The following is a 56,445-nucleotide window of genomic DNA, read 5'->3' on the forward strand; positions in this document are numbered from 1 at the left end:
CGCACCATCATCGAACAGGCCAAAGGATTCCTCACCGCCCACCACCCCACCGACCCCGACACCGCCTTCCATCGAATGCGCGCCCACGCCCGCCACCACCACCTGCGCCTCGCCGACCTCGCCCGCGGCATCATCGACGGCACCTCCACCCTGCCCCCACCCACAGACCCCGGCCCCACACGCCCCTGACACCACCGGCTACCGACGAAGCGTGCACCAGCGAACAGCGGCAGCTCATCGAGCAGGTAGCGTGCGGCGCTCCGCAGTTGCTCCTCACTCGGAGCGGCGCCTTGCAGCAGTTTGTGGCTCAGCACCCGGTGCGGGGCGTCCAGACCAGACACGCGGTGCGGAACCTCTCGTCCTCGTGGAAATGCCGATAAGCCTCGTTTCAGCGCGGTGGTTATTTTGTTGTGGAGGTATTGGCCCTGTCGCCTTGTGTCCGGCGCGGTCCGGTGCGTTGCCCAGGGATTCCAGGGTGTATGTGGCCGCCGTGTCCGGTACGAAGAAGTGGACGCTGCCGAAGCGCGTCAGAGCCGAGTCGGCCGGTCTCCGCCGGCAAGGTGTGCTGAGTTAGCGGTTAAACCGGCTCACTCCGATACACACATGCGTAGCCGCAGGCAAACCGCGACATCGGTCGGTGAGCGGTTCGATGCCCAGCATGTTTCTTCCTCGGGAAGTAAAACCGGGTATCTAACTCGGCAGGTTGCCTACAGAACGGGGGGCTTTTGAAAGCATGTTGGAGTCAGATGAAGCTGCCGTCCGGCGGGAGACGTGCTCGTATCTCGGCTCCCGCAGTATCTGCTCCAGCCATTACGCTTCGACGGCGGTGGCCATGACGAGGCGCCCTGTCCCGCAGCCCGCATGCCGCGCCGCGCTGTGCGCAGCTTGGTGCCTCAGAAGCGGCTGTACGGCGCGATGGCGAGAACGGCATGGCGCAGATGGCCGGTTGCCGCCTGCGCCGCTGAGCGGGCGCCCGCCGCACCCCCCACCCGTGGACTGTGCTGGAGATGCCGAACACGGCTCTACCGACGGTCCCGGCCACCGACCCCCGGCCGAGCCGCATCATTCGGACGTTCACAGTGTGCTGGATGTCAGGTCACCGGTATTGAACGCGCAGGCCGTGGTGGGACCCGTACACAGCGAACGTCCTTCGCGGCCGGGAACAGGAGTCGGGACGCCGCGCCTACTGGCGGGATTCCCTCCTCGCGGCCGGGCGCCTGTGTTTTTCTGGGCGGGGGCCGAGCACGGCCAGAGAAACACGTAGATGTGCGCAGCGCTCCGGCTGCTCGCATGGTCGCATTCGGGACAACGGGAGGAACCTGTCAATGTCTCCCTCCACGTCTTCGCTGCTCGCCGGTCGGCTCACCGACCGGATCCTGTCGGTGGCGGCCTTGCTGGCCACCCCGCTGGCACCGGACGACTACCTCGGCCTGATCGACCCACTGCTGTCGGCGCGCCACCCGGCGGGCCGGATCGTCGCGGTGCGGCCGGAAGGTCCCGGCGCCGCCACCCTGGTGATCAGGCCGGGGCGCGGGTGGGCCGGGCACCGGGCCGGGCAGTACCTGCCCGTCGGTGTCGAACTGGACGGCGTGCGGCACTGGCGCACCTATTCACTGACCTCCCCGCCCGGCGGACCCGGTACGGCGCTGACCATCACGGTCAAGGCGGACCCGCGGGGCCGGGTCTCCCCGCGCCTGGTCCACCACATCCAGCCCGGCACCGTATTGCGACTCGGCCCGGCCCAGGGCGACTTCGTACTCCCCGACCCGCCGCCACGCCGGATGCTGATGGTGTCGGCGGGCAGCGGCATCACGCCGCTCATGGGGATGCTGCGTACGCTGGTGAGGCACCTTCCCCGACAGCCCGGCTGCCTGGACGTTGTGCTCCTGCACAGCGCTCCCACACCGCAGGAGGGCCTGTTCCGCGTCGAACTGCGGGACATGGCAGCACGGTTGCCGTGGTTCCGTTTCCGCGAACGGCACACCCGAACCCGCGCATCCCACGCCGGCCCTGCGGAAGCGGCCCCACCGGCACGCCGGCTGACCGTCGCCGACATCACCGGGCTCTGCCCGGACTGGCACGCCCGCGAGACCTGGGCCTGTGGTCCGCCCGGTCTGCTGGCCGCGATCGAGGAGCACTGGGGCTCAGCCGGTCTCACCGCACGGCTGCACACCGAGCGCTTCCGCCTCACCCCACCCCGCCCGCCGGGACCTGGCACCCCCGGAGGCCACGTCCGGTTCGCCCGGAGCGGCATCGAGGCGGAGTCCGACCCGGCTGTCCCCTTGCTGGTGACCGGCGAACAGGCGGGCGTGCCCATGCCATACGGCTGTCGGCGCGGCGTCTGTTTCGGCTGCCTCCTGCCGCTTCTGCACGGCCGGGTGCGCGACTTGCGGACCGGCGAGGTGCACGGCGAGCCGGGGTCGCTGGTCCAGAGCTGTGTGTACACCGCGGCAAGTCCACTCGTCCTCGACATCTAGACATGTGAAGGAGCCACCATGGCGACCACCGTCCCCGACCTGACTCCCGAGCGGATCGAAGAATTCGGAGCGGAGCTGGACCGGATCCGCGCCGATGTCGTCGCCGGTCGCGGCGCCGCCGACGCCCGGTACATCCACACCGTGATCACCGTGCAGCGCGGGCTGGAGGCAGGGGGCCGGGCCGCTCTCGCCGTCTCCCTGCTGCCGCCCGCCTGGCTCGTGGGCACCGGGATGCTGACCACCGCCAAGATCCTGGAGAACATGGAGCTGGGCCACAACATCCTGCACGGGCAGTGGGACTGGATGGGCGACCCGGCCGTCCACTCCACGACCTGGGAGTGGGACTTCCCCTCCCCCGCCGAAGCCTGGAAGCACACCCACAACCACCTGCACCATACCTACACCAACGTGGTCGGGCGCGACCGCGACCTCGGTTACACGATCCTGCGCATGAGCGCCGACCAGCGCTGGCATCCGGCCCACCTCCTCCAGCCGCTCTACGCCGCCCTCCTCGCGCCGGTCTTCGAGTGGGGCATCGCGCTGTACGACCTGGAGGCGGACGCCGCCATCGCAGGCCGAAAGAGCCCCCGGCGCCTCGTCGCCGATGCCGCGGGGCTGGCCCGCAAGGCCCTGCGCCAGTTCGCCAAGGACTACGTGTTCTTCCCACTGCTCGCAGGCCCGTCCGCGGTGCCGTGCCTGCTCGCCAACCTCACCGCCAACACGCTGCGCAACGTCTGGGCGCACACCGTCATCTTCTGCGGGCACTTCCCCGGTGACGTGCGCACCTTCACCGAGGAGGAGATCGAGGGCGAGAGCCGGGGTGAGTGGTACCTCCGGCAGATCCAGGGCTCGGCGAACCTCCAGGGCAGTTCCCTCTTCCACATCCTCAGCGGCAACCTCAGCCACCAGATCGAGCACCACCTCTTCCCCGACCTGCCCAGCAACCGCTACGCCGAGATCGCCCACCAGGTGCGCAGGGCCTGCGCGACGTACGGAATCCCGTACGTCACCGGCCCGTTGTACCGGCAGTACGCCTCCACCTGGGGCCGCATCCTGCGTTATGCGCTCCCCGCGCGCGCCGAACAGGGCCTCAGCCAAGCAGGGCCGATGTGAGCAAGCCGGTACGTCCATCCAGACCGGTCACTCGCCGGACGCGGTAGACTGGGTGTCACCGAGAGCATTTCGCACACTGGCTCAGAGCTGGCGTCGTTCTCGGAGAACGACGACCCCCAGGCAGACGACGTCGTCCGTCGTGGTGCCTCTCAGGTGGGACCGAGCCATGACCGTGCTCGACGAAACAACGACTGCTTCCACCGGCCCCCGAACAGCCAGGCTACGTCTGACACCGACGGATCGCCGCAGTGGCCCGCTGGACGGCGCCTGGTGGCCCTGCTCCCGCGATCTGGTACGCGAACTGCCGGCTCTCACCGCCATCTTGGACCTCGTGTGGGGCCGCATCACCAGCGTCACGGTAAACCCGACCTGCTGGCCGGTGATCCCGCGCAAGGTGGCCGTCAACGGCCACGTGGTGCGGGTGGGAGCGTTCGGGGCCGAACAGGACCCGCACGAGCTGTTCCTCGCCTCGTACACCGTGGGGCGCTGGGACCTGCTGATCGTGCCGCCCGAAACCGCCCCGGACCGTGCGGCGGCCCTCATGCTCGCTGCCGCCGATCCGCACAACGCCCTCACCGCAAGCGGCCTGTTGAAGACCGTCGGTCCGCCGACCGTTGCGTCTGGCCGCCGAACGGCGGGTACCCGCAATGTGCCGCCCGGCGCAGTCGAGTGGGAGAACGAGGGCGGAGCCGTCCGCACGGCCCCGGCCCCTAGCAGGTAGGCCCGGTCTGCCGCATGCACGGCAAGACACCTTGGCGGTTGCGACGTCCGAGCAACGTCCTGCTCGGCATCGGCTTCACGACCGCACCGCACCGGAGGTTTCCTCTCCGGCCGCGCCTACAAATCACCGCGCCCCCGACGTCGCCTCCGTACGGCCCGGAAGGAGATATTCATGACCCACCGCCCACTGACCGACCGCCCGGAGCGCACCACTGACCGTCCGCGATCCGCCGAGGCCGCCCAGGGGCCCACGGCGGCACCCGGTCACGCCGATGTCCGCATCGAGGCGGCGACCCCCGAAGCGGCCCGCCTGGTCGCCCAGACACTGCGCGACCACTACGCAGGTGCCGAGCAACGCAGCTACCCCGACACGCCCGACGGCGGCACCAGACTCCACCTCACGGTCGACACCACCCGTACCCCCGGTGCCATGGAGTCGCCACGGCCGTGGCCGGTCGCCGGCCGGCCCCACCACGACGAATGCGCGGTCACCGCCCCCCGGCGGCCCACGCCCACCCCGCACGAACCGTCCGGAGAGAGGCTGACGCTATGACCCCCACCAGCGTGCCCCCGACCACCCCTCAACGGTCCCTTCCCGCCCGGCTCGCCGTTCTCCCCCAGGGCACCGGCTTGCACCGCATCGACGGCGCGTGGTGGCCGCGCAGCCGGCATCTCGCCGCCGAGCTGCCGCCCCTGCTGGGTGCGCTGGCCCCCCGCTGGGGCCGTATCACCCGGGTCACCGTCGACAACTCGATGTGGAACCCCGGCCCCCACCGCTTGGTGCTCGGCCGACGGGTGATCCACATCAGCCGGTCCATCGGGATGGGACACCGCAACAGCGTATGTCTGCTCGCCCTCGGCACCGGCCGGTGCGACCTGCTCGTCGTGGCGCCCGATACCCCAGCGGACCAGGCCGGTCGCACCATGGCCAACGCCTCCCGCACGGGCGGCGGTATCGGAGCGCAGACCAGTCCAGCGGGCTGCGGCCCGCACCGTCTCCCCACCTGACGGCCACTCGCGGCCGCACACAGCGTGCCGCCTCGCATCCTCCCAGCCCCCTCCCTGCTGGCCCAGAACCCAGGCCGCACCGGACACATCCGACCAGGCCGAGGAGCCAGTTATGACCACCACCGCGCCGTTGTCACCACCCGAACGGCCGGGAACCACTTCCGCCGACTATGACGGAGCCTCCCCCTTCCCCTCCCCGGAGGGACCCGCCGACACCCCTAGGGCGTTTCTGATGGCTCTTGGATGGTGTCGCGGAGCCAGATGACGATCGCGGTGACGATGAGGTGCCGTTGAAGATGTAGTCGCGCTTGTCGTAGCGGCTGGCCACCGCTCGGAACTGTTTCCACTTGCTGACGCAGCACTCGACCGCGCTGCGCCGCCGGTACTGGGCGGTCGGCCGCCGGCCCGGCCACGGTTGCGGCGGTCGGCCCGCTGGTCGTCCGGCTCTGCGATCGTTGCCTTGATGCCCCGGCGGAGCAGGGTGGCGCGGTTGTCGCGGCTGGAGTACGCCTTGTCGCCGCGCACCCGGCCCGGGCGACGGCGTGGCCGGCCGGGCCCGCGGCGGCGAATGCGCAGCGTCTCCAGCACCGGCAGGAGCATGAGACTGTCGCCCCGCTGGCCCGGTGAGGTGAGCCAGGTCAGCGGGCGGGCCCGGTCGTCGACCAGCAGGTGGTCCTTGGTGGTCATCCCGGCCCGTAAGCGTCCCAGCGTCCGCCGTCCATCGGCCTCCACACGCGCCCCGCCCCCTTCCCGCGGCAGCCGGTGCCGGGCCCCGGTCGCGTGCTGATGGGCCCGGCAGGAAGTGGAGTCGATGTTCACCGCCCACTCTTGCTCCAGCTCGCGGGCCAGAGCGCCGTCGGGATCGCCAGCATCGGCCTCGATCTGCAGCTCGGCCAGGCTGCGCTGCCAGGTGCCGTCCGCCGACCAGCGCCGATGCCGTTCGTAAACGGTCTGCCAGGGCCCGTACCGCTCCGGCAGGTCCGGCCAGGGGCACCCCGGTACGGGCCCGGAACAGCACCCCGTTCACCACCATTCGGTGATCGGACCACTGCCCCCTGAGCCTGCCGTTGGCTGGCAGCAACGGCTCAATCGCCCGCCACTGCGCATCGGTCAGCTCATGTCGCCGCACCATACCCGGCACCTGCCCAGAGCAGCGCTTGGTCCACCCAGGCCAGCAAGAGCCATCAGAAACGGCCTAGGACCGGTCCGGTCGGCAGAACGAACGCGTCGCCAGGGAAGCAGGCGAGGGCCAAGCCGGTTGCCCCGACGCTCACGCTGATGATCGGTGGGCGTCAGTTCGCGTACGGGGTGTGCCGCCGAGGGGTGCCCGGGGCAGCCGCGACTGGCGTCATGTCCAGATTCCCCCGTTGCTGCTTGTGCGATGGCTTCGAGGTGTCGCGGGTTGCCGGTTCCCGGGATGGGGGCGATGTGCGGGCCGCGGGCGAGCAGCCAGGACAGGGTGGTGGTGACGTGCCCGCCCGGGGCCGCAGCGCCTGCGTCGAGTGGGCGGTAGGGGACGTAGGGGATCTTCTTGTCCCGGCGCTCTTCTTCGACCGGGTCGTACCGGTCGTGGATGTTGAGGACGTTTTGTACTGCGGCGACAGTGACCTCCTTCTGTGCCAGCTTGAAGGTGTCGGGGGTGACCCCACCTGGCGGTCTCCACCGTGTCGTCCTGCATCGTGGGCAGCGGAATACGGGTTGCGCGCCGCAGGTGGCGGCCGGTGCGCGCGGCCGGTATACCCCGGTCGCGCAGCTTCGTCTCTATGCGACGCATCGGCACCGCCTTGCCGGTGGAGTGGGCTCCCATGACGCCGATGCGGGTGGTGGCCGGCGGGTTCACCACAGGGTGGGCTCCTGTTCTGGCTCGGGGGCTCCGGGCAGGCCGGGCGGTACGGCTGCGGCGACGAGCTGGTCCCAGGTGCGGTAGTGGGTGGCCATGGCGATGAGGAGCTGCGCCGTAGCGTAGGCGTCGTACGTGGCGCGGTGGCGTTGTGCGGGCGCGGCGCTCAGCTCCGGCTGCACGTGGGTGATCATGGCGTCGAGGCTGTACTTCGCCAGGCCGGGGTAGGTGGTCTTGGCCAGCCGGAGTGTGTCGAGCACTCCGGCCGGCTGCCACTGGGGAAGGTGCGCGGAGAGCACCTTGTAGTCCACGTGTGCGTGGTGCGCGCAGATCCACGACGTACCGAGCAGTGTGTGGACCTGGTCGGCGATCTCCTCCCAGCTCGGCTGGTCCGCCAGGTGTTCGTTGGTCAGGCCGTGGATGCCTGCGGCGAACGGCGTGACGGGGCGGCGCGGCTTGGTCAGCCACGCGCCGGCGGTGCTCGTATCCGGCTGCCCTGCCCGTACGGGGAGCGCGGCGACCTCGACCAGGTCGGGAGGGTTGCCACCGTTGCCCTCGACGTCGACAACGAACAGCGGGGGCCAGGAGGAGAAGTTCATGCGGCTGGTTTTCCGTCCTCCGCCGTCCAGCCGATGGGGGCGCGGCCGTGCTGGCGGTGATGGTGGGGCTTGGCTCGGTCGTGGCACTGGTAGCCGAAGCCGTGCTGAAGGTAGTAGCGCGGCGGTTCGTCCAGTCCTTCAACGACGATGGCACGGTCGTTGACTTGGACAGGCCCGCTCGCGCCGAGTCCGCGCGCCTCTTGGGTGACGGTCGTCAGCGCTGGCTTGACCCATGCGGCCTGGCACTTCGCGATCTGCTGCGGCGGGCAGATGTCGCACAGTTCGCGGATGCCGTAGTGCCCGTTGTAGTCGGCCTCCCCGTGGGCGTAGGCGACGCCGCAGGAGGTTTTGCGGAACAGCGCCCCCCATGAAGGGTCCTTCCCGATGGCGTCGAGGATGCGCTGCTCGGCGGCCTCGGGCAGGATCTTGCGCCGGGCGGTGTCCTGGTAGGGCATGGCCAGGCCGTGCGCCTGGTAGTACGCGGCGATCTCGTCGCGGAAGAACAGGCCGGTGAAGACGGTGGCGTGGGCGTGCTGGGACAGTTCGTGCGCCCGCTCGATGTCGGCGGCGGAGTCGTTGAGGCCGGGGACGATGGGCCGCCAGTACAGGACGGTGCGGTACCGGTCGGCGTGCTCGTAGAGGGTGCGCAGGCTGGTTGCGGCGATGTTGCTGTCCACCGGCTCGATCCGCTCGTCCTGGATGCGGGAGTGTGTCACCAGGACGGTCAGGCGCAGGTTGGTGAAGGAGTTGAGGACGGCGCAGTCCTCGGGACCGACACGCCACCGGGTGATGATCAGGACGTGGTTGGTGAGGCCCTGGCCGTCGAGCTGCCGCAGGACGTTGAACAGGTGCGGCTTGACGGCGGGGAGCATCGGGTCGGTGGCCCGGTTCAGGAGCTGGATGGGCGTCTTGTGCGGGCGGAAGTAGCGGTGGCCGATGAGCCGGGTCACGGCGTCCTCGTCGCTCAGCAGGCGCCGGGGCACCTTCATGGCGAAGTTCTGGAAGAGGTGGCGCACGCAGTATCCGCAGTCGAGCGGGCAGCCGACGATCCAGTTCAGCGAGAGCCCTGACTTGCGGTACTCGATCACGTCGGCGAGTTCCTGCTTCATCCCGCTGATCTGGTCCGGGGAGAGGATCGGCAGGGCGCGGCGGGCGCCCAGGGTGGGGGTGCTCATCACAGACTCCAGGGGTAGATGAGGTCGGCAGGCGCACTCTGCGCCGGGAGATCCGGCGCAAGGAGGCCTCGGCGTGCGGCCCCGTACCAGGTGCCGAAGTCGCGGCGGGCCGCATCGGCGTCGTCGCTGGTGTGCACCAAGTTGCGTACGAGTCGCTTGTCGGTGAGCGCGGCCGCCAGGCTGTCGGCGCCGAGGTCGCCGCGGATCGTGCCAGCCGCGGCCCTGGTGGGGTCGTAGTGCCCGAGCAAATCCCGCAGCTGGGCGTGGATGCCGGGCTCGCCGTACGCGAGCGCGACGGTGACCTGGCGGCCGGCGTACTCCTGGTCCAGGCAGGCCGGGATGTCCCGGTCGGGGAGATAGTCGGCGTCCACGAGCAGGTCCCAGTAGTGCACGTGGGCCTGCCACGGCTGCACGGTGACTTCCTGACGGCTGGTGATCATGAAGCCGGCCGCGGCGATCCGGTGCAGGACGGCATCGACCAGGCCGCACTCGACTGCGTCCGGCTTGCACAGGATGACCGAGCAGCGGGTGAAGTCCGAGATCGTCAGGGCTCGTCCGGGGCCGTACCAGGTGCCGAAGTCGCGGCGGGCCGCATCGGCATCGTCGCTGGTGTGCACCAAGTTGCGTACGAGCCTGCCTTCCCCGGCGGCGGCCAGCACGCTGTCGGCGCCGAGGTCGCCGCGGATCGTGCCGACCGCTGCCTTGGTGGGGTCGGTGTGCCCGATCAGGCGCCGCAGCCGTGCGTGGAGGCGGGGCCCGCCGTGCGCGAGCGCGACGGTGACGGGTTTGTCCGCGTACGCGGCGTCGATGCGTGCGGGCAGGTCCGCCGGGAAGCGCCCCGGGTCGGCCAGCAGGTCCCGGTAGCTGACGTGGGCCTGCCACGGGGCGGCGATCATGTCGGTGCGGGCGCGGACGCGGATGCCGACGCTTTCGACCCGTTCGAGGACGGCATCGACCAGGCCGCGTTCGACTGCGTCCGGCTTGCACAGGATGACGGCCCAGCGGTCGAAGTCGATGCCCTCGACCACTGCGCCGGGCGGTGGCTTGCGGCTCATCGGCGGCCCTCCGTGGTCGCGCAGGCCGCCCACCTGTGCCCGAGGAGCCAGCGCAGGCCGGGGTGCAGTGCGTCGAGCACGTCGCGGCCGACCGCATCGGCCAGGTCGTGCCGGAGCTGCCGGTACACCTCGAACAGGAGCACCGCCTGCTGCCAGTAGGCGTCCAAGTCAAGGCGCGCGACCTCGTCGGCGCCGTACTTCACCGTGTTGGTGCGCAGCAGCTCCTCGTGCGCCAGGAGCCGTTCGATGATGTCGGGGCCCGTCCCGGCCGACATCGTGGGGAAGGTGAAGTGGGTGTGGCGCACGTCAGCCTCATTGAGGACCCGCTGGACCCGGGTGGCGTTGCGGTCGTTGACGTGCGCCGAGCCGATCGTGTGGATGTATTGGCCCAGTTCGACGCCGAGTTGGAGGGCGGCGTACTCCTGGATCATCGTGAAGGAGAAAACATCGGACAGCAGACCGCAGTCCAGGTCGTTGGCCCGCATGTTGCACACCATGTGCAGGTGTCCGTCACGGATGAGGAAATGGAGGCCGGACAGGCAAGCCACGTCGGGGTTGTTGGGGGTGGCCAGTTCGGCGGCCGAGAACACCGGAAGGTAGCCGCGCTTGCTGTCGGTCTCGGTGCGCAGCAGCTCCAGTACCCGGTCGAAGGGGGCCTCGGTGTCCCCGTCGGCGTGGTTGAACAGCGTGTGGCCGTAGGCGGACCCGCCGAGCGTGATGCCGTCGGCGGAGTTGTAGCGCATGGACGGCGCGTAGTAACCGATCATCTTCAGGTCCCGGCGGCCGGCCAGGTACCACAGCGCTTCGGCGAACTGGAAGATCACGTTGACCTTGCGGGCGGCGATGTAGGGCAGCCGCTGGCGTGGGTCCGTCAGGCGGAAGCTGACGCCGATGATCTCCCGGGCGTTGTTCCCTCGGGCCGTGATGCGGTACTCCGGGCCCTGGCAGGCCAGTCGCAACAAGTCGAGGTAGGCGCCCTCGACGGTGCGATAGGTGGGTGCGTTCAGAAACATCATCTCTCCAGGTCAGCGGGCCACCGCAGGGCGGGCCCGGGGCGGCTCAGCGTGGGGAGCGTGCCGCAGGGCCTCCCGCGGGGGAAGGGCCTGCGGCGAATTTCAGCTCTCCCGGGCAAGCTCGAAAGCGGAGGTCGGCTGGGGCACGGGGCGGCGGAGGATATCGAGGAGCGCGTCGAGGTCCCAGCGGGTCACGACGAAGTCGTGATCGGAGGTCTCTTCGGAGTCGATGACTTCGCAGCCGGAGACGGCCGGGAGCAGGGGGCGGCTGGCGCACACCCAGTCCACGCGGGTGGCGGGCCCGTGGGTGTCGCTGGCGGGCATGGTCGGCGCCAGGCCCGTCCCGCAGCCCTTCGCCATGGCCAGGTGATGGGCTACATCGACCACACCGGCCTTTCCCAGGACGGCGTGTGGGTCGGTGTCCATGCGGTCGGTGCCGTCCGGGCCGCGGCGGCTGCGGTGGGCCCGGTGCGGCTCGTCGCCGATGTCGCCGAGGTGCGGCAGCGGCACGTCGCCGGGCGTGTCCTGAGCCTGGTGCGGGTAGCTGTTGCCGTCGATACCGGCGATCATGTACGCCTTGCGGAGAGTGCCGTCGGGCATCCGGACCGTCCGGTCGGCGAAGGTCGACAGGCAGCCGGCTTCCATCTCCCGCTGCACCGGGACGGCGTAGGAGAAGTGCCCGGCGGTGAAGATGACGGGCCTGGACTGGCGGCCGGCGCCCCTGAGCTGGAGGCCCACGGCGGTCGGCGGATTCTGCATGATCAGCGATGGGTTGGGGAACTCCGCGACGGGCGCGAACACGGCCATGTCGGCGAAGACAGCAGTGGCCGAGCGCTCACCGAGCCAGCCGCGCAGCCCCACCCCGACCTCGGGGTCCTCCGCCTCGTACATCACGGCCCGAGCGTGGTCGGCCGCCCCGGGCATCTCCTGGCGCCACACCACGGTCGGCCGGTACGGGCGCAGGCGGCGCCATACCTTCAGCCGCGTCTCTCGGTTGCCGAAGCCGTTCTGCTCCACGTTGGCGCTGATCATGATGAGGTCGTTGGTCATGGCCTGCTCCTTGAAAGCTGATGCGATGTCGGTGGGGGCCCTGGCCGCGGGCCGCTCACCCGCGGCCAGGGCTGTTGGGTACCGCGCGGTGCCAGGGCGCCCCTCAGGGCCCCGGCACGGCCTGCCGATCCGGCTCCCCAGACGGACGGCCAGCACCTCCCGGCGTGCGACTGCCGGGAGGCCGCGGCGCGGCCCGCTCTCGCCGACGCACGAGGCAAGGCCGCTCGCGGAGGAGCAGCGCCGGTGACGGCGGCGGCTCCTCGGGACGGCGGGCCGAACGGCCAGGCTCTGGCCGTTCGGCGTCGGGCAGGCCCTAGCCCGCCGAGCCGGGGCTGGCGCGCGAGGTCACGCCTCGATGGGACATGGGACTCCTAGGGCGTGCACTCGGGCAGGGAGGCGGGGACGCGCCGCCGCCGGATGCGGGTGTCGGCCAGCGCGGCGGCGAGCCGGGCGGAGATGGTCAGGTCGGGAAGGTGGCGTTCGACAAAGCCCCACTGCCCGGCCGGGTTCACATCGACCAGCCACCACTGGTGCTGCGTGTCGACCAGCAGGTCCAGGGCCGCGTACCACAGGTGCAGGCGGTGCATCAGCCGATGCACGCCGGAGCGGACTTCGCCGGGCACGTCGGTGTAGTCGTAGACCAGCTCGTCGTAGTGGGCGCGGAAGTCCGTCGAGCGGGCGAGCGCCGTCAGCCGGGCGGCGAACAGGTGCCCGTTCACGACGATGAGCCGGATCTCGTACATCGCGTGGATGCGCTGCTGGAACTGGTGCGCCGCGGTGCCCACGCCCTCATCGAGATCACCGGGGGCCACCGGGCTGGTGTAGAACGCCAGCGGGCCGTCGGCGGTTTCGACTCCCGGCGCCACCAGTGATTTGCACACCGTCTGGCCGAAATCGCCCACGGCCCGGCGCGCGTCGGCCGCGTCGTTACCGATCCAGGTCGGGGGCACCCGCAGCCCGGCGGCCGCGGCCTGGACCAGGGCGTAGGGCTTGTTCTGGGCCGCGTCGGTGTGGACGGGGTGGTTGACGTGCAGGCAGTCCAGGGCGGCCAGGGTGCCGGCCAGCCCGGCAGCCGCCTCCCGGCTCAGCCACTCGGCCTGTCCCTCGTCCAGGCCCTCGGGGCTGATCCGGGGGCGGGAGGGGTGCCACCACAAGACGGCGCCGATGTCCTCCAGTTGTACGCGGCGTCCGTCGGCTTCCAGGGTGCCCACGATGTGCCCGCCGGCCAATTGGGCGGCGAGGGTGACGCGGTCCGGGAAGCTGGCGAGGTCGAAGCGGATCACCGGGGCGCCGAGGGCGTACAGATCCTGGACGACGTGGTTGAGGGAGGCGTCGTCGTCGCGGGCGACCACGCAGACCGGACGCGGACGCCCGGCCTGCGCGACGAGGTGGTCTACCACCACGAGTCGGCACCGCCCCCGGGACGGTCGTCCGTTTCCGGGACCGGCGTGCCCCGTCGTCGGGCCATGGTGGAGTAGGCCCCCAGGCTCATCCCGCCGACGACGATCTGGCGCTCGGCGTCGTAGCGGGACTCCGGCGCGGGAGGCTGGGCGTCGGGGTCGGTGTACATGTCTTGCAGCCACAGGGACTCGCTGTCGGGGTCCTGGTGCCACTGGAAGTTCACCGTGGGGTCGATCGTGGTGACCGCGGCGCCCCGCAGCAGCGTCCCCTCGTGCAGGACCCAGACCTGCGCCCCGACGGTGACACCGGCTTGCAGCAAGGTCACGACCGGAGGCTCTACCGGGTCGGTCGCAAGCCCGTGGTGGCGCATCCAGTTCGTGCGCGCCTTCACCATGGCTTTGACCGCCTGACGGTGAGAGGGCTGGCCCAGGCTGATGCGGTAGCGCGGCGGGCGGGCCGGCTCCGGTCTTTCCGCAGCGAAGTCCTCGTGAATCGTGAGGGGCATCGCCTACACCTCCGTGAACGCGGCGACGGACGAGGTCTCGCGCGGGTCGATCCGTTCCCCGCTGGCCTGAACCGCGAGGGCGCACCGGATGCGCCGCGCGGCGGCCCCGCAGTGGTCGGGCACCTTGACGGGGGCCAGCCACCGGTAGTGATTCATGCCGTCGCCCAAGACGATCCGCGGGTTGTGCGGCACGCGGCCGCAGAACCGTACGCGGTGGCGCAGGACGGGCGTGCCGGTGGCCGGATCGGCGGGGGTCCAATCGGTGGCGAGCAGCCGGCCCACGATGATGTCCAGCCCGGTGGCGCTCTTGACCGCGGTTGCCAGCCCCATCCACCCGGTGCCGTTTTCGCCGGAGGCAAGGCCCGGCAGATCGTAGACGCCTTCGGGCGCGTCTTCGTGGTGCACCACCAGCACGAAGTCCTGGGGGTCGAGCAGCACCGCGGAGTAGACGGTGCGCGGGCGTGGCGCGGGGGGCGGGGGCATCGGGTCTCCGTTGCAAGTCGGGCGCCGGCCACAGCGGACGGCGATGGGCGGGCGGCGTCAGGCCGCGGAAATAGGGGGGCGGCGTGCAATGCCGGCGTACCGGCCGCGGTCGCGGAAGGCGGCCTTGAAGACGGCCTCCTGGACCGCTTCCTGGCACGGGAGGCAGCCGTAGAGCGCGACATCGGCAACCCACTGGATGACCACGCTTCGCCCGTCGGGCCAGCGGCGTACGGAGGTCAGCACCGAGGTGTTCTCGCCGACTCGGTCCACGGGGACGTCGATGGCCTCGCACAACGAGCAGCCCGCGATGGCGGACCCGGACCGTTCCTGCAACCGCTGTCGGTGCCGGCCGCACAGGAACAGCGGCACGTACAGCCCGCAGAAGTCCCCCGGTCCGACGAAGACGGCGGGATTCGCGGCGGTCGGCTCACACCCGCGCCAGCACCGGCCGTTCAGCAGTGGCTCGGCCTTCATACGGCCTCCCTCACCAAAGTGACCACCAGCGCACCGGGAGCAGATGCTGTGGCCGCCTCTACGGTGCAGCCGATCGCCAAGGTGGTGCGCACGCCGTTTGCGGTGACCGCGATGCTGTAGCCGGTGCAGTCCCCGGCCAGGCGGTCGGCGAACTCGCGCCGTACGTCGGCGCTCCCCAGGGCGCCGATAAACATCTCCGCGGGGTGCCCGGGGCGCAGCTTCAGCCTCTTGGCCTGGGCGTGCAGCCAGTCCACCGCGTGCATGGCGTGCGCTACCCGCCCTCCGGACAGGGTCTCCTCGGCTTCACCGGGCACGGACACGCTGTGCGACGCCCACCACGTGACGACGGGGTCCGACTCCGTGTTCCGGCGGTCCCCCCAGTCGACCGTGACATAGTCGCCTGCCGGTGCTGTGCCCGGTGCGGCATCGTCGAGACCGCGGGCGCGTAAAGCGTGACGGCGCCAGCGGGGGACGGGCCGGCCGCCCCAGGAGAAACCAATCATCACGCCTCCGCTCCCGTCCCGACCATCCGGCGGTGCGGCGCGATGACCTGCCCGTTCGGGAGGATTTCACCCGTATCCTCGAACGCCAGTACGCCATTGCACAGCAAGCTCCAGCCCTGCTCGGGGTGGGCTGCCACGATGTGCGCCGCTTCCCGGTCCGCCCCGTCAGCGGTCGGGCACAGCGGCCGGTGCTGGCACGAAGGCGGTGTGCTGTGCTGGTCGGTCGGGGGCATGTCCTGGTCCTCTGGTCAGGGGTGGGGTCGCCGTGGCGGCGGGCGGACAGGGCGCTGCTCCGGCGGCTACCGAAACGGTTCGGCTCATCACGCCCGCCGCGGAGCGTCCTCGGCGAGGTCGAGCAGCCGGGAAACAGCGGCGAGCAGGTGATGCGTCTTGACGGCGTCATCGGCGCGCAGCCGACGGACCCAGTCGAGGAAGGCGCGAATCTCGTAGCGCGCGGGGTCCGCCTTCGGCAGGTCCCGGAAGCGGCACTCCGCGAAAGGGGCGAGCGTGGCCAGCGACGCCCGCACCACCTTGTGCGCTCGGTGCCACGTGCCCGGGTCGGCGTAGTAGAGGCCGGGCTGCCCCAGGTACACCAGCGCTTCAGAGATCCGCGCAGCGTCATAGAACTGCGCCACCCGGTCGCGATGGTCACCGACAGGATCGCAGGGCAGGGTGCAGGTGACGACCTTTCCCGTGTTCCACCTGGTGAAGCGCCATGTGCCCCCCAAGTGCGCTGTCACGTTGCGTACGAGGAGCAGCCCCCGCCCGCTCTCGTACGTGTCCTGGCCGGCCGCGGAAGCGTGTGGCAGACGCGGCAGGACCGGGCTCCCGTCCGTCGCCGCGACGTCGATCGCCGATTCGTACCGCGAGAGGGTGAGGGCGACATCGCGGCCCGGTACGGCGCCATGCAGGACCGCGTTGGCGACCAGTTCGCCGATCACGTAGTCCGCAGTCGCGACCACCTCGTCACGGATGGCCCACTGACGAAGACGAGCAGTTCCGTCGTGGCGCATGTCCCGAACCTCATGAGCATCCACCCGGGGCAACGGAGGGGTGCCGACCGCGTGGCTGGTGGGCTGGTACGACATCGCCATGAAGTCGAGGAGGCGGCTCTCCGCAGAGGCCGAGGAGCGCTCACTGATCGCTAGTTCGTCTTGCGAAGCAACTTTCATGGTTCAGTCCTCCACAGCTCTTGTGGGGGCGCAGGCAATCCCGCGGTAGCACCCCCGCCGCTCTCCGCTCCGTGCCCGAACCTCCGCTTCACTTAGGACCGAACAGGCCGGCGCGCGAAAGGAAGGACCACGAGGCGAGAGGGGAAGTCACCTATGCGTACGGACTCCTCGCCTCGGGCTGACGTTGCCTTCTGGCGAAGCTCAACCAGCGTGCTGCAACGGCAAGTTACGATGCAACTCAAAGTCGAGTTGCAAAAAAGTTGGCATATTTGGTTGCTGACACAAGGGGGTTTGCAACATGCACAGCCACTGCCAGACTCGGCACAGCATCGCTCTCAGCGGTAACAGCGGTGGCAAGAACTGACACAGCGATGCCCAGCCCCGGCACACGAGCGCTGGCGGCTGACACAGGAATCGGGGAGGCTAAGTACGTGGCAGCGAAGGTGGGACCCACCCTCCGACGTATCCAGCTCGGGCAGGAACTGCTGCGCCTACGCGAGAAGGCTGGCCTCACGCTGGCCGAGGCGAGCACGAACATGCCGTTCGACAAGACCCGCCTGTCGAAGCTAGAGAACGGTACAACCAAACTGCGGACCGGAGTGCAGCTCCGCGCGCTGCTGGAGAGCTACGGCGTGAAGGATGAGAAGGACATCGAGTTCCTTCTGAACCTGCACCACGACTCCCTCAGCAAGGAGTGGTGGTCACCGTTTCGCAGTGTGATGCCATCTGGCATGGCGCTGTACGTAGGGCTGGAAGAGGGCGCCCGCACGATGCGGGCGTGGCAGCCGAACCTGATCTACGGGCTACTCCAGACGGAACGCTACGCGCGCGCCCTGTTCGAGACGGCCAAGCCCGTCGAAGAAACCACTACAGAGTTCGTCGAGCGCAACATCCAGCTCAGGATGGAGCGCAAGGAACTCATCACCCGCGGCGAAAGCCCCGTGGAGCTGTCCGTCATCATGGGCGAGGCTGCGGTGAGCAACGTCTATGGCGACCGCGGGACCATGCGCGAGCAGTACGAAGAGATCGCGGAGTTGGCGAAACTCGACAACGTGACCGTACAGATACTTCCTTCGTCCAAGGCGGCCTACCGGGCAACGGGTGACTTCACGCTACTGGAGTTCGATCCACCGTTCCCGACCACTGTCCATGCGGACGGCGTCGGTGCGGTGAACGTCGTGGACAAGGAGACCGAGGTCTGGGCGCACGTGCGTAAGTTCGACGCCATGCGCGCTGAAGCCCTGGGACCAGGGGAAACGCCCCAGTTTCTGGAAGAACTAGCAAGAAGGTGGATGTAGCCATCAACACCAACCTCATGGCCCCCGATGTGGCCGCAGCCGACGAATGGCAGAAGTCCTCCTACAGCACTCAGGAGGGGGGCTCCTGCGTAGAACTCGCCCGCCGAACCAATGTGGACGACAAGGTCGCCGTGCGCGACTCCAAGGCCGCCGAAGGCCCCGCTCTCCTCTTTCCGAAAGACGTTTGGACCCAGTTCTTGAGCGGGCTCGAAGCACCCTGGATCTGACCCCAGCGACGCAGCCGTTGCCCTCCTCCGCTTCGGGAAGGAGGGCAACGGCTGTGCTATGTCCTACCCAGGATCGCAGACAAGCTGCTTCACGTCGCTGCCGTCCGTCGAACACCAAGCGCGTGAAGCTGGCGCCCTGTGCGGCGCGGCGCGTCTTCGCTACCGTCATTACAGGAGTGGGCCAACGGGTGGCGAGCTCGGTCCATCGTGAGACTGATGCACATGCGCGTCGGCTTGCCCGGTGTAGGGGGAGACAACAACCCCACCCCGACCATGCTGGTTCAGGGGCGCACCACTCGACGCAGGCGCCTTTCCTGCGGCCCGCACTGACAGCTCATCCCGAAGGCCAGCTACGCGATAGGCCGCGCCGTTGGACGTGTTGCGCGCCTTGGAGGCCTCAGCCCGGACTTGCTTGGCTGCCTGGTTGTCCTTCTCCTGGGCCCGCCGGAGGAGTGCAGCCTTCTTCTCCTGTGGCAGGTCCGCTTCGGTGAGCACGGCTTCGTGTTCGCTGACCGGCCCGGCCTGCTGGGTGGCCTCGTGGATCCGCGTGTTCATCTGTTCCACCCCCCGCGCGTCCTCGTCGCGCGTACGGAGCAACTCGTCACGGTCGGCCTCGACCGCAGTCCGGTCTTCTCCACGGACAACCGGACGCCCGAAGCGGCCTGTCGCGGCCAGCTGCTGTTCGAGTCCTTGGATACGGGCCTGCGTGTGATGGAGTCGGTCAGTGCACTCCGTGATCGTGCCACCCAATGCTCGGGCTTCGCGGATCGCCGCGGCACGCTGGGCAACGTCCTGCTGTCGACGACTGAGCGCGAGCACGTTCGGACCTGTCCCGGCAGCAGCCTGCTGTTCAGCGCGATCGGCGGCAGCCTCCGCCTTATCGGCCGCCGCGCTGGTGGCGCGCGCTGCCACGGTGGCCTTGCGCGCTGCGTCGCGCAAGGCCGAAGTGGTCAGCTGAGCGTATGGGCGATCGGCCGCCGGCGTGGGTACCGGAGACGCGGTCGACTCCTCGCGCCCCGCCGCGGGTGCAGGGACCGGTCGGTTCTCGGTACCCATGTCCTCGTCGGGGGTGTCTGCGTCGTGCGGTTCTCCGGTACCGGGTGCCCGCGGGGTCGGAAGATCCGCTTCGGCCTGGCGAACGTGGGCAGGGACCGCGTTCCCCGGCAGTTCGGTGAGGATCATGCGTTCCTCGGTGCCGTTCTCGATCTCGCGGATGAGGCCCGCGACCGCGCGGTCAAGTTGTTCCTGCTCGGTGAGTGCGTCGCCGTGACGAGCACGGTCGACATCACTCTCATAGACGGAGAGCGGCAGGAAGAGGTGGGCCTCCTCCTTGTCGCGGCTCATCATCGTGTAGAGCGCATTCGCCTGCGCGCCCGGGCCGTAGACAAGGGCCTCTTGGACGCTGAGCCCCTGCGACTTGTGGCCGGTGATCGCGTATCCGAGGCTGAGTCCGCCCTGCGCGATGTAGTCGGCATCCACCCATTCGCCCACGTCACGGTGGCCGTCGGCGGTCTTCTCGCGCCACTCGACCAGCACCCGGCGTTGCTCGTCCACGGCCCGCACGATTCCGCGAAGCCCGTTCAGAACATCTTCGTTTTCGCCTCGGCTCATCTTGCCCCGGTAGTCGTTGGTCCGAAGGAGAACCTGGTCTCCAACGGACAGCATCAGCTCGCCGCCGCCGGGCAGCGCGTAGCCATGCTCGGGACCGGCGAGGTCGCCGTTCTCCTTCCGCAGGGCGCGGGCCCCGGCGTTCAGCTCCTCCACGAGCTCGTTGGTGGCGGCGAGCATGAGCAGCTGCTGCACGGCGGTGTGGTCGTCGGTGTGCTCGGCGCGCTTGTCGGCCCAGGTAGTGAGCATCGCGGCGAGGGTGGTGTCCTTGTCCGCGAGGGCGTGCACGCGGCCGGTCCCAGCGAAGGTCCGGAGGGCTTCCACACGGCTGTCGTCGCGCCACAGCTCCAGGGCCCGACGCTCGACCATGTCCTTCTGTCGGAAGTTCTCGTTGAGGCTGAGTCCGCCCACGATGTGGTGCACGGCGGCGAAGCTGCCGCCGATGCCGGGCGAGTGCAGCTGCTTGGGGTCACCGATGCCAACGATCTTTGTCCCGGTTTCCGCGGCGTGGGTGAGGAGCTCGGCGATGTCGCGGTCATCGCACATGGCGGCTTCGTCCACGACCAACACGTCCACGCCGGTGAGGCCAGGGCCGCCGTTACGGATGCCGGTGAGCCAGGACGCGAGGGTGCGGGACTCGATGCCCGCCTCAGCCTTCAGGTTCGCGGCGGCGACGGCAGCTGTACTCGCGCCGGCGATGACGAGACCGTGGGCCTCCCATGCCTGCCGGGCGGTGTCCATGATCGTGGTCTTGCCCGCTCCGGCGATGCCCACGACTGCGTCGATTCCGTGCCCGGCCGTAAGCAGCCGATTGAGGACGGCGCGCTGTTCGTCGGAGAACGCGAAGGTGCCACCGCCACCGTGCTGGGCCTCGACGGTGGACAAGGTCATGTCGGCCGTGTCGCGGCTGACGACGGCGGCCTGTGTGCCGAGCCGGTTCGTTGCCTCGGAGACGATCAGTGTTTCCGCGGCCACAACGTCCGCGGTGGTGTACCGGTCGGCGTGTGTGAAGTGCTGGGCACCCTTCGGGTTGAGCTGGACTGCGTACCCGGCGTGCCGGAGAACGGAAGCGGTGAGTTGTTCGGCTTCGCCGGCGTCCGCGACGCCGTACGGGAGAGCGTCCAGCACGGCGGCGATGGCTGCGGCGTGAGTGAACTCCTTGGAGTGGCTGGTCAGGCCTGTCTTCGGGTCGAAGACCTGGGCGCACAGCTCGTCCAGGGACGGGTTCTGGTCCGCTCGGTCCTGTTCCATCGCGCTGGCGGCGATGGCGTCGGGGTCGTCACCGGCGACACGCCCCTCGGCTTGCCAATAGGCGCGAAGGACATCGTCCCCGACGCCGGCGGCTTCGCCGTTCTTCGCAGCCTTGGACGCGGTGGAGGCCGCAGTGCGCTCGCGGGTCGTGGCGCTGTCGTAGTCGATGCCCAGCTTCGTCAGCAGGTCCCGGACCTGGCTGTCGCGCTTGCTGAACAGGCGGATCGTCGCCTCGGGAATCGCTGCGATCTCCCATGCGCCGGTCCGCTCCTCGCGGCGGAAGCCGATGCCGAACTTGTCGGTCAGCTCCCTGCGGATACGGGCGTTCATGAGGGACTGGGTCGCGCGGGTGTGCCGGTGGAGGTCTCGGCCTCCACCGGCCATGGTGGACCACTTGCCGTCGGTCCCCTTGACCATGTTGGCCAGGGTGAAGTGCAGGTGGAAGTGAGGATCGCCGTACGGGGCGCCGTCCACGGGCCGGGCAGCGCGGTGCACCATCATCCATCCGGAGAACCCACTCGTCTCCACGGTCTCCGCTTCATCACCGTCGCCGTGGTGGCCGCGCATGGCGTACGCAGTCCACCGTTCCAGGGCGGTGATGGACTCGCGGCCGGCGGCCGTGTAGATGCCCTCGACCTGGGCGGCGACCTCCTCGGGCGCGTAGGCGAGGAACGCGGACTTCGACTTCGCGAGGTCCAAGGTGACATCGGCACCGAAGTTGCCGACCTGCACTCGGCCTTCGAGGAGAGCGGACTTGATCTCCTCGGCGTCCCACACGTCCTCGGGCGCGAGTCCTGCCGCCTTGGCCATGGCGACGGCTTCGCGCACGTCCATCGGCAGATCCCGAAGACGGCGTTCGCCTTCGCCTTCGGTCTGGGCGTACCGGCGCTTCATGGACGCGGCGGTGAACAGGTCACCGGGCTGTTGTCCGGTCTCGGCTGCGCGGGCCTCGACGGCGCGCAAGAGCGCACGGGCGTCCAAGTGGCCGCCCGCCTCGGCGGCCACGGCCTTCTCCAACGTGTCCTCGCCGTACAGGTCGACGGCGTCAATGCCGACGGCGTCGGCGAGCTTCAGCACAGTGGAGGCGGGGACACGGTGCGATTCCCCGAACCGCTTGAGTTGGCTCTCCATCCTTCGGAAGGCGTCCTGCTTGCGTTTGGAATCCAGCAGGGAAACGGGGTTCACGCTGCGTGCGGCGGCAGCCCGACGGATGGCTCGGGCCAGCGGGGCGGCGGGAAGCTTGGCGGCCGGCGCGATGGCGAGCTTGGGTTCTACGAGGGTTTGCCCGGTCCGAGGGTCCTCGCCGTGCATGAGGCGTCGGGCGGCCTGGAAGTGCTCGGCGGCGAGGATGCTGCCGGGGGTGATGTCGAACTCGGTAAGGCCGTTGCCGATCCAGACCAGGGGGCGTTCGCTGGCATCGAGGTGGTAGTCCACCTGTCCGTCGGCGGCTGGTTGGGGAAGAGCCTGGTCGCCGTAGAGGTCGCGGGCATCGAGTCCGGCGGCGGCAGCGACTTCGACGGCGTCGAAGCCGGTGAACCGTGCCGTGCCCTTACTGCGTATGAGGCCGCGGGCGCGGAAGAAGGCACGCTTGGCCTCGCGGGAGCCAAGCAAGGAGGCGACGGGGGCACCAGTCGCTTCGGCCTTGGCTTCGAGGGCGGCGACGAGGGGGGCCGCGTCGACCGCTACGGACTTCCCGCAGCCGTGGCCGCCGGTAAGGCGGTACTCAACCTGCTCGTCGGACGGGCCGATCATGGTCACCCACCCCACCGGCCCGCTCACCTCCTGTGCACATCCGGCCAATTTCGGTCATCTTGGCTGATTGTATCGTCACGAAGTGACGATACCTTGGTCCTTCAAATTCAAGGCGGGCGTACGAGAGGGGCCGCTGCAAGCAGGGGCTCCTGTCCGGTACTGCTTGACTCTGCATACGTCAGCTCTAAGCTGCATCTGATCTTGCAGCGGTCAGTGTGACCTTGCATTGAGGGGCTGGGTAGCAGGACGTGGTGCATGCGTTAGAGGTGCTGCCGGGTGGTTCTGCCGGTCCTCCGGCGACCGGGTTCGAGGTTGCGTACGTCGCCCCGGACAGGACGGAGTTACGGCGCCCGCTGACGGAGGCCTGGGCGGTGCCGTTCGAGCACGCCCTTCCCGTACGCGTCTTCGCGTCGTACCGCCGGCAGCGCAACCTGCCGGACCTGTGGTGGTCGGCGACCACCGGCGGGCACGTCGGCTACGAGTCCTGGCTGGAGCGCGACCACATCATGCTGCTGGACTTCGACCCGACGGTGGTGGGGATCTCCTCGCAGCCGTTCTGGCTGTTCTGGGCGGCGGCGAACGGGAGGCCGGTCTCGCACGCGCCGGACTACTTCGCCCGCCGCGACGACGGGACGGCCGTGGTCATCGACTGCCGCCCGGCCGACCGTCGCGGCCCGCGGGACGTGGTGAAGTCGAGGCGACGGCGGCGGCCTGCACCGAAGTGGGATGGGAGTTCCGGCTGCTGGGCGCCCCCGGATGCGGTTGGTCCGCAACGTTCGGTGGCTGGCGGGCTACCGGCACCCCCGGCACTGGGTGGAGCCGGCCGCCTCGCGGCTGCGAGAGGTGTTCGCCGAACCGCTGCCGCTGATGGACGGGGCCGCGGAGGCGGGTGAGCCCCTGGCCGTGCTGCCGGTGCTGTTCCCCCTGCTGTGGTCGCACGAGCTGACGGTGGATGTCTCGGTGCCCCTGCGCGGCGGTTCCCTGGTCGCGTCGGGGGTGAGCCGATGACCGCGGGTGAGAGCTCGGTGCTGCGGCCGGGCGACTGGCTGCCCTTCGACGACGACGGACATCAGGTGGTGCGCTGGCCGGGACGGCCGTGCGGCTGCGGTCGGCCGGCGGGGCGGAATCGGTGGTGCTGGCCTCGTATTTGATGGCGGCGCCGGACTTCGCTGTTATCGGCGCCGAGCCGCTGCCGGAGATGGAGCCGTCCGGGCCGTCGACCATCCCGCCGTCGACCTCACCCGGTTCCCGGAGATCATCGATGCCCAGCGGCGTCACCTGCTGCTCCTGCGGCGCTACGGCTGGGCCGCCACCTACGATGCGGTACTGACCGCCCTCATGATCTGCGCGCACATCTGGTCTCCGGATGGGCGCCCGTCGCCCTTCGGCTCCTGGGACACCTGGGACGACCGCATCAACGTCCTGATCCCCTTCGACCGGAAGAAGCAGGACTAAGTCGACTACAGCACCTCGCGGCTGTTCGCCGCGGTCTACCCCGAAGCCGTCGCCCTGGCACCGCTGATCGCCTCGCCCCACTGGCGTCGGCTGGCCGGCGGCACCGAAGCCGAGCAGGCCCGGTTCTTCGCCGAGGTCGCCAGCCGCGTCACCTACCCCTACAACCCGCCCGACCGCAGCGGCGACGCCGTCGCCCACTGGGCCCTCGCCGACTCCTGGCGCCCGCCCAGCCGGCCCCTGACCACCTACACACCCGGCCGCGTCCGCGGCACCCTCCCCGCCCTCGCAGCGAACCGGCTCGCCCGACATGAAAAGAGCGCGATGTGGTTCAGCCGGCTCCGCCGGAACCAGGGCCGCACCCTCCTCTTCCACGGCCACCTCAAGCCCGTCCTCCTCCGTGACCGTGACCCTCAGTACGTGAAGTGGGAGGGCACCATCTGGCACAGCACGCGCACCGACGACCTGATGAAGAAAGAGGCCACGGAAAGGCGCCGCGCGCTCGAAGGAACAGGCCCTCGCCTGCCGCACCAGCGCACGGAATCCGCAAGATCGAATTTCACACAACGTCCCGGCAGCCCGCACTCCGAACGTTCGTCACCCACGTAGTCGGCGGGGCCGCCCGCAAAGTCGAACTGCAACGGGCGCTGCTCAGCACGACAGTCCTGTGACTTCGTGTCGAGCGACGCGACAGCGTCAGTCGGAAGCTGCCTCCAGGGAGTGACGGCATCCCATGTCGGTGGCGTGGGTGGTCTGGCGGGAGACCATCAGGCGCAGTCGGGCGGCCGTCTGGAGGCCGGACGGCTTATCTGGTGACGCATCGGCGCGCCGTCAGGGTGGTGTGGTGGGGCGGCGTCGGTTCATGCGGATGCGGATGGTGGTGCCGTTGGTGCTGCTGCGTATGTCGGTGGCGTCGCTGAGCTGGCGGATGATCCACAGGCTGCGGCCGTCGAGGTGGGCGGTGGCGGGTGGCAGGTATCCGGCCAGGGCGGTGTTCAGGGTGCCGTGGGGGTCGGTGACTTCGCAGAGCACTTCGTCGGTGGTGGTCCAGATGCGGCAGTGGCCGCCGCCGGCGCCGTGGCCTACGGCGGTGGTGGCGGCCTGGTCGACGCATATCAGCAGGCTGTCGATGCGGTCGGGGGCCAGGGCTGCGGTGCGGGCGAGGCGGGCGGTGAACTCGCGCAGTTGGGCGAGGTGCTGGGGGCCGTCGAAGCGGAACTGTTCGCTGTGGGCGGGCGGGCCGGGCAGCGGCACGCTGTCGCAGGCCGCGCTGAATTCTTCGGGGGCGATGTGGGCGGGGTTGGGCCGGTGGGCGGTTCCGGTGGTCAGGGTCGGGTGGGTGAGCTGGGCGGCGTGCAGGACCCCGGCCGGCAGGGTGCGGGTGTCGTAGGGGCACAGGTGCCAGGCGCCGGTGGAGGCCAGAGCGAGGGTGAGCAGACACTCGTAGCGGATCCACTCGCGGGCCTGGTCGTCGCTCAGGCCGGCCCAGGGCGGCTCGCCCAGCACCCGCGAGGGCCCTTGGAAGGTGCGGGCCTGGTCGTGGAAGGCCAATAGCGCCTGGGCAGGCGTGCGATGCCAGTGGGCCGGGGCGAAGGAGACCTGCTCGGCCCGCGGTCCCAGATGCTGTTTGAGCAGGGCGGTGTTGTACCGGCTGGTGGCGATGAAGACCGGCTCCCCTGCGGCCAGCCCGTCGCGGGTGAAGGGCAGGGCGGCGGCCAGAAACTGCTCGTCGCCGCCGTAGAGCAGCAGGTGGTGCGCGTGGGGTGTGCCGCCGGGCCGGGAGAGTGGTTGCGGGTCACTCATCGCTGGTCTCCTCCAGGAGGGTCAGGCGCAGTTCGGGCCGGTCCCAGCCGCAGGCCAGCAGCATCTGACCGACGACGGAGGTGCGGGTGTGCAGGACCAGGCGCCGGCCGGGCCCCAGCAGTTCGGCGTAGGAGACCAGGGCGTGCAGGGCGGCGAAGTTCAAGAACGTCACCTCGCGCAGGTCCACGGTGACGTCGGCGGGTGCTCCGTTGAGGGCGAGCAGGTGGCCCATCAGCGCGGTCTGGTTGGTCAGGTCGATCTGGCCGGACAGCCGCAGGCCCGGCGGGTCATCGGTGTGCCAGATGCGCAGCAGCGCATCGGCGTAAGTGGGGAGGCGCACGCTATACCACTTCCCTGCGCACCCGGCACCGGGCTCCGGGGCTCTGCACACAGCGACGGCTGATCGCGGCCGTCCGGGGTCCAGGGCCGGTACGCGATGAGGTGGGGAGCCGGCCGTCCGGGGCCGGAGAAATGCCCGCTGGCGGCATGGCCTGACCTCCCTCGCCGAGGCCGCCGGATGCCCCCGTCCGCACCGTGATCGCGCCGGTGGAGGTGTCCGCGGATGCCTGTTGAGCGTACGCCGGTCCGGTGGCGCAAAGCGGACTTCGGCCGTTTGTATTTCCTGACAGCCCCGATGACCTGAGCACGACGGACCGTCTCACCGCAGTGCTGGCCCTGCTGGAGCTGTTCGGCTCCTTCACGGCGGGGCCTCCGGTGCCGGTCCTGGTGGTGCAGCACCTGTCCCGGCATCACCGCACGGTGCTCGACAGGGTCCTGGAACGCCGCACGCGGGTGCCGGTCACCCTGGCCGAGGACGGCGAGCGGACTGCCGCCGGGCGGGTCTACCTGGCGCCGCCGGACCGGCACCTGCTCATCGGCGCGGACGGCACGCTGCACCTGGAAGAGAGCCCGCCGGTGAACCGCGTACGGCCCGCTGCGGATCGCCTGTTCGCCTCCGTGGCCGCCTCCTACGGGGAACGGGTGGGTCCTTCGGGCTGAGCGGTACCGGCCGCGACGGCGCGCAGGGTGCCCGCGCCGTGAAGGCCCGCAGCGGAACGGTGGTCGTCCAGGATCGGCGCACCGCCGATTTCCCCGATATGCCGCAGGCCGCTGTGGATGCCGGAGTGGTGGACCACGCCCTGCCTCCGGACGCCATCGAAAGGTTGAGCCGCGCCTTCGCCGACCACGTCCCGCCCCGCCTGACATGCCACCCCGCCCGACCCCAAGACCCGGTTCCGTCCGACCGGTGGTGGCCGCGCGGGCGAAGGCGAGGTACGGCGCTGAAGTCGCCGCAGAGTCCGCGGTCGTGGTCGACAGAGCAGCGCCGCCTTGGAATAGTCGGGGTATGGCGGTGGAGGCTGTACGGCAGCGGGCGCAGCAGACTCGGGAACGGGCGGCCGAGTTACGAAGAACGGTCCGATTCTTGATCGAGGAGAACCGGCGGCTGCTGGACGAGCACTGCCGGCTCATGCGGATCCAGCGAGCGGCCCTGCGCCGACGCACGGAAGCCTGATCGCGGCACACACCCCGGCGGCTCGCCGGGGTGTGTATGACGTGCCGTCCGCGCCGACGCACGGGGACAGCGCCAGACGGAAAAGTCCGGCGACGGTGGCCGCCGGGCAGTGCGCTCCGCGACGGCTCCGGCGTGCGTGCGCATCGCTGCCGAAAGCTGTACCCAGGGATTGGCGACGGCCCGTGCCGGTGCCAGGCTGCAGGTACGGCCCCGCACCGGGCCGTCGCCGGACCCTGACCCCGCCCGGCGCAACCACGCCATTTCCCCGAATGAAGGATCGGGAGGGAATCTCATGCCCGCCGAGCAAGAGCGGGTCTCCCGTGAAGAGGAGATCACTTCCGTGTTCGTCGAACTCGCCGACACCCTGGTCGCCGAATTCGACGTGATGGACTTCCTGCACACCCTGACCGAACGCACCACCCGCCTGCTGCCGGTGGACGCGGCCGGGGTCATCCTGCTGAACACCCAGGGCCGCATGGTCGACGCCACCGCCTCCGACGAACACACCCGGCGCCTGGAGCTGGCGCAGATCGAATGGCAGGAGGGCCCCTGCCGCGACTGCATCCACACCGGTGCCCCCGTCCCCGACACCCCTCTCGACACCCACCAGGCCGAAGAGCACTGGCCCCGCTTCACCGACTGGGCTGTCGAACGCGGCTTCGTCGCGGCCGCCGCGGTGCCCCTGCGGCTGCGCGAGAGCGCCATCGGCGCACTCAACCTCTTCCGCACCCGCCCCCGCCCCCTGGCCGAGGCGGACCTGCGCCTGGCCCAGGCTCTGGCCGACGCCGCGACCATCGGCATCCTGCAATACCGCGCCATCCGCGACCAGACCCTCATCAACGAACAGCTCGAAGGCGCCCTGGGCACCCGCGTGGTCATCGAACAGGCCAAAGGCATGCTCGCCGAACGCCTCGACCTGACCCCCGACGAAGCCTTTATCCGCCTGCGCGCCCGTGCCCGCCACCACCAGATCCTGCTGACCGACCTCTCCCACCAGGTCATCACTGGCGAGGCCGAGCCCGAACAGTTCACCGCACCTCCCGCATAGAAGTCCGCCCGCTGCCCGGGCACGGTCAGCACCGGCTGACGTCCGCCCTCCCACGACCACACCGGAACGGCCAGGCAGATGCCCTCACCGCGCGATCCCCCGACCAGCCCGCTGATGACCGCCCTCCTGGACACCCTGGGCAGCCCTCCGGGCCTGGGCCTGCTGCCCGCCGACCGCTGCGCCCAGGCACTCGGCCTGACCTGCGTGACCATCTCCGCCCGCGCCGGCGGGCACGCCCCCGAACTCATCTGGCACTCGCCCGGCGACCGCCTCGGCACAGCCCTGGAGGACTTGCAGTACACCCTCGGAGAGGGCCCCACCCTGGACTGCCTACGCCACGGCCGGGCCATCTACGGACCCGACCTGGACCGCCTGCCAGAGACCCGCTGGCCCGCCTTCCTGCCCGAGGCCCTGGAGGCCGGGGTCCGCGCGCTGTTCGCCTTCCCGCTGGCCATCGGGGCCGTCCGGCTCGGCGCCTTCACCGGCTACCGCACCCGCCCCGGCCCCCTCACCCTCCAGCAACAGCTCGACACCGGCGCCTTCACCGACACCGCCACCTTCCTACTGCTGGCCCTGCTGCCCGGCGCCGACGGCCGCCGCGATCCGACCACCGACCTCGCCACCCTGCACCGCGCCGAGATCCACCAAGCCTCCGGCATGCTCGCCGTGCGCCTCCACCTCCCCCTCGACCAGGCCCTGCTCCTGCTGCGCTCCCACGCCTACACCACCGGACGCCCCGTCCTCGACCTCGCCCGCGACATCATCGACCACCGCAACCCACCCGGCCTAACGGGCACCACATGACACACCCGGCAGCAGGCTGGCGGCGCCAGCAAGCCGAAGATGCAAGGTCAGGCTGGGCAGATCCGGATGTCACCAGACAATGCGTTCCTTCACTGCCCAGTCAGCGCAGACTCACGGATGCAGCGATTGGGAAGGAACGGACAGCTCCTCTCGTATCGAGCTGTGACTTTGGCAAAATGCGCTTCCTGAATAGGACTGTTACCTGGCTGCTCGTCTGGGCCTCGGGCCGGCTGGCGATAGCGGTCACCCGAAGCCTTATGGGAGAAGGCAGCGAGGAGCCAAGCACCACGGGGAGCACGATGAACCGGTCAAACCAGCGCGTTATCGCTCTCGATCCGGCTGCGGCCACGCGACGGGGAGCGAAGTGGATACGCGGTCACTCCACGACCTGGCAGGCTGCCTGGGCGTGCGCCCTGATCGTGGCCACCATCACGTTCCAGTTCACCGTGGTGCTCACAGGGACGACCGGCCTCGTGCTGCTCACCTTCAGCCTCGGGTTCGGCGTCGTCGCTAGCATCGCGGCCTCTTGGCTACTGCGGCCGATGATCGAGGAGCTACCTCGGAAGTCCCAACAACGGATAACCGCCGCACCGCTGGTTGCCTACGTCGCCCTTACCGCCGTGTTCGTGCTCTCCGTGGCGTTGTTGCTGGCCCCGTCCGACCGCGTCATGGCGACGATGCTGCTATTCCTCGTGTGGGGATACCACTCCCTGTATGGCTCCGGCGTCGAGCCTTCGAGCTGGGCGTATGAGCGGCTCCGCGGGCGGCTGCGGCGCGCCGCACCCCTGCGGGTCGCGGTCCATGCGTGCGGCCTCGTCGGTGTTCTCCTGCTGTTGCAGCACGCCCGGACGAACAGCCCGTACAGCACGGTATTCGTCGGGGTCATGGCCACCGTGACGTTGGGTGTTCTCGGCGCCTCGTTGAAGGTGTTCGTCCGCGTGCGCCGCCTGTGCGCCGCCCTTGACCAGCACGCCCACAAGCTGATCCTGGAGTTGGAGAAATTCCGCGCCGCACCGGAGGAGAAGCAACCAGTCGAGGAGGCATGGGGCAACCTCCGCCGCACGCTTTCGCACAAGATCGACACGGGCCTCAGCATCTCCGGTGTCTTCGTTCTGCCTGCGGCAACGATCACGGAGTTGCACCACCTGGTCTACCGTGCGATCCGCGCAGCTGGAGCGGACGACCGTGTGCACCGGCAGGTCATCGCACGGCTGCGGATGCTTCGTATCGCGTGCGTCGGTCGGACGGACACCCTGGCCTGAGACGGGCAGCCGTACGCCACGAGAACGCCCCGCACCCTAGTGAGCTAGGGTGCGGGGCGTTCCGCTGCCTTTCAGTTCTCGATGGGCCACTCCCCGAACGGCACGGGGGACTTCCCATCCGCCTGCCGCACGGCTTCCTCCGTACCGCATGGGGTACAGATGGAGACCTCGCGGGCGGTAGTCAACCGGGAACGTGCCGGCCGGTCGCCGAGCGGGCCGCCGCAGCGTGGACAGCGTGCTTCGGACATGGTCAGTCCTCGGGGTGTTCGCGGGCGGACTTGAGGATCAGGTTCCAGACGGGACGCGAGTACGTCCGCTCCGTCTTCCCCTGAAGCTGCGTGATCAGCTCGGCGTTCGTCGCCCCGGGGTTCTCCTTCAAAGCCTGTCGAGCGAGGGTCAGCCGTTCGTCTCCCTGGTACGGGTACGCCAGCCCGCGGCGGCCCTTCGGGCGCCCGCCAGCGTGCCCGCGCCCCTTACGGTCCGCGACGTACCGCCACAGCTCCCACCGCTTCCACTTGGGCCGCTGGCGTCCGCTGGGCAGGAGGTCGTAGCTGGACGGCGCCGGCCAGCCCTCGGGCGGGTTCTTCACGTTGTGGGAAACGGTGCTGGTGTCGGCGTAGCCGCAGATGCGGGCGGCCCCGGCCGGGCCGACTTCTTCTTCCGGGTCGCCAGCGAGGTCCGGAGGGTTCTTGGTGACGGCGGCGGCGCGCTGTCGCTGGTGTTCCTGGTACCAGAGGCTCCAATCGGCGTCGTCCCAGTGCATGACGCCGCCGATGATCTCGGCGTCAGGGTGACCGTTGTTCTCCCGGTCGCTCCAGAGGTTTTGCAGAGTCGATTCGCTGAGCTGGTGTACCTCCTGGAGGTCGGCGCGCGAATAGAGCGTGCGGCCGTTGTCGCTGTGCAAGACGTTCTCCTGTCCGGGCTCGGAGTCGGCAGGGGCCGGCGGTGTCATGAGCTGGCCTCAGGGTCGTGGGCTGGTGCCCAGGTGCGGGTGCCTTCGGGGGTGATCCGGGTGAGGGTGGCGATGTCGGCCGGGATGAGGGCGGCGGCCCAGTCGTCTCGGTCCGGATGGCCGTCCGGGCGGTTGAGTACGAGGTGTTCCCCGCGGGGCGGGACGTCGTCGACGATGACGAAGAGGTCGTCCGGTCCGGCGCCGATGCTGTTACCCGCCTTGAGGTGGGCGAGGTCGCCGGGCTGGGGACGAGCGGCGTCGTGGTCGCTTAGCATGGAGGGGTTCTTTCTGGTGAGAGAACACGACGGCCGGCGCCTTGTTGCCCTTGTGCGCTGGCCGTCACTCATGTTTGGAGGCCCGGCCACCAAGCGGGCCGGGGTGGCGGCCGGAGGTTGCCCGCTCCGGCCGCGACGAGGAAATTAAACCACCTTCTTCCGGGGCTGGCGGGGCCACTGCGTTCCGGGCCGTGGCCGTTCAGAAGAGCGTCTTCTGTTCCGCGGGGGCGGCCGTTGCCTGCTGGTCTTCCTGGTGCACGCGCAGCTCGTACCGAGGACGCCTCTTGTACGGCGGGTCGTGTGGCTCCTTGCGGTAGCGGACCCGGACCAACAGCGGCGCGCCAGCACCGATCCAGCCGGGTGGTAGCGAACGGCGATGTGACGCCAGAGGCGATCACTGCGGGCCAGCGCCCACTCCCCCTGGGCCTGGGCAACAGCCGGGAGGGCTCGCCAGCCGGGGAACGCGTGATCGTGGGCGTCCTCGATCGCGGTGTTGTCGCCGTCACCGTACCCGTGACCACGGTGGACAGGGCCCTCCCAGCCGCAGGCGAGGCATCCGCCCCGGAACTCCTGCTCGTCCCGGCAGCCGGGCCGGCTGCGGGTGAGCAGGGTCGGTGTGTGATGTGCGGGCGGGTCGGGCTCGTGCCCGAGGTCGCAGTACGCGCCACCGGGGTGTCCGGGCTGAAGGTGCCACGTCTGCGCGGCGCTCTGCTTCGCGAGGGCGCGCGTCCGTGCGTTGCGCACCCGCCAGTAGTACGTCTGTCGCGCCCGTGCGCCGGTCGGCTCGGTGAGCGGCGCGGTCACGGTGCCTCGATCCGGGCGGCGGCGAGGACATCGCGGAGAGAATCAGCGAGGACGGCTTGTTCGTCGGGGGCATCGACAAACCGCGGCCCGTACGCGCGGCGGATGGCGCGGCGGGCGTCCTGGTGGCGGTCGCAGCCGGGGGAGTACGGCGACCGGTCGAGCACGTCGTAGCCGTGCTGGGTGAGCACGTCGGCGATGAGCGATCGGACCTGTACGGGGTTGAGGGCGTGCAGGTCGGTCTCCACCGGGGCGGCGAGGAGTACGCGGATCAGCTCGGAAGCACTGAGGCGGGGGTGGAGGGGAACGCTGATCCGGTGGACGCCGTCCCGGCTGGGGGTGGCGGCGCCTCGGCGGTTCGGCGTCCTGGTGGTGCTGTGGGATTCCTTCGTCTCATTCATGGTGCTGGCCTTCGAAGACTCGATGTGCAGAGGGAGCGGTTGAGGGGATAGAAGGCCCTGTGCGCCGTGATCTTGGTCAGCGCGGACGGCGGCGGCACGGAAGGCGCGGGCTGTGTCAGCGGCGGTGCGGCCGGGCTCGGCACTCCACCGGTCGATGACCTCGCGGCACAGGGCTTCGATGTGGTGGGCGGCCCATTCGAGGATGGCGGCCGGGGTGTCCGCCATGACGACGCTTTCGGGACTGTAGCGGGGCGGCATGGTGATTCCGTTCAGGGAACCGGGGGGCGGCGGCTCGGCGCCGCCCCCCCCGGGGGTCGGGCTACCGCTGGTAGGCGGTGATCAGTTCGCGGACCTTGTCCTTGCCGATACACCCGCCCTCGTGGCGGTGCGCGCTCGGCGGGGCGCCGTTGCGCCCGCGCAGGTGGCTCCAGAACTTCGGGCCCTCCCACGGGCACAGCTCGCAGGAGAGGTACCAGTGGTTGTCGGAGCCCGGAAATCCGGTGTGGACCGCCCGCCAGTGGTGTACGGCGAGCCCAGCGAACGCGATCAACGCGCTCTTGATGTTGCGATCGGTCACGGGCATCCGCGGGTGCAGCAGAGGCACCGGCCCGCAGAGCGGCTGGGGCGCCTCGGCACGTACCTGGTCCAGGGGGACGGCGCCGATCCGTCCGGCGGCGTACTGCTGCGCGAGGTGGGCGGCGGCCATCTCGGTGCCCGGCGTCCCCTTCGGTGGGCGGCGGAGGTTGCGTTCGCCCGCAGTGGTGAGGACGAACCAGTCCCGGTGCCACCTGTACGTGCGGCCGATGACCTGGTCTTCGCCAATGATCACGGGGTATCGGCACTGGATGTCGGGGGCGCCGACGCGGGATGTCGGGACGGTGGTGGTGCCCTCGGTGGCGGGGAGGATGAGCCCGCCCGTTTCGGTCTCGGGGACGGTGACGGTCGCGGGTCGTTCGAGGAGTTGGGTGGTCATGGTGGTGCCTTGTTCTGGTGAGAGAGGGGCCCGCCCCGGCACGCTCGGCCGCCGAGGCGGGCGGGGGCGTGGTTACGCGGCCTCGGCGGGGGCCTGCGCGGCGGCGGTCCATTCACGGCGCGGGGTGACGCCCAGGTCCGAAACGACCGGGTCGAGACTCCCGTTGTCGGGCACCCATTCCCAGTCGACGCCTTCGACGCCGGGCCGGTCGGTCCAGGTGAGCATGTAGGACCGGCCGGAGGTGCGGGGGTCGCCGCACACGGCCTGCGCCTTGCGGCGGGTCATCGCCCACAAGGCGCGCTTGCGGGAGCTCCGGGAGTTCTTCGAGGTGATCAGCACCAGCGCCATGCCTTCCTGCCAGTTCGCACCTGCGGCGGGGGCCTCCACGGGGGTCGGCTTCTCCGTCGGTACCGGCTCCTCGGCCGGCATGGGCTGCTCGGCCTGCTCCTGCTGTTCGGACGCCTCGGCCTGGGGCGGCTGCATCTCGTCGGCGTTCTTGCGCCCGGAAACGTCGTCGTAGGGGGCGGTCCAGGTCCAGCCGTCGTGCCGGTTGCCGGTGGCGCGGACGATGCGCTTGCCGGTGCCGTTGTGGATGTGCGGGACCGTCACCGACTTCGCGTTGACGCGCAGGACCTCGTACCAGGTGCCCCGGTAGAGAACGAAGTCTCCGCGCGTGAAGTCCGCCCTGGACCAGACCTTGAAGCCCCTGGCTTCGGCGTCCTTGATGACCGCCTCCCAGTGCTCGATCTCTTCGGTCAGCTCCTGATGCTCGATCTCCAGCTCCGGATCCGACGGGTTGCGGGAGAAGAACCCCTTGGCGGACCCGCCGCGCTGCCACTTCTCGACCGCGCGGAGGTCGGCGTTGTCGATGGTCAGCGTGACCTCGAAGCCCGCGTTTCGGAGTCGCTGCGCGAGGAGTTCAAGCGAGGGGGTGTAGGTGGCGTGGTCGCGGCTGTGCGGGAGGTACCAGCAGTCAAGGTTCCTGCTCCAGCGGAAGGGCTGGCGCCGGGTGCGGCCGTACTCGCGGAGTCGCAGGATTTCGGCCGATCCGTCCCCCCGGCTGGTCCCCTCGATCAGGGTTCCTTCTCGGCGGGTGTGGGTGATCGCAATAGTCACTGAACTGGTCTTTTCTGGTGAGAGTTTGTGGTCCGGCCGCAAGGCGGACCGTGCGTTGGCAGCGGCGCTGCACCACCGGCGCGGGCCGTGAGGGACGAGCGGCTCGCGGGTCGTCGCGCCTGCGCGGCGACAGGGGCTGCCGCGCCCCCGCGGGGCGCGTCCGCTGCGGTCCGGTGCCCGTTGGTGGCCGGCGGAGCCGCCTGCGGCGGAGGCGGCCAGCAGCGGTGAACGCACCGGACTTTTGCTGCGCCGCCCCGCAGGGGTGTCCGTTTCCCTTTCGGGCCGCCTGCCGTCCGGAGGTGTTGCCCTCCTCCGGACGGCGGGGCGGTCGTCAGGTGTTGCGGGGCCGGTGGCGCATGATGACGCCGATGCCGTGGTCGGCGAGCTGCTGACCGACGGTCTGTACGCGGCGGGCCTGCTGGCTGCTGTCGCCGTTGTGAGGCAGGACGAAAGCGCGCTCGGCCGGGTCGTACCTGAAGTCGTTGCCGTGAAGAGCCTCGGCCGATTCGTGGCTGTCGGACGTCGCGGCGATCACGCCGTCCCCGTACCAGGTCATCACGACGGTTTCAGGGTGCGGCTCGGGGGTGATGGGGCAGGTGTCCATGGTCGTTCCTGTCTGGTGAGAGGGCCGCCGGGCCGGTCGGCCCGGCGGGGGTGTCGGTCGGGGTGTTGCCCTCCCCTTCCGACATCATTAATTAAACCATGTTATCGGGGTTGGGTCAACCCGGGTACGTCCTCTGACCTGCTCTTTTTCTGTGCCACCGGCCCGCGCCCGCCCTGCCGGGACCGGCCACAACGGGCCTGGGCGGGGTTCCCTCCTCGGTCGGACAGCTCCGCCGTACCAGGGTTCCGGGCGCGGTGTCCTGGCTCGCGCAGCGACCGCGCAGCGGCCCGGCCTGGACGCCGTGACCGGGTTCCTGGTACGCCCCTTGGGGTGTCCGGCCGAGGAGGGAACCCCGCCTTCACCCGCACCACAACGACGCGCCACCCAACCAACGAGCCCCCACCCCCTCCGAGAGAGGACCCGCCGGAGGCACAAAATCTGTCATTCCAGGAATCCGCCGGCGTCATGGCGGTTGGCGAGCGCTCGTCGGGCCAGATCGGACAGTTCCAGCGACTGGCCGGCGCCAAGCCAGCCCTTACGCACGAGGCTCTGGACCTGCGCCCGGACTTCGTCGCCCAGCTCCACCAAGAGGTCCTCCTCGGTCGGGGTATCACCGGCGCGAAGACGTTCATCGATGCGGAGGACAAGAGCTTCTTCCTCCGCCGTGATGTTGAAGTCCATAGGGCGACGGTAAGAGGGAGCACGTGGCTGAGCACTTCCAGGGAACCGCACGGCGTACGCCTGCGGAGGTCCCTGAACCCCGTGCCGGCTGGACGGGGCTCCTGCTGCCGCCCCAAGGTGTGAACGTTCCATGCTCCGCCGCCGACGATGCCCTCGTCGCAGTGCGCGTCGGTGCGGTCGCCCGCCATGCTGGGCCCCCGACGGCGACGGTAGGCATCGCGCGGAGCGCGACGAGTGGCGCTGCCGCGTCCGTAGGACGCGCCCTTGGGCCGGCGTCCGGGCGGAGCGGGAAGGCCCGCCCGCGGCTTGGACGCTCCGGCCGGCTGCGAGCCGGGCCGCACTGAGCCGTCCCGTCGGGACGCCCTTTGTGGCACTGCGGGAATGCCGGCTCCGGCCGAACCGGAGGCGGCGGGCGGAGCGTGGTGCGGGCGGCTCGATGCCGCCTGCACCACGGCCCCGCGACCGGCCGAGGGTCAGTCCTGCCCGGTGCCCTCGGTGACGCACCGGTGGCTCTGTACGACGGCGAGCATACGTTGGCAGTACCACTCAGGGCCGGTGATCTTGGCTGTGGCCCCACACGAGCAGGAATATGCGACGGTCAGGCCGGGCCGGAACAGGTCTCCCAGTTTCCCGGCGAAGCGGGTGAAGGCGCACTTCCGACCGCCCCCTTCGTGGCGGTGACCGCCTTCCGCGCCCGTGGCTCGGACTGCGTGGTGATTGGCGTGCTCCATGACGGCGGCGGCCACAGCGGTGGTGTCAGCGTCGGCGTCGGCGGTTTCCGACAGGTAGAGCGTCTGCGGCCCGGTCACCGTCGGCTCGTGGAGGCGGGCCCACCATCCGAATCCGCCTTGCTCGCTGAGCCACACGGTGCAGCCGCATCCGTCAAGGCGTGCGGTGATCGCGCCGGTCCCGGCCTCGGCCTTCACCTCGTGGCCTGCGGCCGTGAGTATCCGGGTGAGTTCCTGTGTGGGGGTCATCTGTACTTCCTGTTGCTGCTGGCGGGGTTCGGGGGCCGGGGCGGTGCGCTGACCGCCCCGGCCGGTAGGGAGATCAGGCGGCGGCAAGCTCGCGTTCGGTGACCTTGCACCGCTGGAGCACGGTCTGTGCCGTCTGGCCGTAGGTGCTGTGTTCCTTGACCGTGCCGGTCACCTGGACCTCGTCGCCCCGGCCTGGGACCTGGGCGGAGCTGCTGAACCAGACGTAGACGTTGCCCTCGGGGTCCTGGAACTTGATCAGGTGGCGGCGCTGTGTGTGGTAGCCGTACGTCCGGCTTTCCAGCTCGACCACGGCGGTCACGGCCGCGATGAAGCTGATGCGCTCCCCTACTTCTCCTTTGGGCTGCGAGTTGCGGGCCGCCGCCTCGTTGGCGGCCTGCTCCTGGTCGCGGTGCCACCCCGCGATGGCGGAGACCAGGGTGGCAAGGTGGCGCGGGTCGACGGTCTCGGCCTTGGCCAGTTGGCCCACCTTGTGGCGGTAGTCCGAAGGGCTGCCGTACCCCTGCACCGCCCACTCCCGGACGGCGGCGGCGGTCCGGGCCGCCTCGGCGTCGGCGTCGATGGCCGCGCGCCACTCCATGGGCGCCTTACGGTCGAAGAAGTACGACTCGATCAAGTCGGCGGTCGGCACGCTGTGCTTCCACTGCTCGGACCGGCTGTAGAAGCGGCCCTCCTGGGCCACGACGGCGGCCGTCACCCGCAGGACCTCTGCCACCGGAAGACGGAGGTCACCGGGAAGGCTGCCGGGCTCGTCCCAGTCGGCATCCTTGAACGTTCCGAAGCGCCACAGCGCCTCAATCCCCTTGATCGGGAGCCCGGTGTACGGCTCCACGCAGGTTGTACCGAGCTGGCGCATCTCGCCGCTCTCGTGGCGGGCCAAGTAGGTGGCGGTGCGGTGCCGGGCGATCTCGCAGCCGTGGCAGACGTTCGCCACGGCCCGGTACTCGCGCACGGCGGCGGCCTCCTGCTCGGGCAGTCCGGGGAAGAGGCTGACGATCGTCTCTCCCTCCTCGTCGTGGTCCAGGCGGGCCACGACGGTCCAGCCGTGGTGGCGGGGGACCTCGCCGAAGATCGTGACCTCGACCGTGGGGCGCTGCCCGATCAGGCGGCCGTCGAAGGGGTCGCGGTACTCGGCCAGGAACGGTACGGAGATGTCGAGCGAGTAGGCGGTGAGCTGGTGGACGGCGGCGCGGGTGTTGGTCGCCTCGACGAGCTGGCGGACGCGGTTCGCCGCCGTGGCGGGGACGGAAAAACGCATGGCTGCGCTGCGCATTGCGGGTGCTCCTGCTGGTGAGAGGTGATGAACACCCGGCCGGGCGGGTTGCCCTCCGCGCACGGCCGGGGTGGTCGGGCCGACTGCGGCCCGGTGTTGGAGGGGGTTGCCCTCCCCCTCCAACACCATTAATTAAACCATGTTTAGTGGTGCGGGGCAAACGCCCCGCCCCGGAATCTCCAGTGCCGCGCGGTCTCGCAGGAAGGCCGCGAACAGCGCGGCCGTGTAGCTGTCGGCGGTGCCGTAGGTGCGGCGGCAGTCCAGAGCCCCGATGCGCTGGCCTCGGTGGTGGACGGGGAAGGGCTGGCCAGGGGCGGGGATGCCCAGGGCGTACAGCCCGCGCGGGGTCTCCACGCGCAGCATGACGGCGGCGGTCTCGTGGTCGTACGCGGCGGACCACCGGGCGGGGCCGATGCCGAACTCGGCCAGCCCGCCCGCGATCGCGCGGGCCTGCATTGTGTCGGCCGTGGTGCCGGGGTCGGGCTCGGCGGGGGCGGGGACACAGCCGCAGCCGTGTTCGTCTGCGGGGGTCTCGAACGGTGCTGTGCGGGTCACTGAAGGCTCCTGGGTGCCGGGGCGGGCGGCAAGCTCCGCCCCGGCGTCGTACGGCTGAGGGTTACGCGGCGGCTTCGTCAGCGGTGGGCTCGGGCTCGGCGGCTTGGTCGCTGCTGGCGGGGAGTGCGGCGCGCTTCGGCCTGTTCGGGTCGTACGGCTCGTCGTCCGCGACGGACCGCTCGATGGGAGTCAGCGAGTACCCGAGCGCTTCGAGGACCTTGAACCATTGCCCGGTGGCCCTGCGGATGTCGTTGAACCGCATCTCGTCCGTCCGCCATGCGTACCGGCTCGCGCTCCTCTCGCGCACCGCCGCGATGGCGGCGAACTGGAGCTGCACGGAACGGCGGGGGTCCTTGGAGACGTGATCGGTGAACGTGCTCCGGTCCTTGGCCTGGTCGGTGGTGAGGCCGAGCAGCGTGGCCAGGGTCTTCGTCGTCGCGTCGCTGTTGAGGTCGCCACCGACCCCCCAAGTTCCGTCAATCAAGGCACTGTTGATGTGGCCGACCAGGTCGTTGGCTGTGCTCTTGGGCAGGCTGCGGCGCTTCACCAGGTCCGCGACCCACTGGCGGCGCCTGCCCTCTGCGGCGTCCCATTCGATGTTGCCCTTCTTGACGGCGGCGCGGGCGGCCTTCTCGGCTTCCTTGTCGGCGCTGGCCTGTGCGCCTCCGGTGCCGCCGCCGGGGGCGGCATGGCCGTACAGGACCGGTGAGGTGCAGTACGGCTTGTACTTCTCGTCGTCGGCCCCTTCCAGCACCCACACCTGTCCCTTGCACTCCGCGTGGTTCTCGGAGCTGATGCGCTCGCCGTCCGTGGTCCTCAGCCTCCATACCGGGGTGGCCCGTTCGGACAGCTCTGCCGCCTCCCGGATGCGCTGCCCGGCCTGCTCCAGCTCAGCCCGGTGCGCCTCGGCCTTCCGCCGCTTGTCCCGCTTGGTCCGCTCGATGGCTATCGCCCAGTCGACGTCGTCGGCGTCGGCGCCCCTCCTGGCAGCGGCCCCGGTGATAGCGGCGAGGGCTTCGGCGTCGTCGGCGAACTCTGCCAGCGCGCCCAGGTGATCAAACGTCCACTCATAGTCGGCGGCGTCGGCGACGGCGGCGTTCAGCGCCTTGTTGGACCTGACGCGGACGACGGCCTTCACGTCCTTCTGACGGACTCCGGAAGCCTTCGCGATCCGGCCGACCTGCGCGCCTGCCTCTGCGGCGCTGAACATGGCGGCGGTCATCTCCGACTTATTGAGACCCTTGCGGTGCTGGGCGGTCGTGATCATGTCGAGGAACTGGTCCGCCGCGTCGCGGTCCTCGTCGTCCCACTCGTACGGGAGGTGAGTAAGAGCCGCCTCCTTGCTCCCGAAGTAGCGGCGGTTGCCGTCGTTGACCTGGAGCACTCCCCCATCCAGTCGCTGGATTTTGACCGGGATGCGGCACCCTTCGGCGCGGAGGGACTCCACGAATGCCGGGTTGATATCGAGATCTTCGCGGGCGTTCTTGGGGTGCGGGGTGAGCTGGTCGATCCTGATGACCGGGCGGGGCGTGAACGGTACGGTCTCCAGCCCTGCGGCGACGGCGGCGGCCAGCCGCAGGAACCCGTCGATCACCTGGGGCACGTCGCCGTGGGTGCGAACGATGTAGAGCGGCTCCTGTACGCCGTTGGCCGTGATGTCGGCGAGGAGGACATCGGGGACCTGGACATCGCCCCGGACATTGCCGGGGTGGGCGAGGAGGTCAGCGATCGAAGCGGTCTCCCACTGGGCAGGGGTGGCCTCGACGCCGGCTTGGGTGATGGCAGCGCTCATTGCACTCGGTCTTTCTGGTGAGAGGGACCGCCGGGCCGGTCGGCCCGGCGGTGGGAGTGTCGGTCGGGGGTTGCCCTCCCCTTCCGACACCATTAATTAAACCATGTTCCGGGGTTCGACTCAACTGACCACTGCGTGATCGCAGTCACTCCGGCGGAGTGCGGGGGTGGCGGGCGGCTGTCGAGCAGGCACGATCATGCTCCTGGGGTAAGTCGTGGGCGGGGTGGCCGGGGGCGGCGGATGGCCGCCCCCGACCTCGGTGCAGCTACGCGGCTATGGACCCGGCCGCGGTGCGACCGATCCGCCTACCGCCGATGTCGGCGCGGCTCCCTGCGGCCCATCCGGCTCCGTACCCGTTGCCGGTGATGGTGGTGGTGCCGCCCTTACGAGACCGGGGGTATGCCTGCTGGTAGTTGCGCGAAACGACGGCCTTGCGGTCCGCGAGAACGAGGGCCGCGCTGCGGCCGGTAGCAGTCGTCTCACCCCTGGCCGCTTCGCGTGCGCCGCGCTCGGCCTCCTCGATGCGGTCGCCCACCCGGTTGATGAAGCCGAGGAGCCAGGACCGACGCCAGGCGCGCGCACCCTGCCCCGGCGGGACCGACTGAGCCGCCAGTCCGCTGTTCATCTGGAGAAGAAGGGAGGTGTAGAGCAATTCCACGCGCTGAAGATCGCTCGCGTACCCGAAGATGTGCACTCGGCGGGACGGGCCGCTGCCGTCCCGGCCAAGGTGGATGAGCTGGCAACCGAGGGCGAGCGCGATGCGGTTGATGAGCCGAACTCGCTCCATCGCCCATGGGTTGTCCAGAACGATCTGACGGTCAGTCGGTGCATCGCTGGCCGGGTTGGAGTCGTTGAGCATCGCCTGCTCGACGCCGTACTTCGCCATCATTTCGAACGCCCGCTTCCGGGCCAACTCCGCTTCCGACTCCGGCGTGCGGGGGTCTTCCGCCTTGGCGAGCAGAGCACGGATGGTTTCGAGCTTCGCGGGGGCCTTCGTGGTACTCACGTTCATTCTCCTGGTGAGAGAGGTGGTCGGCGGCCGGTCGGCCTACCGGTGCCGGTCGGGGGTTGCCCTCCCCTTCCGGCACCATTAATTAAACCACGTTTAATGGTGTGAGACAAGCTCTGACCTGGGGGTTTGCGCGGCGCAACTGCCCTTGGGTCCGGCCTCGGCCACGACGGGCCGGTGGCGGGGTTCCCTCCTCGGTCGGACGGCGCTGCTCCGTGTGCCGTGTCGCAGGGGTGCGGTGTGGAGCGCCCGGAAGCCTCCGGCTTTCTGAGGTACGAGGAAAGGTGGAGGACCCGGACGAACGACTCCGTACCCCTGTGGCGCGGTGCGCTTTGCTGGGACGGCCGACCGAGGAGGGAACCCCGCTCCCTCACAGCAACCACGACGGCGCGGCAGCCGAACGACGTGCCCTTCCCCCCTCCGAGAGAGGACCCGCCGGAGGCACAAGGGCTTAACCGTTCAGCACCACTTACTGGCCAGTTCAGAATGAACCTCAGCGTCGGCGCCCTGCCGCGTTACACGCCGGCGGCGAGGGGCTAACAGGCCGCAGCTGCGCGGCAGTCCTTCGTCCAGTTTCTGGGTCGCTTTGTGGAGCAGGCCGGCGGCCAGCACCGTCATGTCGCCTTCCAGCACGTGACTGCGGCAGTTAATGCCTTGGAGGGAGGAGCGGCCGAACACGCTTCTTGATGTTTGCCGGGCCTCTACAGTCGCGCGGGTGAGTTACCTGAGCCTGTTGCGGCAGCGTCCGGTCCTGGTGCTGTGGCTCGCCGAGACGTTGTCCGTCTTCGGCGACCGCTTCTTCACCCTCGCGCTGGCGTGGACGGCCTGGCAGCGCTCCGGCGCGGTCGCCATGGGGCTGGTGGTGGTGGTCGAGTCGGTGCCGCACCTGCTGATCGGCGCCTTCGGCCGGAAGCTGATCGCACGGTTCGCCGCGTTCCGCGCGCTGGCCGCGGTGGAGGCCGTGCAGGTGGTCATCGTGGGCGCGATGCCCTGGCTGTGGCCTTCGCTCGGCCTGGCCGGCGTGCTGGTGGTCATCGTGTTGGTCGGGATCTGCGACGCACTGACCGGTCCGAGCCTTGCGGCGCTGGTGCCGGGCATGGTGAAGAAGGAGCAGGTACGGCAGGTGACGGGCCTGATGGACGTATCCAACCGGCTCACCTGGTTCCTCGGCCCCGGATCGGCCGCGGTGCTGCTGGCCTTCCTGCCCGCCGAGCAGCTGTTCCTTATCGACGCCGCCACCTTCGCCGTTTCCGCCATCGCATTCGCCTGGCTCGGCCGTACGGCCGCACCGCTCTCGCCGACGGCACCGTCCCGCGAGGAAAAGGCCGGGCCTGCCGACACACCGGAGGCTCCCCGGGCGCTGGCGGTCCTGCGGGCCCACCCGCGGATCGGATGCGCGCTCGTGGTGAGCGGCGTCGGGGAGTTCTGCTCCACCGTGCTGACCATCGGCATTCCGATCTGGTTGACCAGCCAGCTGCACGCGGGGGCTGGTGCGTACGCGGTGGTGCTATCCGCGATGGGGATCGGTGCGGTGGTCGGGAACCTGCTGACCGGGAACGTGGCCCTCGTGGCTCTGCCGGGCCGGTTCCCGGCGGCGTACTGCCTGGTGTGGGTGGGGCGCGGGCTGCTGCTGGCTGCGTTCGCGCTGAGCAGCAGCCTGGTGGAGGTGGCGGCGCTCGCCGCAGCGGCGAGCGCTCTGGTGCCGCTGGCCTCGATCAGCCTGAGTGCGGAGATCGGCTCGCTGCCGGGGCCGCAGCGGCTGCGGGTGTTCACCGCCGATTCCGTCAAGCTGCACGTGGCGAGCATAAGCAGCATGCTGGTGCTGCCCGCGCTGCTGGAGCGCGCACCGAAGGCGTCCTTCGCGGGGGCGGGAGCAGCCACCGCCTGCGCCGGTGCGGTGGCCTGGCTGGCGGCCCGGGCCCTGGCCCGGCGGCCGGCCCTCGTGGAAGAGGCCGGCTCGGAGCTCGCCCGGAGATGACCGGCTCAACCGGTGCGGCGGGCACGGATGACCAGGGTGCGGTACGGGCTGCCCTCGGGGCCTTCAACGGGCAGCACCTCGGTGTCGGCGAAGCCGTTTCCGTCAAGGAGACGGCACCAGGTGACGGCGTCGTAGGCGTAGTGGACGACCGGCAGCCGGGCGCCGTCGGCGAGGGTGAGGTTGTCCACCCGGCGGCCGGGCAGCTCACGGGGGCGAGGGGCGTTGACCGAGAAGGCGAGGAGCCCACCGGGGCGCAGCCGGTTCGCGGTGACGGGCAGGAGCTGGGCGGGGTCTGCGTACCAGAGGGCGCCGTAGATGGAGAAGCACACGTCTAGGTGGGGCAGCCCGGCCAGCACCTGAGCGGCGTCGCCCACCCGCCAAGCCAGGGCGGGCAGGTGGCCGAAGAGGGCGCGGGCGGTGTCGATGCGCTGTGCGGCGACATCGACCCCGATGGCGAGGCGGGCCCCGTGGGCGGCGGCGTAGGCGGTGTGCTCGCCGGTGCCGCAGCCCAGCTCCGCCACTCGCAGCCCGGTGAGGTCACCGAGGAAGCCGTTTCTCGGCCCCCGTCCGGGCCAGCAGGTCCACTCGATCCGCTCGGGCACCTGGCCGGGCTCGGTGCCCTCGGGGGCGCCCTGGGCGGCGATGTGGTTCCAGGCGCGGGCGTTGACGCTCGCGTCGACCAGGGCTGTGTCGTGCGGCATCTCGTGCGTCATCCGTTCCCTTTCTGCCGGTCCGGCAGCGCGGTGCGGGAGCCGGGCCGTGGCCCGGCTCCCGCACGGTGGGCCGTGTGTCACCGGTGTCCCATGGCCGCGACCTGGTCCATCCAGTCGTGGCGGAGGGAGTCCAGTTCGCGGTGGAAGCCCGCCAGATCGGTGCCGTAGGCGAGCACGCAGCCGCCGGCCATGTCGGCGGACGCCTGGCAGCCGTGGACGAGCCGGCCGCCGAGGGCGGTGTGGGCGAGTACCGATTCGCGGCGCCGGGCCTCGTTGAACCAGCCCCCGTGGTACAGCTCGTCGACTCGTCGGCCCTCGGCCTCGTCGAAGCCGAACACGACGCTGGTGGCAACGGGGAAGAACCAGCACGGGCCGACGTTGGACAGGTGTCCGTCGAGCTCCACGCGGTTCAGAGCCATGATCGTGGTCGCCTCGCGCAGGGCCTTCAGCTCCCGCTCGGTGACGTCCAGGCCCCCGACGCCGACGTATTCGTCGCGGAAGAGGTACGCGGCGACCTGGTGGCCGGTCTCCAAGACCTTCGCCGGGTCGTCGGTGCCCCGGCCGTGTGCCCGGACGAACTCAAGGGCCCGCTGTTCGACGGCCTGTTCGCTGGTCTCTGCCGTGTCCAGCAGTTCGGCGCGGACCAGGTCCCAGTCCGCTAGGACCCAGGTGGGGTTCTCGTAGCGGAAGAAGTACTGCCCGGGGGCCACGGTGACGGTGTGTCCCTCGACGGTGATGCCGTCGATGCGGCTCCATTCGGGGGTGAACGCCTCCGGGAGGTCGACGGAGAACGGTTTGCTCTCGGTGGTGCGCGGTGTGGTCGCGGTCGTCATGACGGCGCCTCCAGCGGATTCGGGGATGGAGCACCGAGCGGGGAGGCAGGGGCTCCAGGGCCGCCGGTCCGCGCACCGAGGATGCAGGCTCCGCCGCGGACCGGCTTGCCCCCAGAGCAGCGCCGCAGCCGGGGCGAGGGAAGACGGTGGGAGTTGCTGCGGGGTGCCGCCGGGTTGCCGACCGTTGCCTTCCGCACGGCTGCCGTGTTCCCGGCCGGCGGGTGTGGCAGCACACTGGGGCCAGCCCCGGCCGGGAGGTGGTGCACCCATGGTCCCCGTGCTCGAACACCATCCGCTCCATGCGCTGCTCGCCCGCGAGCACACCACCGCTGCGGCATACCTCAAGCGGCTCGCCGACCGTCACCGGGCGCTCGGGTACGGACAGATGGCCCACCGCAAGGAGAAGTTCTCCCGCTGGATCGCGGGCACCGAGCCCGAACTGACCGCCCAGCTCGCCATGGCCGACCTGCACGGCATCGACCCCGAGCAGGTCCACCGCCGCGGCTGGCCCGCCTGGCTCCTGCTCGCCCTCCATGACACCGCTCGCATCTGGGAGTTGCCGTGGACGGTGGCGGGTACCGTGGAAGCACTGGAGGACGCAGGAGGAGGTCCGGTGGACCGACGCGGCTTCGTCATCACATCGCTGGGCACACTCGCCGCCACCGGCGCCCACTGGGCCGCCACCACCCCGGCCGCCGTCGGCGCCACCCGTGGCCGGCGTATCGGCCAAGGAGCCGCCGACCTCTTCGAGACCCGCCTTAAGACCCTGCGTCACCTGGACGACGCGGTCGGCTCCAGCCACGCCTACGACGCCGCCCTCGCTGAACTGCGCCTGATCACGGGCGTTCTCAAAGAGAACGCCTACAGCGAATCCACCGGCCGCCGCCTCTACGCGGCAGCCGCCGAGACAAGCCGGCTGCTGGGGTGGTGCGCCTACGACAGCGGGCGCCTGGCGGACGCCGAGAAACGCTTCGCCACCTCCCTGCGCGCCGCCGCGACCGGCCAGGACGCCACGCTCGGCGCGAGCGCCCTGGCCTTCTGGGCCAACCTCCGCTACAGCGCGGGCGACCCCTACGGCGCCCTCGGCCTCGTCGAGCGAGCCCTGGACAATCGGCACAAGATCGCTTCCGGGCGGGTGCTCGCCATGCTCCACGCCCGGCAGGCTCGCGCCCACTCCAAGGCAGGGGAGGCGAAAGCCGCCTACCGCGCGGTCGACGCAGCGTTCGCCGCCTACGACCGAGCCGGGCCCGCCGCGCACGATGCGCCCTCGATGTACTGGATGACCCACGGCGAGGCCCATGAAGTCGCCGCTTCGTGCGCCCTGACCTTGGGCGAGCCGGCCCGCGCGCTGGAGCATTTCGAGGCTGCCCTGCGGCACGAGGATCCCTACGACACCCGCACCGAGGCCCGCGGCGCCGGCATCTACCTCGCCCGCCAGGCCGAAGCCCACCTCGCGCTCGGCGACCTGGACGCCGCCGTGGACGTCGCCGGACGGGCCATCGAGCAACTGGGCGGGGCCGACTCCGCACGCGGCACGAGCACCCTGGCCGACCTGCGCGAACGGTTCACCGCCCACCGCACCGCCCGCCCCGTCGCCGAATTCCTCGACCTCACTGCATAGCAGGCAGCCAACGGCACTTCTGCCGTGACGGGAATAGCAACGTGAGGGCCCGCGGCCGAAATTCCCGGCCAGGGGCCTGCTTGGCCTCCTGGTCCGTCAAGGTGACGTTCCCCGGGCCTGCGCTGTCATGCCGACTGGTCTCGGGCACCGAACAGCGGCTGCTGCCACGGTGGAGAACTTTGTCGGTCCCTGCCTACCGTGCGCGCGATGAGCAGGTATTCCGGCCCGCGGCGCGACACGGTCGCCCCTGCGGGACGGCCCACGGAGGGATTGTGATGAGCGCAGAAGACGAAGCTCCGGTCAGCCCGGCTGAGCTGAGGAAGCGCGTTCGGGCGGCGGAAGCACTCCAGGCGAAGACCCGGGAGCTGGCTGCGGCCGACGTGCTGGTGAAGCGGGACGCGGCGAAGAAGGCGGCGCAGGTGAAGGAGACCGCCGATCGGGAGGCACGTGAGGCGGTGGCCGCCGCGCTGCGCCTGTTCGATGACCCGGGCCTGGTCTCCTCGCTGCTGAGCATCCCGATGGATGACCTGGAGAAGGACGCGAAGCCTGTTACCGCCGCGCGGGCCAAGGAGGTCATCGAAGCGCTCCGGACACGAGCGGAGCGTCCGCGGACCCGGCGCCGACGGGCGCCCCGCCAGGAAGCGCCGTCCCAGCCGACCGCTGCGGCGTCGGCTCCCGCACCCGCCGGCACGCCGGACAATGTTCCCGTCCATGCCCTTTGAGCCGCCCCGCGATGCCGGGCTGTTCCCACTGGCTGAGGTGACCGGGCCCGGCTCCGCGTCCTCGGAGAGCGGGCCTGAACAGCTCTCGCTGCTCGGGGAACCGGTGCCGGTGCGTATCGCGGCTTTGACGTGGGCGGAGTGGCTGGCCGACGAGCGGGTTCGTGCCCGGTACTGGAGCAAGGTCTACCGGCCGTCGGCGGAGTCGGCGTGCTGGTTCTTCTTCGGCGGCATCTCGGATACGGGCCACGCGAGCTTCCGAGCAGCGTCCCTGCCAGGCCGGACCCGGCGAGGAACGATTCCGGGGCACCTGTACGGCTACCAGCTGGCGTACGGTGTCATCCCGCGGCTGGGCTGGGGCGTCGACAGCCCCACCGTCTGTCACACCTGCGACAACCACTCCTGCCAGCAACCCGCCCACCTGCGACTCGGCACCCCGGCCGAGAACCGTGCGGAGTGGCTCAGCCGACGGCGCGACCCGGGCAGCCCGCTAGCTGATCTCCGAGGGCCAGCCGGTCGCGCTCGGGCGATCGGGGCCGCGATACGTGCTGGTCTAACGAACAGGGAAGATGGCGCCCGCATAGCGGCTCGAATTCAGACCGCCATAGTCGCCGGGCGTCCGCTGAGTTTGTGGTGACGGTACTCAGCCCCCCGCCGCACTGAGTTCTCTAACCCCCGGCGCCTCTGTGGTAGCCATCCTCGGGGCATATGTGGCCGCCTCGGCCGATGTGGTTGCGCTGGCCGGTCCCGGTGCTCTCGTTGGCTCTCTCGGAAACCGGAACCTTGGCTCCAGCCAACATCAGGGCCAGGAACACATCATGGGGTCGAACTCCCCGCGCAGGAAGGGCCAAGAGATCATTTGTGGCCGAACCGTCGCTGGTGCTTCCGGCGACCGGCACGGGGTCAGCGGGCCAGGGATAGCCCCGAGGCTTGATCCACGAGGGGTAACGTAGAGCCTTTCTGGGGGCCCTTGACCCCGGTGCCGCCTCGTGGGGGAGCAAGATTGCGTTTCGCTGGAAAGGCCGTTGCGGCGTCTCTCGCCGCCGCCGCACTCTCCGTTTCTCTGACGGCGTGCGACAGCTCCGACGAGAAGGCAAAAGAGGCCGTCGAGCCCGCCGAGTCTTCGTCATATTCCCCGAAGGCGGGGGCCAAGGCGCAGGACAAGAAGCCGCCCAAGCCGAAACAGGTGGCCGATCCCGAGAAGCTCATCGAGTCCATGAAGGCGTTCGACAAGGAAACCTGCTCGATGGACCAGGGGACTGCGTGTGACGAGGACCCCGGCGAAGTCGCTGACTTGGGCCAGTCCGCCGTCTACGACCCCCGGAAGTACACCAAGTCGTTCACCTTCGAGGGCGGCGTGCTGAAGGTGGGCACCTCTCTACCTTCCGGTGCCACTAAGGCGAACATGGAGCTGGCCGACATAGCGGGTTTCCACTATGGCTCCGCCTACGAGTGGTCGGCGACCATGCCCGAGGAGCACCGGAAGAACATCAAGGCCGTCGAGGCCGTGGAGATCGTCCTCGACAACGGTCTCACGGGTGATCGATGTGAGGCCGGCGACGAGGGCGCCGTCCCTCGGTGTCGGAAGATCCCTAGCGCATTCGAGTAGGGCAAGCTGGATTCGTCAGCCAGGTCTCTCCTGGGCTCAGGGCGCGGGCTCCGGCTGCGGGTCCGGTCGCTCGGGAGCGGCGGCGTTGGCCACGGCGCGGAACGCGTCAGTGGCTATCGTGGTGAGGAGCCGGGCGGCCAGCAGCAACGGTGCGGATGGCTACGCTGAATCCGCACGCTGGAGGAGGTCGCGGTCTTATGGGTGATGGGCATGGGCCCGGACGGTCCGAGCAGGAGGACCTGCTGGGGGCCGGATGGGAGAGTCACCGGCCGGCGGTCTTCGGTGCGGCCTACCGGCTGCTGGGGAGTGTGGCCGATGCCGAGGACGTGACCCAGGACGTGTGGCTGCGCGCAGCCGCGGCGGATCTGCGCGACGTCGCTGATCTGCGTGCGTGGCTGGTGACGGTCGCCGCGCGGCGGTCGTACGACATCCTCAAGAGTGCCCGTTTCCGTCGCGAGAGCTACGTCGGGCCGTGGCTGCCTGAGCCACTGCTGACGGGGCCGGACGCCTCGCAGCCGGTCCTCGTCGACGAGTCCGTCAGCTCAGCCATGCTGCTGATCATGGAAGAGCTGAGCCCGCCGGAGCGGGTGGCGTTCGTCCTGCACGATGTCTTCGACGTCGCGTTCGGCGAGATCGCCGACGTGCTGAACGTCTCCGCGCCGTCCGCCCGCCAGCTCGCCTCGCGGGCGCGACGGCGGGTGGCCAAGGCGAAGCAGTCCATGCCGCAGGCGTCCAAGGCGGAGCGGGAACGCGTCCTGGCGGTTTTCCGTGCTGCGTACGAGGCGGGGGACCTGGCCGGCCTGGTCAGGCTGCTGCACCCGGACGCCGTCTTCGTCGCCGACGGCGGCGGCAAGGTGTCCGCGGCCCGCAAGCTCATCCACGGCGGTGAGCGCGTCGCCGAGACCATAGTGCGGGTGGGACGCCGGTGGCATCTGGACCGCGTCGACTTCGCCGAGGTCGGCGGCGAGCTGGCGCTGGTCTTCTACCGCGAGGGCCGGGTCCACTCGGTGGACACGGTCCAGATCACGGACGGTCTGATCACCGCGTACCGCCGGGTCGTCAATCCCGACAAACTCCTGCGCGTCTGAGCTGTCACACCTGCGGGGGCTGCCTCGTCTCCCTGGCGAGAACGGAAAATCGGGCGACGAAGGACGCGGAGGTGAGATCGGTCGTGCCGAACAGCGTCTATCCGCCTGCTGCGGCTTTCTGACAACGAGCTGCTGCGAGCCCGCGTGTGAACGGGCTGCGCGCCTGTGTCGCTCCCCCGAGCAAGGATCTGTCCCATCATGATCAGAATGCGGATCGCCGGTGGCCTCCTGGCAGTTGCCACGCTGACTGCGGTCACGGCCTGCGGCAACTCAGCCCCGGCCGCCCACGCCCACGCCTCGACGTCGGCTTCGGCCGTCGCGTCGGAGCACCCCACTGATTCCCTCAAGCCCCTGCTCCAGCAGGACCTTCCGAACGTGAAGGGCAAGACCTTCACGTCGGCGATCGTCGACTTCCCGCCCAATGCCCGCGCGGCCCCGCACCGGCACGGCCATGCGTTCACCTACGCGTACGTCCTCGAAGGCAGCGTACGCAGCAAGCTCGAAGGCAAGCCCGCGACCACCTACCACCGGGGCGATCACTGGGTCGAGCCCCCGGGCACCCACCACGTCCTAGCCGAGAACACCAGCGCGACCAAGCCGGCCAAGCTGCTCATCGTTGTCATTGCCAACCCCGGCGAGGCACTCAAGACCGACGACCCGAAGTAGCCGGGCGCCACGCAAGCGAGCGGCCGCTCTATGCCCGGCCCGACTCCGTCCTGGGCTCTGCCGAACACACGTCGGCCTCTTCGCCGTGCCTGAAGGACGGACGAGGCCACACGAACCAAAGAAGGAACAATGAACGACACCCGTCGCGTCAACATCGCCAAGCAGCACCCGGCCTCCTACAAAGCCCTCACCGCCCTGAACGAGGAGGTGCAGCAGACCATGGCAGCGGTCGGCCTCGACCCGCTCCTGGTGGAGCTGCTGAAGATCCGTGCCTCCCAGATCAATGGCTGCGCGTTCTGCCTGCGCATGCACGTCCGCGATGCCCTCCAGATGGGCGAGAGCCCCGACCGGATCGCCGTACTGCCCGGCTGGGAGGAGACCGACTACTTCTCCGAGACCGACCGCGCCGCCCTCCGTCTGACCGAGGCCGTCACACGGGTGGCGGACGGGCACGTCAGCGACGAGGACTACAACGCCGCAGCGGCCGTACTCACCGAGGACCAGGTCTCGGCCCTCATCTGGCTGGCCATCGTGATGAACGCCTTCAACCGCCTCGCGATCGCCAGCCGATACACCGTCGCAGGCTGACCTCGACGCCGGCACCGGCGGCGAGAACGGCTCATGGGCCCCCTGAGGTAGGCCTGACATTTGACACCAGAACCTAGCCGAGAACCGACCCGCATCCATCACTCACTGTGACCACTTGGCGTGAACCCCAGGCTCCCAACTGCCGCCAAAAACCCGGCGCAGCACCACGAGCGAACTGCCGATGGCAGCATGGTCTCGGCGAAAGGGCGCGACCCCGTAGTTCGCGAAGCCTCCAGACGCGGGCTGTGGCCGGTGTGCTGCACGTGCAGCACAGTCCCCGTTCGAGCGGGATCGAGGAGGACTCAGCCGGATCGAATTAGCGGGTTCTGTCCGACTTTTTTAGAAAACCCCAGGTGAGAAGCGTCATCTTGACGGGTTCAAATCCCACCGCTACCGCTTGTAGCACCCCTCTGATCTGCGGAGACGCGGTCAGGGGGGTGTTTTGCGTGGGGCGCGTGCAGCGCGGTGGTGTTGCACGTGCCGCAGGCGTGACCTGCTGACGTCCGGCAGAAGCTTTCATAACGGGCAGCGGATTCGAGAAGCAATGGAAGCGGCAAGGGCCACACGAGAATGCGTAGGCCAGTTCGGGAGGGTCGGCGCACCTGCGTCGGCAGCGGATCACGGATGGCTGGAGCCGTGCCTTGCACGGCTACCAAGGCGATGCGAAGAAGCTGGATGCTGAAGCCAAAGCCGCGCACGACAAGCTCGACATGGCCAAGGAGCGGGAGAACAACGCCAGTAACAACCCGGACCTGAAGCTGGCCCACCAGACATTCGATGACGCGGCTTCCCTGCAGAACGCGCAGGCCCGGCTGGACAGGGCCACGTCGGCACTCAACGACGCGCGGGGCTCCGTCAAAGATGCGCAGGATCTCCTCTCGTCCATCAAGCGGCGAGCCCACGATGTGGAGAGCGAACACTCGTCCACAGCGCGGGGCAAGGCCAGCGCGATCCGCGACGCGACAGACAAACTGGCGCCCGAGGAGCCCGGCTGGTTCGCCAAGGCCATGGACTGGCTGGACGACAACCTCACGGATGTGCTGGGCACGGTCGCTGCGATCGCGGGCCTTCTTGCCTTGATCTTGAGTGGTCCCATAGGCGTGGCGTTTCTCCTGGTTGCCGCCACAGCGAGCGCAGCCACTCTGGCTTCCCGTCTGTCGGACCCCGCCGTCAGGGCTTCGCTCATGGACGGTTTCACCAAAGGTGAGTTCGACGCTGACTTCTGGAGCAACGCGGTAGGGGTGGCCGGGGACACGCTGGGCATGGTGCCTGGAGTCGGCGCCGTGGCCCGTGGCATCAACGGAGCAGTCCGCTCGGCCGGCGCTGCAACCGAGGCTCTGACCCTCACCGACCGCTTGGCGAGCGCAGGTAGCAAGACGTGGTTGGCCGCGAACCGGATCGCTGGGGCCGAAAACCCTCTGACCACTTGGATGGTCAGGGGTGCCGCAGACCCAGCGCGGGCCTCGCGGATGATCGATCTCGGTGTCGCCGGTGCCGGGGCCGCGACCGGCACTTACGGAACGGCCAAGGACCTGATCGACGCTTTGGACGACGACACGGCCAACAACGTGGGCACCGGAATGGACGGCGCCCGCGCCGGCAGTTTCGACGGTGCCGGTCACGGCGCTACGGCCCTGAAAACTCTGAAGGTGCTTCTCGATGTCGGCCACTGAGGGAAGCACGCATGAGTTCGCCATCGATGGATCGGCGATGACTGGCGAATGCGACATCTGGTTCGCCTTGCCGCCCGGGTTCATCGAGGTACCGCTGGTCCCCGATGCCGACGCAACGGCGGACGATTTGGAGTTGCTCTCCGCCCTCGTACCGGAGGAACAGTACGGAGCGTTCCGCGAGCGCGTGCAGAAAGCTCGCGCCATGGGGGTTCTACTGGCGCGTAGCGGCGCCGTCCATCTCTCGATAGGGGTGCACCACGACGAGTCGGGCGGTGTTGTGCACTCTGTGTTTCTGATCAAGTGGGAGGAACTGCCGTGGACCCCACCGAAGCTCGCGGCGGCGAAGGCTGCGCTGGCCTCAGGAGGGGCCCGTAACGCCGACCTTGTGGATCTGCCCTGTGGTCCGGCAGCCGTGGTGGAGAGTCTGGACCATCGCGAGGGCCAAGAGGTCTTTCAGATGACCGCTTACCTACCGCATCCCGAAGGCCGTCGCGTCGCCGTGCTGGCGCTGAGCACAACGGCCGAGTCCGGCCACGAGCACTACCGCGACGTGTTCCACGACATCATCGGCATGGTGAGCTTCGACAATCCTCTTCCGCCGCGTCTGCGCGAGCAGGTGCCGGAGGCCCGGGAAGTTGCCGCTGCGCGAGACGCATTCGGCTGACGAGGAACTTGTGAGGGCAGAGATGACGTCTCCGGTGCACTGCAAGACAGCCTGGGAAGACCCGGCCACCCGCCGGGCTTGGCGCCGTACCGCGGTGCTCCGGTGTGCTGCTCTGCCGGCCTGGCTGCTGGGTTTCCTCGCGTGGCTTTTCGCCGTCGTCATGACGCCGGTCTGGCTGCTGGTGCTGTGGCTGCCGGTGCTCTGCGTCGGCATCTGGTACGCCCTGCTCGCGGTGGTCGCGGCGGCCTCCCTGGCCCGGACGCGCCGGGTGCTGCGCGTCTACCCGTGGCAGGCGGGCATCGCCGAGGCCAAGCCGAAGAAGAACGGCAGTACACAGTTTGCCGTGCCGGACCCGGAACGGCCGGAGAAAACCGTGAGCCTCGGCTATGGCGGCCTGATCGGAACGAGGAGGCACTTCTGGGTCCGCGCGGTGAAGGACGGCCAGGTTGCCGGAACCTGGTTCGCGGGCGACCCCAGATACCTGGGCGTCGTCGCCGTCCCTGGGCCACGGCACCTCCTGTGGGTCGCCCAACGGGAGGCGACGGACTCCCGTATGTCGCCCCGCAAGAAGGGCGTCAGCCCTGGGGCACGAGCGCTTGCACGTGCCGCCGGTGCGCGGGTCGGGATGGACTGATCTACCGTACGCATCCGCTGGAACAGCGCGCTAAGAGGCCGCTGAGGTAGCGGCGACTCGGCACCGGGGCCTGGGCTTTGCCCCTGCACCACAGAAGCAAAGCCCAGGGGCCAGGCAGGATCTGGGAGCAGCACATCGGCACCCTCTGTGCAGCTCTTGGGAAAAGTCGCACGCGAGAAGCGTCGTCCCGTCGGCTTCACATCCCCCGCTACCGCTTGCACACCCCTCTGATCTGCGGAAACGCGGTCAGGGGGTGTTCTGCGCAGGGCACGTGTACCGCCGCTACCGCTGCCAACCGCCGGAGCAGCCGCAAACCGGCGCCGCAGTGCAAGACGCCCGCCTTGTCCAGTGCCCGCACATGGCTCGGGGCGCAGCCGGCCGCTCCCCCGTCCACCCGGGGTGGAGACGTCTGTCAACCCGCCGCTCAACCCGCGGGCTGACGTTCTGTGGCCGCGTCCGGAGCAGTCTTACGGCCATGACCATCACCGATTACTTCGTCAACGGGATCCTCATCCTGCTCGTCCTGCGCCAGGTACGCGAGGGCCGGCTGAGCCTGTTCAACCTGGTGCTTCCCGTCGTCCTGGTCGTCGGTGTCGCCGTGTACTACCTGCGGTCGGTGCCGACGTCCGGCAACGACCTCGTTCTCGAGATGGCGTTGGCCGGCTCGGGAGCCGTGCTCGGAGTGCTCTGCGGGGTCGCCACGCGCCTGCGGCGCAAGTCCGACGGCGTCTACGTCAAGGCGGGGCTCGCCGCCGCGGCCCTGTGGGTCTTCGGTATGGCCTTGCGCGTGTGCTTCGCCTTCGCCGCCGATCACGGGGCCGGAGACGCCATCGCCGACTTCAGCCGCGGCAACGACATTTCCGGGGCCCAGGCATGGGTGGCGGCCTTCGTCCTGATGGCACTGGGCCAGGCGGTCGCCCGGCTGGCAGTGATCCGCTACCGGGCCTACCGGCTGTCCTCTTCGCTGCCTGCCGCGCGCCCGGCGGCGGTGTGATCAACGCCCGTGGGCGGCTGGGCCCGGTCTCCTCCTCACCAGTTCCTTCTATGCTGCACGGTATGAGCTCAACGCCGCCCGGCGGTCGTGAGGGAGACAGTCCCAGAGTGGCGGCGGCCCGGTCGCGTGCGGCCGTACGTGCCACGCGTCAGGCTGCGCGGATGCACCTGATGCTGTGGGGCGTCCTGGTCCTCACCATCGCCTCGGTCCTCCAGAGCCGGCCGCACCCGGGGGCGTCCGGCGTACCCCTCGTCATCAGCCTGGCGCTGGCCGGATGCGTACTGTCGCTGATCTTCTCGGCCCTGACCCGCGACACCGGGAGATCGGAGGCGGCCACTGCCGGGCTGCCGCTGATCCTGGGCGTGAGCGGCAACGTGCTGGCGGCGTTCCAGCCGGCCTCCCTGACCGTGGTCCCCGTCTCCACGGCCGTGGCGATGCTCTTCGCGCGCTTGCGGCCGCGCCTCGCCCTCCTGCTTGCCACACCTCTGACCGTGGCGGTCGCGGCCATCACCGCCTACGCCGGCCCGCCCGGCAACGCGTTCCAGGCAGCGGTGGCCGGCGCGCTGCTGTGCGTGGTGCTCGGTGCCGTCTGCTTCTTCGTCCGCCAGGCCCGTCTCCGGCACGACCACACC

The 56,445-nt window shown here is 69.9% G+C and carries 55 protein-coding genes and 3 pseudogenes (1 of these 58 only partly in view); 27 read left to right on the forward strand and 31 right to left on the reverse strand.

Going from position 1 to position 56,445, the window contains the following annotated elements; all coding sequences use genetic code 11:
* The 6 genes from JXZ78_RS27000 to JXZ78_RS27025 form a co-directional block, all read left to right on the forward strand.
* A partial coding sequence (locus tag JXZ78_RS27000; protein WP_238783402.1) for an ANTAR domain-containing protein occupies positions 1–189 on the forward strand: 189 nt, incomplete at its 5' end.
* A gap of 1,136 nt (positions 190–1,325) precedes the next feature.
* Positions 1,326–2,477 (forward strand): ferredoxin reductase, encoded by a 1,152-nt coding sequence (locus JXZ78_RS27005; protein ID WP_050502481.1) that lies wholly within the window; start codon positions 1,326–1,328, stop codon positions 2,475–2,477.
* Positions 2,478–2,495: 18 nt separating this feature from the next.
* Entirely contained in the window at positions 2,496–3,590 is a 1,095-nt protein-coding gene (locus tag JXZ78_RS27010; RefSeq protein WP_030020171.1) for a fatty acid desaturase family protein, read from the forward strand.
* A gap of 166 nt (positions 3,591–3,756) precedes the next feature.
* The gene (locus JXZ78_RS27015; RefSeq protein WP_033037770.1) at positions 3,757–4,311 is read left to right on the forward strand and encodes a DUF5994 family protein; all 555 of its coding nucleotides are present in this window, start codon (positions 3,757–3,759) and stop codon (positions 4,309–4,311) included.
* Between the two features lie 171 nt (positions 4,312–4,482).
* On the forward strand, positions 4,483–4,863 hold the full coding sequence (locus JXZ78_RS27020) for a hypothetical protein (RefSeq protein WP_033037772.1): 381 nt from the start codon (positions 4,483–4,485) through the stop codon (positions 4,861–4,863).
* Positions 4,860–5,318, forward strand: a complete 459-nt coding sequence (locus tag JXZ78_RS27025) for a DUF5994 family protein (RefSeq protein WP_030020174.1) — start codon at positions 4,860–4,862, stop codon at positions 5,316–5,318. The genes JXZ78_RS27020 and JXZ78_RS27025 overlap by 4 nt, the downstream gene beginning before the upstream one ends.
* 218 nt (positions 5,319–5,536) lie before the next feature.
* Here JXZ78_RS27025 and JXZ78_RS27030 read toward each other — a convergent pair.
* The 13 genes and pseudogenes from JXZ78_RS27030 to JXZ78_RS27090 form a co-directional block, all read right to left on the reverse strand.
* A pseudogene (locus tag JXZ78_RS27030) lies at positions 5,537–6,447 on the reverse strand (IS5 family transposase).
* Between the two features lie 707 nt (positions 6,448–7,154).
* Positions 7,155–7,757, reverse strand: coding sequence for a 3'-5' exonuclease (locus JXZ78_RS27035; protein ID WP_030020175.1), 603 nt, complete (start codon positions 7,755–7,757; stop codon positions 7,155–7,157).
* On the reverse strand, positions 7,754–8,932 hold the full coding sequence (locus tag JXZ78_RS27040; RefSeq protein WP_030020176.1) for a radical SAM protein: 1,179 nt from the start codon (positions 8,930–8,932) through the stop codon (positions 7,754–7,756). Before JXZ78_RS27040 ends, JXZ78_RS27035 begins: the two co-directional genes overlap by 4 nt.
* Positions 8,932–9,987: a nucleoside-diphosphate kinase gene (locus JXZ78_RS27045; protein WP_030020177.1), complete on the reverse strand. Its 1,056-nt coding sequence runs from the start codon at positions 9,985–9,987 to the stop codon at positions 8,932–8,934. Before JXZ78_RS27045 ends, JXZ78_RS27040 begins: the two co-directional genes overlap by 1 nt.
* Entirely contained in the window at positions 9,984–11,003 is a 1,020-nt protein-coding gene (locus tag JXZ78_RS27050; RefSeq protein WP_238783403.1) for a thymidylate synthase, read from the reverse strand. Before JXZ78_RS27050 ends, JXZ78_RS27045 begins: the two co-directional genes overlap by 4 nt.
* A 99-nt stretch (positions 11,004–11,102) precedes the next feature.
* Positions 11,103–12,050, reverse strand: coding sequence for a hypothetical protein (locus JXZ78_RS27055; protein ID WP_050502482.1), 948 nt, complete (start codon positions 12,048–12,050; stop codon positions 11,103–11,105).
* Between the two features lie 371 nt (positions 12,051–12,421).
* Positions 12,422–13,453, reverse strand: coding sequence for an MvdC/MvdD family ATP grasp protein (locus JXZ78_RS27060; protein WP_050502483.1), 1,032 nt, complete (start codon positions 13,451–13,453; stop codon positions 12,422–12,424).
* The gene (locus tag JXZ78_RS27065) at positions 13,444–13,776 is read right to left on the reverse strand and encodes a hypothetical protein (RefSeq protein ID WP_157851579.1); all 333 of its coding nucleotides are present in this window, start codon (positions 13,774–13,776) and stop codon (positions 13,444–13,446) included. The genes JXZ78_RS27060 and JXZ78_RS27065 overlap by 10 nt, the downstream gene beginning before the upstream one ends.
* Before the next feature lie 183 nt (positions 13,777–13,959).
* Positions 13,960–14,439, reverse strand: a complete 480-nt coding sequence (locus JXZ78_RS27070) for an NUDIX hydrolase (RefSeq protein ID WP_030020182.1) — start codon at positions 14,437–14,439, stop codon at positions 13,960–13,962.
* 57 nt (positions 14,440–14,496) lie between these two features.
* Positions 14,497–14,913, reverse strand: a complete 417-nt coding sequence (locus JXZ78_RS27075) for a hypothetical protein (protein ID WP_030020183.1) — start codon at positions 14,911–14,913, stop codon at positions 14,497–14,499.
* Positions 14,910–15,227: a hypothetical protein gene (locus JXZ78_RS27080; RefSeq protein ID WP_157851581.1), complete on the reverse strand. Its 318-nt coding sequence runs from the start codon at positions 15,225–15,227 to the stop codon at positions 14,910–14,912. The genes JXZ78_RS27075 and JXZ78_RS27080 overlap by 4 nt, the downstream gene beginning before the upstream one ends.
* A gap of 188 nt (positions 15,228–15,415) precedes the next feature.
* Positions 15,416–15,649, reverse strand: coding sequence for a DUF5999 family protein (locus JXZ78_RS27085; RefSeq protein WP_050502484.1), 234 nt, complete (start codon positions 15,647–15,649; stop codon positions 15,416–15,418).
* An 87-nt stretch (positions 15,650–15,736) separates the two neighbouring features.
* The gene (locus tag JXZ78_RS27090; protein ID WP_050502485.1) at positions 15,737–16,588 is read right to left on the reverse strand and encodes an ATP-binding protein; all 852 of its coding nucleotides are present in this window, start codon (positions 16,586–16,588) and stop codon (positions 15,737–15,739) included.
* 431 nt (positions 16,589–17,019) lie between these two features.
* Here JXZ78_RS27090 and JXZ78_RS27095 point away from each other — a divergent pair, with 431 nt between their 5' ends.
* Together JXZ78_RS27095 and JXZ78_RS27100 are read left to right on the forward strand one after the other, a co-directional pair.
* Entirely contained in the window at positions 17,020–17,886 is an 867-nt protein-coding gene (locus JXZ78_RS27095) for a helix-turn-helix domain-containing protein (RefSeq protein WP_030020187.1), read from the forward strand.
* On the forward strand, positions 17,877–18,113 hold the full coding sequence (locus JXZ78_RS27100) for a DUF397 domain-containing protein (protein ID WP_308281065.1): 237 nt from the start codon (positions 17,877–17,879) through the stop codon (positions 18,111–18,113). Before JXZ78_RS27095 ends, JXZ78_RS27100 begins: the two co-directional genes overlap by 10 nt.
* Before the next feature lie 168 nt (positions 18,114–18,281).
* On the opposite strand, the gene mobF is transcribed toward JXZ78_RS27100, so the two are convergent.
* Positions 18,282–22,724: a MobF family relaxase gene (gene mobF / locus JXZ78_RS27105; protein WP_238783415.1), complete on the reverse strand. Its 4,443-nt coding sequence runs from the start codon at positions 22,722–22,724 to the stop codon at positions 18,282–18,284.
* Between the two features lie 371 nt (positions 22,725–23,095).
* Between mobF and JXZ78_RS27110 the strand changes: the two are divergent.
* Positions 23,096–23,365 (forward strand): annotated as a pseudogene (locus JXZ78_RS27110) (TnsA-like heteromeric transposase endonuclease subunit); the annotation flags it as partial.
* 121 nt (positions 23,366–23,486) lie between these two features.
* Positions 23,487–23,732 (forward strand): hypothetical protein, encoded by a 246-nt coding sequence (locus tag JXZ78_RS27115; protein WP_238783418.1) that lies wholly within the window; start codon positions 23,487–23,489, stop codon positions 23,730–23,732.
* Positions 23,733–25,007: 1,275 nt separating this feature from the next.
* On the opposite strand, the gene JXZ78_RS27120 is transcribed toward JXZ78_RS27115, so the two are convergent.
* Together JXZ78_RS27120 and JXZ78_RS27125 are read right to left on the reverse strand one after the other, a co-directional pair.
* On the reverse strand, positions 25,008–25,979 hold the full coding sequence (locus JXZ78_RS27120; RefSeq protein WP_030020191.1) for an anti-sigma factor RsbA family regulatory protein: 972 nt from the start codon (positions 25,977–25,979) through the stop codon (positions 25,008–25,010).
* Positions 25,972–26,319: an STAS domain-containing protein gene (locus tag JXZ78_RS27125; RefSeq protein WP_030020192.1), complete on the reverse strand. Its 348-nt coding sequence runs from the start codon at positions 26,317–26,319 to the stop codon at positions 25,972–25,974. Before JXZ78_RS27125 ends, JXZ78_RS27120 begins: the two co-directional genes overlap by 8 nt.
* Before the next feature lie 326 nt (positions 26,320–26,645).
* Here JXZ78_RS27125 and JXZ78_RS27130 point away from each other — a divergent pair, with 326 nt between their 5' ends.
* The 5 genes from JXZ78_RS27130 to JXZ78_RS27145 all read left to right on the forward strand — a co-directional run bounded on the left by JXZ78_RS27130 (position 26,646) and on the right by JXZ78_RS27145 (position 30,606).
* Positions 26,646–26,978, forward strand: a complete 333-nt coding sequence (locus JXZ78_RS27130; RefSeq protein ID WP_063726088.1) for a chemotaxis protein CheB — start codon at positions 26,646–26,648, stop codon at positions 26,976–26,978.
* A gap of 38 nt (positions 26,979–27,016) precedes the next feature.
* Complete coding sequence (locus tag JXZ78_RS41160; RefSeq protein WP_372498450.1) at positions 27,017–27,406, forward strand: chemotaxis protein CheB; 390 nt, start codon at positions 27,017–27,019, stop codon at positions 27,404–27,406.
* A 378-nt stretch (positions 27,407–27,784) separates the two neighbouring features.
* Positions 27,785–28,540: a GAF and ANTAR domain-containing protein gene (locus tag JXZ78_RS27135; RefSeq protein WP_030020193.1), complete on the forward strand. Its 756-nt coding sequence runs from the start codon at positions 27,785–27,787 to the stop codon at positions 28,538–28,540.
* 78 nt (positions 28,541–28,618) lie between these two features.
* Positions 28,619–29,344 carry a GAF domain-containing protein gene (locus tag JXZ78_RS27140; protein WP_050502486.1) on the forward strand — a complete coding sequence of 242 codons (726 nt, stop codon included), beginning with the start codon at positions 28,619–28,621 and terminating at the stop codon, positions 29,342–29,344.
* A gap of 419 nt (positions 29,345–29,763) precedes the next feature.
* Positions 29,764–30,606, forward strand: a complete 843-nt coding sequence (locus JXZ78_RS27145; RefSeq protein ID WP_238783404.1) for a hypothetical protein — start codon at positions 29,764–29,766, stop codon at positions 30,604–30,606.
* A gap of 250 nt (positions 30,607–30,856) precedes the next feature.
* Here JXZ78_RS27145 and JXZ78_RS27150 read toward each other — a convergent pair whose 3' ends face one another.
* The 13 genes and pseudogenes from JXZ78_RS27150 to JXZ78_RS27205 form a co-directional block, all read right to left on the reverse strand.
* The gene (locus JXZ78_RS27150) at positions 30,857–31,510 is read right to left on the reverse strand and encodes a hypothetical protein (RefSeq protein WP_238783405.1); all 654 of its coding nucleotides are present in this window, start codon (positions 31,508–31,510) and stop codon (positions 30,857–30,859) included.
* A 44-nt stretch (positions 31,511–31,554) separates the two neighbouring features.
* Positions 31,555–31,833 (reverse strand): DUF6211 family protein, encoded by a 279-nt coding sequence (locus JXZ78_RS27155; protein WP_030020197.1) that lies wholly within the window; start codon positions 31,831–31,833, stop codon positions 31,555–31,557.
* Positions 31,834–32,032: 199 nt separating this feature from the next.
* Positions 32,033–32,637 (reverse strand): annotated as a pseudogene (locus tag JXZ78_RS41165) (DUF6349 family protein).
* Complete coding sequence (locus JXZ78_RS27160) at positions 32,634–33,293, reverse strand: DUF6181 family protein (RefSeq protein WP_030020198.1); 660 nt, start codon at positions 33,291–33,293, stop codon at positions 32,634–32,636. Before JXZ78_RS27160 ends, JXZ78_RS41165 begins: the two are co-directional and overlap by 4 nt.
* 61 nt (positions 33,294–33,354) lie before the next feature.
* Positions 33,355–34,008 (reverse strand): hypothetical protein, encoded by a 654-nt coding sequence (locus JXZ78_RS27165; protein ID WP_030020199.1) that lies wholly within the window; start codon positions 34,006–34,008, stop codon positions 33,355–33,357.
* Positions 34,009–34,080: 72 nt separating this feature from the next.
* Positions 34,081–35,124: a dihydrolipoyllysine-residue succinyltransferase component of 2-oxoglutarate dehydrogenase complex gene (locus JXZ78_RS27170; RefSeq protein WP_030020200.1), complete on the reverse strand. Its 1,044-nt coding sequence runs from the start codon at positions 35,122–35,124 to the stop codon at positions 34,081–34,083.
* Positions 35,125–35,455: 331 nt separating this feature from the next.
* Positions 35,456–35,728, reverse strand: coding sequence for a hypothetical protein (locus JXZ78_RS27175; protein ID WP_030020201.1), 273 nt, complete (start codon positions 35,726–35,728; stop codon positions 35,456–35,458).
* A gap of 441 nt (positions 35,729–36,169) precedes the next feature.
* Entirely contained in the window at positions 36,170–36,409 is a 240-nt protein-coding gene (locus tag JXZ78_RS27180; protein WP_078624267.1) for a hypothetical protein, read from the reverse strand.
* A 473-nt stretch (positions 36,410–36,882) separates the two neighbouring features.
* Positions 36,883–37,386, reverse strand: a complete 504-nt coding sequence (locus tag JXZ78_RS27185) for a hypothetical protein (protein WP_030020203.1) — start codon at positions 37,384–37,386, stop codon at positions 36,883–36,885.
* Positions 37,387–37,459: 73 nt separating this feature from the next.
* Entirely contained in the window at positions 37,460–38,677 is a 1,218-nt protein-coding gene (locus JXZ78_RS27190) for a hypothetical protein (RefSeq protein ID WP_030020204.1), read from the reverse strand.
* A gap of 132 nt (positions 38,678–38,809) precedes the next feature.
* On the reverse strand, positions 38,810–39,232 hold the full coding sequence (locus tag JXZ78_RS27195) for a hypothetical protein (protein WP_030020205.1): 423 nt from the start codon (positions 39,230–39,232) through the stop codon (positions 38,810–38,812).
* A 61-nt stretch (positions 39,233–39,293) separates the two neighbouring features.
* Positions 39,294–41,024 (reverse strand): ParB/RepB/Spo0J family partition protein, encoded by a 1,731-nt coding sequence (locus tag JXZ78_RS27200; RefSeq protein ID WP_030020206.1) that lies wholly within the window; start codon positions 41,022–41,024, stop codon positions 39,294–39,296.
* A gap of 265 nt (positions 41,025–41,289) precedes the next feature.
* The gene (locus JXZ78_RS27205; protein WP_157851582.1) at positions 41,290–42,030 is read right to left on the reverse strand and encodes a DUF2786 domain-containing protein; all 741 of its coding nucleotides are present in this window, start codon (positions 42,028–42,030) and stop codon (positions 41,290–41,292) included.
* A gap of 718 nt (positions 42,031–42,748) precedes the next feature.
* On the opposite strand from JXZ78_RS27205, the gene JXZ78_RS27210 reads away from it, so the two are divergent.
* Complete coding sequence (locus JXZ78_RS27210; protein WP_238783406.1) at positions 42,749–44,011, forward strand: MFS transporter; 1,263 nt, start codon at positions 42,749–42,751, stop codon at positions 44,009–44,011.
* Between the two features lie 5 nt (positions 44,012–44,016).
* On the opposite strand, the gene JXZ78_RS27215 is transcribed toward JXZ78_RS27210, so the two are convergent.
* Both JXZ78_RS27215 and JXZ78_RS27220 read right to left on the reverse strand, forming a co-directional pair.
* Entirely contained in the window at positions 44,017–44,724 is a 708-nt protein-coding gene (locus JXZ78_RS27215; RefSeq protein ID WP_050502487.1) for a class I SAM-dependent methyltransferase, read from the reverse strand.
* 77 nt (positions 44,725–44,801) lie between these two features.
* Positions 44,802–45,557, reverse strand: coding sequence for a hypothetical protein (locus tag JXZ78_RS27220; RefSeq protein WP_030020210.1), 756 nt, complete (start codon positions 45,555–45,557; stop codon positions 44,802–44,804).
* Positions 45,558–45,825: 268 nt separating this feature from the next.
* Between JXZ78_RS27220 and JXZ78_RS27225 the strand changes: the two genes are divergently transcribed.
* From JXZ78_RS27225 to JXZ78_RS27275, 11 genes are all read left to right on the forward strand, one after another.
* Entirely contained in the window at positions 45,826–47,178 is a 1,353-nt protein-coding gene (locus tag JXZ78_RS27225; protein WP_030020211.1) for an NsdA family TPR-like regulatory protein, read from the forward strand.
* Between the two features lie 275 nt (positions 47,179–47,453).
* Complete coding sequence (locus JXZ78_RS27230) at positions 47,454–47,900, forward strand: hypothetical protein (RefSeq protein ID WP_030020212.1); 447 nt, start codon at positions 47,454–47,456, stop codon at positions 47,898–47,900.
* Between the two features lie 1,000 nt (positions 47,901–48,900).
* Positions 48,901–49,506, forward strand: coding sequence for a hypothetical protein (locus JXZ78_RS27235; protein WP_030020213.1), 606 nt, complete (start codon positions 48,901–48,903; stop codon positions 49,504–49,506).
* 197 nt (positions 49,507–49,703) lie between these two features.
* A complete protein-coding gene (gene sigJ / locus JXZ78_RS27240; RefSeq protein WP_030020214.1) occupies positions 49,704–50,594 on the forward strand; it encodes an RNA polymerase sigma factor SigJ in 891 nt (296 codons plus the stop codon).
* 198 nt (positions 50,595–50,792) lie between these two features.
* Positions 50,793–51,260 carry a cupin domain-containing protein gene (locus JXZ78_RS27245; protein ID WP_030020215.1) on the forward strand — a complete coding sequence of 156 codons (468 nt, stop codon included), beginning with the start codon at positions 50,793–50,795 and terminating at the stop codon, positions 51,258–51,260.
* Between the two features lie 129 nt (positions 51,261–51,389).
* Positions 51,390–51,848 carry a carboxymuconolactone decarboxylase family protein gene (locus tag JXZ78_RS27250; RefSeq protein ID WP_030020216.1) on the forward strand — a complete coding sequence of 153 codons (459 nt, stop codon included), beginning with the start codon at positions 51,390–51,392 and terminating at the stop codon, positions 51,846–51,848.
* Between the two features lie 641 nt (positions 51,849–52,489).
* Positions 52,490–53,521 carry a hypothetical protein gene (locus JXZ78_RS27255; protein WP_050502488.1) on the forward strand — a complete coding sequence of 344 codons (1,032 nt, stop codon included), beginning with the start codon at positions 52,490–52,492 and terminating at the stop codon, positions 53,519–53,521.
* Positions 53,508–54,185 carry a hypothetical protein gene (locus JXZ78_RS27260; RefSeq protein ID WP_030020218.1) on the forward strand — a complete coding sequence of 226 codons (678 nt, stop codon included), beginning with the start codon at positions 53,508–53,510 and terminating at the stop codon, positions 54,183–54,185. Before JXZ78_RS27255 ends, JXZ78_RS27260 begins: the two co-directional genes overlap by 14 nt.
* A gap of 34 nt (positions 54,186–54,219) precedes the next feature.
* Positions 54,220–54,819 (forward strand): hypothetical protein, encoded by a 600-nt coding sequence (locus JXZ78_RS27265; protein WP_030020219.1) that lies wholly within the window; start codon positions 54,220–54,222, stop codon positions 54,817–54,819.
* A 475-nt stretch (positions 54,820–55,294) separates the two neighbouring features.
* A complete protein-coding gene (locus JXZ78_RS27270; RefSeq protein WP_030020220.1) occupies positions 55,295–55,813 on the forward strand; it encodes a hypothetical protein in 519 nt (172 codons plus the stop codon).
* Between the two features lie 161 nt (positions 55,814–55,974).
* Positions 55,975–56,445, forward strand: partial view of a sensor histidine kinase gene (locus JXZ78_RS27275; protein WP_157851584.1) — the start only. The gene runs 690 nt beyond the window's last position; 471 of the gene's 1,161 nt are visible here — the first part of the coding sequence; it begins with the start codon at positions 55,975–55,977; its stop codon lies beyond the right edge, outside the window.

Origin of the sequence: Streptomyces monomycini (assembly GCF_022271435.1) — a bacterium.
GTDB classification, from domain to species: domain Bacteria; phylum Actinomycetota; class Actinomycetes; order Streptomycetales; family Streptomycetaceae; genus Streptomyces; species Streptomyces monomycini.

Bases quoted from the DNA above. Each gene is read 5' to 3' on its own strand.
- JXZ78_RS27225 (WP_030020211.1), top strand. From the start codon at position 45,826: ATGGTCCCCGTGCTCGAACACCATCCGCTCCATGCGCTGCTCGCCCGC.
- JXZ78_RS27035 (WP_030020175.1), bottom strand. From the start codon at position 7,757: ATGAACTTCTCCTCCTGGCCCCCGCTGTTCGTTGTCGACGTCGAGGGC.
- JXZ78_RS27075 (WP_030020183.1), bottom strand. From the start codon at position 14,913: ATGAAGGCCGAGCCACTGCTGAACGGCCGGTGCTGGCGCGGGTGTGAG.
- JXZ78_RS27055 (WP_050502482.1), bottom strand. From the start codon at position 12,050: ATGACCAACGACCTCATCATGATCAGCGCCAACGTGGAGCAGAACGGC.
- JXZ78_RS27025 (WP_030020174.1), top strand. From the start codon at position 4,860: ATGACCCCCACCAGCGTGCCCCCGACCACCCCTCAACGGTCCCTTCCC.
- JXZ78_RS27190 (WP_030020204.1), bottom strand. From the start codon at position 38,677: ATGCGCAGCGCAGCCATGCGTTTTTCCGTCCCCGCCACGGCGGCGAAC.
- JXZ78_RS27140 (WP_050502486.1), top strand. From the start codon at position 28,619: ATGCCCTCACCGCGCGATCCCCCGACCAGCCCGCTGATGACCGCCCTC.
- JXZ78_RS27245 (WP_030020215.1), top strand. From the start codon at position 50,793: ATGATCAGAATGCGGATCGCCGGTGGCCTCCTGGCAGTTGCCACGCTG.
- JXZ78_RS27200 (WP_030020206.1), bottom strand. From the start codon at position 41,024: ATGAGCGCTGCCATCACCCAAGCCGGCGTCGAGGCCACCCCTGCCCAG.
- JXZ78_RS27230 (WP_030020212.1), top strand. From the start codon at position 47,454: ATGAGCGCAGAAGACGAAGCTCCGGTCAGCCCGGCTGAGCTGAGGAAG.
- JXZ78_RS27010 (WP_030020171.1), top strand. From the start codon at position 2,496: ATGGCGACCACCGTCCCCGACCTGACTCCCGAGCGGATCGAAGAATTC.
- JXZ78_RS27260 (WP_030020218.1), top strand. From the start codon at position 53,508: ATGTCGGCCACTGAGGGAAGCACGCATGAGTTCGCCATCGATGGATCG.
- JXZ78_RS27250 (WP_030020216.1), top strand. From the start codon at position 51,390: ATGAACGACACCCGTCGCGTCAACATCGCCAAGCAGCACCCGGCCTCC.
- JXZ78_RS27070 (WP_030020182.1), bottom strand. From the start codon at position 14,439: ATGCCCCCGCCCCCCGCGCCACGCCCGCGCACCGTCTACTCCGCGGTG.
- JXZ78_RS27165 (WP_030020199.1), bottom strand. From the start codon at position 34,008: ATGACCACCCAACTCCTCGAACGACCCGCGACCGTCACCGTCCCCGAG.
- JXZ78_RS27050 (WP_238783403.1), bottom strand. From the start codon at position 11,003: ATGATGTTTCTGAACGCACCCACCTATCGCACCGTCGAGGGCGCCTAC.
- JXZ78_RS27090 (WP_050502485.1), bottom strand. From the start codon at position 16,588: ATGAAAGTTGCTTCGCAAGACGAACTAGCGATCAGTGAGCGCTCCTCG.
- sigJ (WP_030020214.1), top strand. From the start codon at position 49,704: ATGGGTGATGGGCATGGGCCCGGACGGTCCGAGCAGGAGGACCTGCTG.
- JXZ78_RS27015 (WP_033037770.1), top strand. From the start codon at position 3,757: ATGACCGTGCTCGACGAAACAACGACTGCTTCCACCGGCCCCCGAACA.
- JXZ78_RS27005 (WP_050502481.1), top strand. From the start codon at position 1,326: ATGTCTCCCTCCACGTCTTCGCTGCTCGCCGGTCGGCTCACCGACCGG.
- JXZ78_RS27180 (WP_078624267.1), bottom strand. From the start codon at position 36,409: ATGGACTTCAACATCACGGCGGAGGAAGAAGCTCTTGTCCTCCGCATC.
- JXZ78_RS27085 (WP_050502484.1), bottom strand. From the start codon at position 15,649: ATGCCCCCGACCGACCAGCACAGCACACCGCCTTCGTGCCAGCACCGG.
- JXZ78_RS27155 (WP_030020197.1), bottom strand. From the start codon at position 31,833: ATGCTAAGCGACCACGACGCCGCTCGTCCCCAGCCCGGCGACCTCGCC.
- JXZ78_RS27220 (WP_030020210.1), bottom strand. From the start codon at position 45,557: ATGACGACCGCGACCACACCGCGCACCACCGAGAGCAAACCGTTCTCC.
- JXZ78_RS27120 (WP_030020191.1), bottom strand. From the start codon at position 25,979: ATGAGTGACCCGCAACCACTCTCCCGGCCCGGCGGCACACCCCACGCG.
- JXZ78_RS27135 (WP_030020193.1), top strand. From the start codon at position 27,785: ATGCCCGCCGAGCAAGAGCGGGTCTCCCGTGAAGAGGAGATCACTTCC.
- JXZ78_RS27045 (WP_030020177.1), bottom strand. From the start codon at position 9,987: ATGAGCCGCAAGCCACCGCCCGGCGCAGTGGTCGAGGGCATCGACTTC.
- JXZ78_RS27020 (WP_033037772.1), top strand. From the start codon at position 4,483: ATGACCCACCGCCCACTGACCGACCGCCCGGAGCGCACCACTGACCGT.
- JXZ78_RS27040 (WP_030020176.1), bottom strand. From the start codon at position 8,932: ATGAGCACCCCCACCCTGGGCGCCCGCCGCGCCCTGCCGATCCTCTCC.
- JXZ78_RS27270 (WP_030020220.1), top strand. From the start codon at position 55,295: ATGACCATCACCGATTACTTCGTCAACGGGATCCTCATCCTGCTCGTC.
- JXZ78_RS27185 (WP_030020203.1), bottom strand. From the start codon at position 37,386: ATGACCCCCACACAGGAACTCACCCGGATACTCACGGCCGCAGGCCAC.
- mobF (WP_238783415.1), bottom strand. From the start codon at position 22,724: ATGATCGGCCCGTCCGACGAGCAGGTTGAGTACCGCCTTACCGGCGGC.
- JXZ78_RS27215 (WP_050502487.1), bottom strand. From the start codon at position 44,724: ATGACGCACGAGATGCCGCACGACACAGCCCTGGTCGACGCGAGCGTC.
- JXZ78_RS27160 (WP_030020198.1), bottom strand. From the start codon at position 33,293: ATGCCGCCCCGCTACAGTCCCGAAAGCGTCGTCATGGCGGACACCCCG.
- JXZ78_RS27175 (WP_030020201.1), bottom strand. From the start codon at position 35,728: ATGGACACCTGCCCCATCACCCCCGAGCCGCACCCTGAAACCGTCGTG.